The 55,853-nt window shown below is 72.6% G+C and carries 55 protein-coding genes, 3 pseudogenes and 1 riboswitch; of the genes and pseudogenes, 26 read left to right on the top strand and 32 right to left on the bottom strand.

The annotated features are described in order from the left end of the window. Positions 1-721: 721 nt before the first annotated feature. Entirely contained in the window at positions 722-1,153 is a 432-nt protein-coding gene (locus UK12_RS44975) for a SpoIIE family protein phosphatase (protein WP_197084634.1), read from the top strand. 123 nt (positions 1,154-1,276) lie between these two features. Beyond that, positions 1,277-2,272: a DUF2278 family protein gene (locus UK12_RS07460; RefSeq protein ID WP_045300916.1), complete on the top strand. Its 996-nt coding sequence runs from the start codon at positions 1,277-1,279 to the stop codon at positions 2,270-2,272. Between the two features lie 36 nt (positions 2,273-2,308). Here UK12_RS07460 and UK12_RS40985 read toward each other — a convergent pair whose 3' ends face one another. After that, on the bottom strand, positions 2,309-2,773 hold the full coding sequence (locus tag UK12_RS40985) for a hypothetical protein (RefSeq protein WP_045300914.1): 465 nt from the start codon (positions 2,771-2,773) through the stop codon (positions 2,309-2,311). Positions 2,774-2,972: 199 nt separating this feature from the next. Between UK12_RS40985 and UK12_RS07450 the strand changes: the two genes are divergently transcribed. Continuing rightward, positions 2,973-3,890, top strand: a complete 918-nt coding sequence (locus UK12_RS07450; protein ID WP_052681691.1) for an SGNH/GDSL hydrolase family protein — start codon at positions 2,973-2,975, stop codon at positions 3,888-3,890. An 81-nt stretch (positions 3,891-3,971) separates the two neighbouring features. Here UK12_RS07450 and UK12_RS07445 read toward each other — a convergent pair whose 3' ends face one another. Together UK12_RS07445 and UK12_RS07440 are read right to left on the bottom strand one after the other, a co-directional pair. Next, positions 3,972-4,400 (bottom strand): CBS domain-containing protein, encoded by a 429-nt coding sequence (locus UK12_RS07445; protein WP_045300907.1) that lies wholly within the window; start codon positions 4,398-4,400, stop codon positions 3,972-3,974. A gap of 325 nt (positions 4,401-4,725) precedes the next feature. Beyond that, positions 4,726-5,470: pseudogene (locus tag UK12_RS07440) on the bottom strand (slipin family protein); the annotation flags it as partial. A 134-nt stretch (positions 5,471-5,604) separates the two neighbouring features. Here UK12_RS07440 and UK12_RS07435 point away from each other — a divergent pair. Further along, positions 5,605-6,384 carry a uracil-DNA glycosylase gene (locus tag UK12_RS07435; protein WP_045300906.1) on the top strand — a complete coding sequence of 260 codons (780 nt, stop codon included), beginning with the start codon at positions 5,605-5,607 and terminating at the stop codon, positions 6,382-6,384. A gap of 65 nt (positions 6,385-6,449) precedes the next feature. On the opposite strand, the gene UK12_RS07430 is transcribed toward UK12_RS07435, so the two are convergent. From UK12_RS07430 to UK12_RS36380, 3 genes are all read right to left on the bottom strand, one after another. Next, positions 6,450-7,292 carry a CHAD domain-containing protein gene (locus tag UK12_RS07430; RefSeq protein ID WP_052681689.1) on the bottom strand — a complete coding sequence of 281 codons (843 nt, stop codon included), beginning with the start codon at positions 7,290-7,292 and terminating at the stop codon, positions 6,450-6,452. A 201-nt stretch (positions 7,293-7,493) separates the two neighbouring features. Then, the gene (locus UK12_RS07425) at positions 7,494-7,880 is read right to left on the bottom strand and encodes a hypothetical protein (RefSeq protein WP_045300905.1); all 387 of its coding nucleotides are present in this window, start codon (positions 7,878-7,880) and stop codon (positions 7,494-7,496) included. Continuing rightward, the gene (locus UK12_RS36380) at positions 7,877-8,380 is read right to left on the bottom strand and encodes a hypothetical protein (protein ID WP_156178588.1); all 504 of its coding nucleotides are present in this window, start codon (positions 8,378-8,380) and stop codon (positions 7,877-7,879) included. Before UK12_RS36380 ends, UK12_RS07425 begins: the two co-directional genes overlap by 4 nt. A gap of 278 nt (positions 8,381-8,658) precedes the next feature. Here UK12_RS36380 and UK12_RS36375 point away from each other — a divergent pair, with 278 nt between their 5' ends. From UK12_RS36375 to UK12_RS07400, 4 genes are all read left to right on the top strand, one after another. Next, positions 8,659-9,294 (top strand): hypothetical protein, encoded by a 636-nt coding sequence (locus UK12_RS36375; protein ID WP_156178587.1) that lies wholly within the window; start codon positions 8,659-8,661, stop codon positions 9,292-9,294. A 221-nt stretch (positions 9,295-9,515) separates the two neighbouring features. Continuing rightward, on the top strand, positions 9,516-10,325 hold the full coding sequence (locus UK12_RS07410) for a DsbA family protein (RefSeq protein ID WP_045300904.1): 810 nt from the start codon (positions 9,516-9,518) through the stop codon (positions 10,323-10,325). Positions 10,326-10,329: 4 nt separating this feature from the next. Next, on the top strand, positions 10,330-10,899 hold the full coding sequence (locus UK12_RS07405; protein WP_045300902.1) for a vitamin K epoxide reductase family protein: 570 nt from the start codon (positions 10,330-10,332) through the stop codon (positions 10,897-10,899). Positions 10,900-11,231: 332 nt separating this feature from the next. Further along, positions 11,232-11,999, top strand: a complete 768-nt coding sequence (locus UK12_RS07400) for an amino acid--tRNA ligase-related protein (protein ID WP_045300900.1) — start codon at positions 11,232-11,234, stop codon at positions 11,997-11,999. Between the two features lie 14 nt (positions 12,000-12,013). Here UK12_RS07400 and UK12_RS07395 read toward each other — a convergent pair whose 3' ends face one another. Both UK12_RS07395 and UK12_RS07390 read right to left on the bottom strand, forming a co-directional pair. After that, complete coding sequence (locus UK12_RS07395) at positions 12,014-12,499, bottom strand: GNAT family N-acetyltransferase (protein WP_045300898.1); 486 nt, start codon at positions 12,497-12,499, stop codon at positions 12,014-12,016. Positions 12,500-12,582: 83 nt separating this feature from the next. Beyond that, complete coding sequence (locus tag UK12_RS07390) at positions 12,583-13,014, bottom strand: ankyrin repeat domain-containing protein (RefSeq protein WP_045300896.1); 432 nt, start codon at positions 13,012-13,014, stop codon at positions 12,583-12,585. Between the two features lie 307 nt (positions 13,015-13,321). Between UK12_RS07390 and UK12_RS07385 the strand changes: the two genes are divergently transcribed. The 3 genes from UK12_RS07385 to UK12_RS07375 all read left to right on the top strand — a co-directional run bounded on the left by UK12_RS07385 (position 13,322) and on the right by UK12_RS07375 (position 15,858). Continuing rightward, positions 13,322-13,516 carry a hypothetical protein gene (locus UK12_RS07385; protein ID WP_045300894.1) on the top strand — a complete coding sequence of 65 codons (195 nt, stop codon included), beginning with the start codon at positions 13,322-13,324 and terminating at the stop codon, positions 13,514-13,516. Positions 13,517-13,610: 94 nt separating this feature from the next. Continuing rightward, positions 13,611-15,236, top strand: a complete 1,626-nt coding sequence (locus UK12_RS07380; protein ID WP_045300892.1) for an FtsK/SpoIIIE domain-containing protein — start codon at positions 13,611-13,613, stop codon at positions 15,234-15,236. Between the two features lie 247 nt (positions 15,237-15,483). Continuing rightward, complete coding sequence (locus UK12_RS07375; protein ID WP_045300891.1) at positions 15,484-15,858, top strand: RNA polymerase-binding protein RbpA; 375 nt, start codon at positions 15,484-15,486, stop codon at positions 15,856-15,858. A gap of 256 nt (positions 15,859-16,114) precedes the next feature. Here UK12_RS07375 and fxsA read toward each other — a convergent pair whose 3' ends face one another. From fxsA to UK12_RS07355, 4 genes are all read right to left on the bottom strand, one after another. Beyond that, complete coding sequence (gene fxsA / locus UK12_RS07370) at positions 16,115-16,684, bottom strand: FxsA family membrane protein (RefSeq protein WP_052681682.1); 570 nt, start codon at positions 16,682-16,684, stop codon at positions 16,115-16,117. Between the two features lie 37 nt (positions 16,685-16,721). Further along, positions 16,722-18,509 carry an apolipoprotein N-acyltransferase gene (gene lnt / locus UK12_RS07365; RefSeq protein ID WP_052681679.1) on the bottom strand — a complete coding sequence of 596 codons (1,788 nt, stop codon included), beginning with the start codon at positions 18,507-18,509 and terminating at the stop codon, positions 16,722-16,724. A 246-nt stretch (positions 18,510-18,755) separates the two neighbouring features. Continuing rightward, positions 18,756-20,375, bottom strand: a complete 1,620-nt coding sequence (locus UK12_RS07360) for an amidohydrolase (protein ID WP_045300889.1) — start codon at positions 20,373-20,375, stop codon at positions 18,756-18,758. A gap of 30 nt (positions 20,376-20,405) precedes the next feature. Next, positions 20,406-20,855: an Lrp/AsnC family transcriptional regulator gene (locus tag UK12_RS07355; RefSeq protein WP_442973781.1), complete on the bottom strand. Its 450-nt coding sequence runs from the start codon at positions 20,853-20,855 to the stop codon at positions 20,406-20,408. Positions 20,856-21,170: 315 nt separating this feature from the next. Here UK12_RS07355 and UK12_RS07350 point away from each other — a divergent pair, with 315 nt between their 5' ends. Continuing rightward, complete coding sequence (locus UK12_RS07350; protein WP_045300885.1) at positions 21,171-21,617, top strand: hypothetical protein; 447 nt, start codon at positions 21,171-21,173, stop codon at positions 21,615-21,617. Positions 21,618-21,778: 161 nt separating this feature from the next. Here the strand turns inward: UK12_RS07350 and UK12_RS07345 are convergent, their stop codons facing one another. After that, on the bottom strand, positions 21,779-22,942 hold the full coding sequence (locus tag UK12_RS07345; protein ID WP_045300883.1) for an acyl-CoA dehydrogenase family protein: 1,164 nt from the start codon (positions 22,940-22,942) through the stop codon (positions 21,779-21,781). Between the two features lie 183 nt (positions 22,943-23,125). Between UK12_RS07345 and UK12_RS07340 the strand changes: the two genes are divergently transcribed. Continuing rightward, positions 23,126-23,845: a uridine kinase family protein gene (locus tag UK12_RS07340; RefSeq protein ID WP_197084633.1), complete on the top strand. Its 720-nt coding sequence runs from the start codon at positions 23,126-23,128 to the stop codon at positions 23,843-23,845. Between the two features lie 352 nt (positions 23,846-24,197). Then, positions 24,198-26,363: an AAA family ATPase gene (locus UK12_RS07335; protein ID WP_197084632.1), complete on the top strand. Its 2,166-nt coding sequence runs from the start codon at positions 24,198-24,200 to the stop codon at positions 26,361-26,363. Positions 26,364-26,527: 164 nt separating this feature from the next. Here the strand turns inward: UK12_RS07335 and UK12_RS07330 are convergent, their stop codons facing one another. From UK12_RS07330 to UK12_RS07285, 10 genes are all read right to left on the bottom strand, one after another. After that, entirely contained in the window at positions 26,528-27,571 is a 1,044-nt protein-coding gene (locus tag UK12_RS07330; protein WP_045300881.1) for a hemolysin family protein, read from the bottom strand. Then, positions 27,568-28,899, bottom strand: a complete 1,332-nt coding sequence (locus UK12_RS07325; protein ID WP_045300880.1) for a hemolysin family protein — start codon at positions 28,897-28,899, stop codon at positions 27,568-27,570. Before UK12_RS07325 ends, UK12_RS07330 begins: the two co-directional genes overlap by 4 nt. Before the next feature lie 225 nt (positions 28,900-29,124). Beyond that, a complete protein-coding gene (locus UK12_RS07320; protein ID WP_045300878.1) occupies positions 29,125-29,592 on the bottom strand; it encodes a PH domain-containing protein in 468 nt (155 codons plus the stop codon). A gap of 55 nt (positions 29,593-29,647) precedes the next feature. Further along, positions 29,648-30,496 (bottom strand): ATP phosphoribosyltransferase, encoded by an 849-nt coding sequence (gene hisG, locus UK12_RS07315; protein ID WP_045300877.1) that lies wholly within the window; start codon positions 30,494-30,496, stop codon positions 29,648-29,650. A 56-nt stretch (positions 30,497-30,552) separates the two neighbouring features. Next, the gene (locus UK12_RS07310) at positions 30,553-30,825 is read right to left on the bottom strand and encodes a phosphoribosyl-ATP diphosphatase (RefSeq protein ID WP_045300875.1); all 273 of its coding nucleotides are present in this window, start codon (positions 30,823-30,825) and stop codon (positions 30,553-30,555) included. Between the two features lie 218 nt (positions 30,826-31,043). Then, entirely contained in the window at positions 31,044-31,517 is a 474-nt protein-coding gene (gene ribH / locus UK12_RS07305) for a 6,7-dimethyl-8-ribityllumazine synthase (protein ID WP_045300873.1), read from the bottom strand. A 29-nt stretch (positions 31,518-31,546) separates the two neighbouring features. Beyond that, on the bottom strand, positions 31,547-32,830 hold the full coding sequence (locus tag UK12_RS07300; protein ID WP_045300871.1) for a bifunctional 3,4-dihydroxy-2-butanone-4-phosphate synthase/GTP cyclohydrolase II: 1,284 nt from the start codon (positions 32,828-32,830) through the stop codon (positions 31,547-31,549). After that, positions 32,827-33,474, bottom strand: coding sequence for a nicotinamide riboside transporter PnuC (gene pnuC / locus UK12_RS07295; protein WP_045300869.1), 648 nt, complete (start codon positions 33,472-33,474; stop codon positions 32,827-32,829). Before pnuC ends, UK12_RS07300 begins: the two co-directional genes overlap by 4 nt. Continuing rightward, the gene (locus UK12_RS07290) at positions 33,471-34,148 is read right to left on the bottom strand and encodes a riboflavin synthase (RefSeq protein ID WP_045300866.1); all 678 of its coding nucleotides are present in this window, start codon (positions 34,146-34,148) and stop codon (positions 33,471-33,473) included. The genes pnuC and UK12_RS07290 overlap by 4 nt, the downstream gene beginning before the upstream one ends. Positions 34,149-34,332: 184 nt before the next feature. Continuing rightward, positions 34,333-34,460: riboswitch (FMN riboswitch) on the bottom strand. Positions 34,461-34,533: 73 nt separating this feature from the next. Beyond that, positions 34,534-34,746, bottom strand: coding sequence for a hypothetical protein (locus UK12_RS07285; RefSeq protein WP_045300864.1), 213 nt, complete (start codon positions 34,744-34,746; stop codon positions 34,534-34,536). 313 nt (positions 34,747-35,059) lie between these two features. Here UK12_RS07285 and UK12_RS07280 point away from each other — a divergent pair, with 313 nt between their 5' ends. The 8 genes and pseudogenes from UK12_RS07280 to UK12_RS07245 all read left to right on the top strand — a co-directional run bounded on the left by UK12_RS07280 (position 35,060) and on the right by UK12_RS07245 (position 41,940). Beyond that, a complete protein-coding gene (locus UK12_RS07280; RefSeq protein ID WP_045300862.1) occupies positions 35,060-35,308 on the top strand; it encodes an SCO4226 family nickel-binding protein in 249 nt (82 codons plus the stop codon). Between the two features lie 76 nt (positions 35,309-35,384). Beyond that, the gene (locus tag UK12_RS07275) at positions 35,385-36,050 is read left to right on the top strand and encodes an MSMEG_1061 family FMN-dependent PPOX-type flavoprotein (protein WP_045300859.1); all 666 of its coding nucleotides are present in this window, start codon (positions 35,385-35,387) and stop codon (positions 36,048-36,050) included. A gap of 693 nt (positions 36,051-36,743) precedes the next feature. Further along, entirely contained in the window at positions 36,744-37,049 is a 306-nt protein-coding gene (locus UK12_RS07270; RefSeq protein WP_045300857.1) for an urease subunit gamma, read from the top strand. A 79-nt stretch (positions 37,050-37,128) separates the two neighbouring features. After that, positions 37,129-37,428 (top strand): annotated as a pseudogene (locus tag UK12_RS43045) (urease subunit beta); the annotation flags it as partial. A 236-nt stretch (positions 37,429-37,664) separates the two neighbouring features. After that, complete coding sequence (ureC, locus tag UK12_RS07260; RefSeq protein ID WP_045300855.1) at positions 37,665-39,389, top strand: urease subunit alpha; 1,725 nt, start codon at positions 37,665-37,667, stop codon at positions 39,387-39,389. 74 nt (positions 39,390-39,463) lie between these two features. Further along, positions 39,464-40,162 carry an urease accessory protein UreF gene (locus tag UK12_RS07255; protein ID WP_045300854.1) on the top strand — a complete coding sequence of 233 codons (699 nt, stop codon included), beginning with the start codon at positions 39,464-39,466 and terminating at the stop codon, positions 40,160-40,162. A 105-nt stretch (positions 40,163-40,267) separates the two neighbouring features. Further along, positions 40,268-40,999, top strand: a complete 732-nt coding sequence (gene ureG, locus UK12_RS07250) for an urease accessory protein UreG (protein WP_082119396.1) — start codon at positions 40,268-40,270, stop codon at positions 40,997-40,999. Then, a complete protein-coding gene (locus UK12_RS07245) occupies positions 40,996-41,940 on the top strand; it encodes an urease accessory protein UreD (RefSeq protein WP_045300853.1) in 945 nt (314 codons plus the stop codon). Before ureG ends, UK12_RS07245 begins: the two co-directional genes overlap by 4 nt. A gap of 32 nt (positions 41,941-41,972) precedes the next feature. On the opposite strand, the gene UK12_RS07240 is transcribed toward UK12_RS07245, so the two are convergent. Beyond that, positions 41,973-43,358 carry a uracil-xanthine permease family protein gene (locus tag UK12_RS07240; protein WP_045300852.1) on the bottom strand — a complete coding sequence of 462 codons (1,386 nt, stop codon included), beginning with the start codon at positions 43,356-43,358 and terminating at the stop codon, positions 41,973-41,975. A 149-nt stretch (positions 43,359-43,507) separates the two neighbouring features. Next, on the bottom strand, positions 43,508-44,074 hold the full coding sequence (locus tag UK12_RS07235) for a helix-turn-helix domain-containing protein (protein ID WP_045300850.1): 567 nt from the start codon (positions 44,072-44,074) through the stop codon (positions 43,508-43,510). 193 nt (positions 44,075-44,267) lie between these two features. Here UK12_RS07235 and UK12_RS07230 point away from each other — a divergent pair, with 193 nt between their 5' ends. Continuing rightward, complete coding sequence (locus UK12_RS07230) at positions 44,268-45,167, top strand: class I SAM-dependent methyltransferase (RefSeq protein ID WP_082119395.1); 900 nt, start codon at positions 44,268-44,270, stop codon at positions 45,165-45,167. 125 nt (positions 45,168-45,292) lie between these two features. Here the strand turns inward: UK12_RS07230 and UK12_RS44720 are convergent, their stop codons facing one another. The 5 genes from UK12_RS44720 to UK12_RS07210 form a co-directional block, all read right to left on the bottom strand. Beyond that, positions 45,293-46,093 (bottom strand): hypothetical protein, encoded by an 801-nt coding sequence (locus UK12_RS44720; protein WP_331386639.1) that lies wholly within the window; start codon positions 46,091-46,093, stop codon positions 45,293-45,295. A 38-nt stretch (positions 46,094-46,131) separates the two neighbouring features. Beyond that, positions 46,132-47,349 (bottom strand): GTP-binding protein, encoded by a 1,218-nt coding sequence (locus UK12_RS44715; RefSeq protein WP_331386638.1) that lies wholly within the window; start codon positions 47,347-47,349, stop codon positions 46,132-46,134. Positions 47,350-47,574: 225 nt separating this feature from the next. Further along, positions 47,575-47,955: a hypothetical protein gene (locus tag UK12_RS40980; RefSeq protein WP_045300848.1), complete on the bottom strand. Its 381-nt coding sequence runs from the start codon at positions 47,953-47,955 to the stop codon at positions 47,575-47,577. Positions 47,956-48,122: 167 nt separating this feature from the next. After that, positions 48,123-48,998: an S-adenosylmethionine:tRNA ribosyltransferase-isomerase gene (locus tag UK12_RS07215; RefSeq protein ID WP_231591079.1), complete on the bottom strand. Its 876-nt coding sequence runs from the start codon at positions 48,996-48,998 to the stop codon at positions 48,123-48,125. Positions 48,999-49,005: 7 nt separating this feature from the next. Next, positions 49,006-49,410, bottom strand: coding sequence for an SDR family NAD(P)-dependent oxidoreductase (locus UK12_RS07210; protein WP_052681675.1), 405 nt, complete (start codon positions 49,408-49,410; stop codon positions 49,006-49,008). A gap of 269 nt (positions 49,411-49,679) precedes the next feature. Here UK12_RS07210 and UK12_RS07205 point away from each other — a divergent pair, with 269 nt between their 5' ends. Beyond that, the gene (locus UK12_RS07205; protein ID WP_045300846.1) at positions 49,680-50,366 is read left to right on the top strand and encodes a DUF5995 family protein; all 687 of its coding nucleotides are present in this window, start codon (positions 49,680-49,682) and stop codon (positions 50,364-50,366) included. Positions 50,367-50,548: 182 nt separating this feature from the next. On the opposite strand, the gene UK12_RS07200 is transcribed toward UK12_RS07205, so the two are convergent. Next, positions 50,549-51,988: a GuaB1 family IMP dehydrogenase-related protein gene (locus tag UK12_RS07200; protein WP_045300844.1), complete on the bottom strand. Its 1,440-nt coding sequence runs from the start codon at positions 51,986-51,988 to the stop codon at positions 50,549-50,551. A gap of 321 nt (positions 51,989-52,309) precedes the next feature. On the opposite strand from UK12_RS07200, the gene UK12_RS07195 reads away from it, so the two are divergent. Next, positions 52,310-52,585, top strand: a complete 276-nt coding sequence (locus UK12_RS07195; RefSeq protein ID WP_197084631.1) for a hypothetical protein — start codon at positions 52,310-52,312, stop codon at positions 52,583-52,585. A 207-nt stretch (positions 52,586-52,792) separates the two neighbouring features. On the opposite strand, the gene UK12_RS07190 is transcribed toward UK12_RS07195, so the two are convergent. Further along, positions 52,793-54,295 carry an ArnT family glycosyltransferase gene (locus tag UK12_RS07190; RefSeq protein ID WP_045300843.1) on the bottom strand — a complete coding sequence of 501 codons (1,503 nt, stop codon included), beginning with the start codon at positions 54,293-54,295 and terminating at the stop codon, positions 52,793-52,795. 650 nt (positions 54,296-54,945) lie between these two features. Here UK12_RS07190 and UK12_RS07185 point away from each other — a divergent pair. Further along, positions 54,946-55,853 (top strand): annotated as a pseudogene (locus UK12_RS07185) (Fe-S oxidoreductase); the annotation flags it as partial.

Genomic DNA, 55,853 nt, shown 5'->3' with positions numbered 1-55,853 from the left:
TCCGAGAGGCTGGGCTCGTCCGAAGGGCTGGGCTCGTCCGAAGGGCTGGGCTCGTCCGAAGGGCTGGGTGTGGCCGAAGGGCTGGGTGTGGCCGAGGAGCTCGGGCGGGGGTCGTGGCGGCAGATCAAGTCGGGGCTTTTGAATCCAAAGCTCAGGCCCCAATCCTTGTCGCAGCCGCCCCAGTACGTTCCCACCCAGCCGCAGTAGGGACCGCCGTAGCTGTGACAGGGGGGCGCTGACCCCTGCGGACCCGGATTCGTGAAGGGGAGCTGTGGTGATTCGGCTTCGATCCGCGAGGCGCCGGCGGCGCTGACCATGCGGACCTGCGTGGCATCGGAACCCTGGGACATCCAATCCGCAAAGAAGAGGGGCAGGCCGAAGGCTGAGGCGGAAGCCGCCACCGTTGAAGCAACGAGAGCGCAGCGGGTGAGGCGCATGACTGTTCCTCTTGGCTTTGTGGTCCGGGGCAGGTGTGAATGAACTCTGTGCACGAGCGCCGCCACTGTGGGCGCCGGAATTTAACGTATGGTATGACGAACCCTCAGTAGTCGGCGAACCGTCAATCAGGCGGCCTTGCTCCGGTTTTTCACTCGAAAAGCCTCGCCTCGATCCACTGTCGATGTGACACCGAACTGCATTGAAGTGCCGCTCGTCTCTCCCGAGGTCCTCAGCGTCCGTCCGTCCCCGGCCCGGTGCGGAGGTCCCGGCGCTCACCGCACGCATGCAGCCCGCCCCTGGCCGCCCAGGGCAGCCCGGCTCTGTTCCGGGCCCTCACCGTCATGACCGCCTACCACACGCCCGCTACCACCGCTGCCGCATCGCCACCGCCGGCCACCTGCCACCGGTCCGCACCCGCCCGAGCCGTCCGCCGGCCCTGCTCGACCTCCCGACCGGCGCGCCCCTGGGAGTCGGCGGCGTCGCCTTCCACGACACCCCCATCGACCTCGCGATCGGCGACGAACCCGTCCTCGGGCGGAGGACCGCGGACGTGCCGGTGGACGGACGGCGGGTCGTCGTCTCGGTGGGGTTGCGGCGCCCGGTGTGCCCGCGAACCTCAGACAGAGACACGCACACGGACGATTCATTCACGCGCGCGGCAGCGGAGTGCACGACGGGCCGGACCTCCGGGACGGCGCAACCCGGGCGCTCATGACTCGCCGTCGGACGGCATGCGGGTGAACACCGCGTGGTTCTCCGCCCCGCCCAGCCGCCGATCGGCGATAACGGGAGCAATCCGGGTCACCGCTACCCGCAGATTCAGCCGAGAGGACGACAGATGCCCCTGATCAACTACGGCGTGCTCGCCGCCAGAGCCGTCGAGAGCGTGCGCGAGGCAGCGAAGGTTTCGACGCCGCACTACCAGATCCACGTACGCGACGACGGCGGCACCGACTACCGGATCGCCGTGAACGTCAGGTCCCAGGACACGCCGCCGAACCTGCTGTACGTCGCCGTCGACGACTTCCACCACCCGCTGACGCAGCTGCTTCCTCCGGCCGGCAGCGGCTGGCACCCTGAGCCGTCCCGGCCCGGCACGGCCTGCCTCGACTTCATCCGCGGGAACCTCTTCGACCCGGCCACCATGCGCGTCCTCCCGCCCGACGCCCCCGGCCTCGACAACGACCTGGAGGACCTGCTCGACCACTACGTCCAGCGTGCCATCGCCGACCAGACCATCGGCCTCTACGTTTTCGGCCAGCGCTGGCCCACCGACGCCGGAGACAAGGTCTTCGACTTCCAGCCCGGAAACGGCGTCCACGACATCCACATGAACCAGGGCAACGACGCGGCGCACGCCAACGACGACGGGGTCCGGCAGGACGGCGGCCTGCTGCTGCACGTGGCCTCGGAGAACCGCTGGGTCGCGATCTTCCTGGCCTTCCAGTCCCAGTCCTGGCACACCGACGACACCACCGGCCATGCCCTCGCCCCCGCCCGGCCCACCGCCCCGCACCAGGAGCCGGTGCGGATCTCGGCCGCGCTGGTCAACCCGCTCGCCCCGGCGGCCGAGACGGTCACCCTGGTCAACACCTCGGCCGCGCCGATCAACCTCCAGGGCTGGCACCTCAGCGACCAGCAGAAGAACCTGCTGCCGCTGCCCGACACCGAACTCCAGCCCGGCGCCAGCACCACCCTCCAGGCCGCGAACGGCTTCCGACTGGGCGAGGACGGCGGCGTGATCTCCCTCCTCGACCCGGCCGGCCTCAAGGTGCACGGCGTCGCCTACACCAGGAAGCAGGCGTCCGCCCCGGGTCAGACCCTCACTTTCTGAGGGCCCGCCCCCGGCCTGGGAGGACTCCGTTGCGCATCACCGACGCCCAACACCGGGAACCGCACCGCAATCCGCCCGCACCGCGCCGGACTGCTGCGGGTGACCGTCCAGGCCAGCCAGCCCGGTCGGCCGTTCGAGCTCGCGGACCTGCGGGCCCTGCTCACCGCCGACGTCCTGGCGCGCACGGCCGAGCTCCAGGACCTTCAAGTGATCACCCGGCTCGCGCTTCCCGACGCCCCGGCCGAGCAGATCGAGGCCCTGCTGCGGGGAGACCGGCCAGCTCACCGAGCAGGGCCTCGCCGACGCCGGGGCAACTTTGGCGTCGGCATCCCGCAGCACGGCCCAGTAGCCGGGCCCGGCGGGCCAGTTGCCGACCGGCGGCTCCTCGACCCGGCAGACCGGCGCGGTGGCGCGCAGCTCCCGGAAGAGCCCGTACGGCAGACCCTCGACAGAGGTCCCGGGAAGGAAGAACCGGTTCACCCGCGCCTGGTCCAAGGTCACAGCCACCGACCGTGCGACAGCACGGCGCCGCACGCCGGAACCCGTCCGCCCGCCCGCCTCCGTCCCGGGAACCGCGTCCCGGGCCGGGGGCGGGCAGGACGGCACGGCGGCCCCAGTTCGGTCGGAGCCCTACACAGGCGCAAGTGCCGCGCAGTAGCCTCGCGGGACCCAATCACCGGGCTCCGCTGGAGGGTTGTCCATGCGCCGACACCTGCTCCCCCGCCTCCCCCACCTCCGCTCGCACCGTCTTCGAGTCGCGCTGCCGGCCGCCGCCCTGGCCATCGCCACGCTGTTCGGGGCCAGCGGACCGGCCGCCGCGGCAACCGGAGCAGCACCGCCGCGCTCAACAACTCCCAGCTACTACCTGGCACTTGGCGACTCGCTGGCGGCCGGCTACCAGTCACTGCCGGGCGGCGGCCACGTCACCGGCCGCGGCTACGCCCAGGACATCGCCCGCACCCTCGGCGCCCGGGCGTCCGCCTCGGGCCTGCCCTTCGACTTCACCGACCTCGGCTGCCCCGGCGAGACGACCGGGACGATGATCGACGGTGGCTGCCCGTACCCGCACCCCTACGCCGACTCGCAGCTCTCGGCCGCGGTGGACTTCCTGCGCCGGCATCACGGCGACCGGGTCCTGGTGACCCTGGACATCGGTGCCAACGACGTGGACGGCTGCCTCACCGGCGGCAAGGTCGACCTGCCCTGCGCACTGACCGGCGTCGGCACGGCCACCCGGGGCCTCGACACCGTCCTCGGCCGGCTCAGGGGCGCTGCGGGCCCGCACACCCGCGTACTCGGCATGAACCTCTACGACCCGTTCCTGGCAGTCTGGCTGACGGGCGGTCAGGGGCGCGCGCAGGCGGCGCTCTCGGTGGCGCTGGTGAACGTGCTGAACGCGGCGATCGGCGCCACCGACGCCGCCCACGGGGTGCCGACCGTCGACGTGGCGGGCGCCTTCGCCACCGACTCGTTCCTCCCACTGGTGCCGTGGAACGGGCAGCGACTGCCGCTGAACGTGGCGCGGGTCATGCAGTGGACCAACATGGCCCGGGGCGACATCCACGCCGACGACACGGGTTACCAGGCGATCGCGGACGCCTTCCTCGCCAGGATCTGACCACCCGCACGCGGATCGGTTGCCCGACCGCCCAGGCACCCGATCCGTACCGGTCATACCCTCGTCCCCGCTCCGCGTCGGTCAGACCTTCTCGCTGCAGACGGCCGCGACGAACTCGGCCACCCGCTCCTGCGGCAGTCCCCGGGCGATGTCGGCCTCACTGATCATGCCGACCAGTTTGTGCTCGGGGTGGTTGATCACCGGCAGGCGGCGGACCCGGTGCTCCTCCATCATCTCCAGCACCTGTTCGACGTCCTCGTCCGCCTCCACCACCAGGGGCCGTCCCAGGGCGAGTTGACCGGCGGTGGTGTGGGCCGGGTCCAGGCCGGCGGCGACGCATCGCAGGACGATGTCGCGGTCGGTGATGATGCCCAGCAGCTTCTGGTTCTCCCCGCAGATCGGCAGCGCGCCGACGTCGCGCTCCTTCATGATCCGGGCCGCCTCGGCGAGGGTCTCGTGCTCCCGGACGCATTCCGCACCGGCGTGCATGATGTCTTTTGCGGTGGTCATTGTCCGGCCTCCTGCCGTGAGTGCACAGCCCCGTTACTCCATCCTGGTCCGGGCCGTCCGGCGTCGCCACCGGGATCGGCGCCGTCCTTCGGCATCCGGTCGGACTGCTGCTCGCCATCCCCCGCGTCCGGAGCCGCGTCCGGAGCCACGACCGCGTCCGGCAGGGGCGACTGCGCGAGGACCTCGTCCAGCGACGGCAGTTCCAGCTGTTCCACCCCGCGCACCTCGGGCAGCGGCGCCGACGGCTCGGGCCCAGCGGCCGCCGTGCCGCCGCCCTTCTCCTCCCCGCCCCCTGCTGCGGTCCCGCCGCCACCGGTTCTGCTCGCGTTGTCCAGGAAACGCAGCAGCTCCACCGGGAAGGGCAGGACGAGAGTCGAGTTCTTCTCCGCCGCGACCTCCACCACCGTCTGCAACAGCCGCAGTTGCAGCGCGGCCGGTGCCCTGCTCATGATCGTGGCGGCCTCGGAGAGCCGGGCGGACGCCTGGTACTCGCCGTCCGCCGTGATGATCCGGGCCCGCCGCTCGCGCTCGGCCTCCGCCTGCCGGGACATCGAGCGCTTCATCGACTCGGGCAGGGCCACGTCCTTGATCTCCACCCGGTCGATCTCGATGCCCCAGCCCAGCGCCGGGCTGTCCAGCATCAGTTCCAGTCCCTGGTTGATCGGCTCGCGGTTGGCCAGCAGGTCGTCCAGCTCGCTCTTGCCGATGATCGAACGCAGCGAGGTCTGGGCCACCTGGGAGATCGCGAACTGGTAGTCCTGCACGTTGACCGCAGCCCGCACCGGGTCGACGACCCTGAAGTAGACGACGGCGTCCACCCGCACCGTGACGTTGTCCCGGGTGATGCCCTCCTGGGCCGGGATCGGCATGGTGACGATCTGCACGTTCACCTTGCTCATCCGATCCGCCACGGGCATCAGCACCGCCAGCCCCGGCTGCCTGATCTGCTCGCGCACCCGGCCGAACCGGAACACCACACCGCGCTGGAACTGCTGCACGACCCGGATACTGAGCCCCGCCCACACGCCCAACAGACCGGCCGCACCCAGAATCGCGTCAACAATGAGCATCGCCGTCACCTCGGCCACCCGACTCCGCACTAGCCCGTTCCACGCTACTCCGCCAAGGCCCCCCGCGATCACCGCAGTCCGCCCCAGGGCCCGTCTCTGCCGGGAGTCTGAAGACGGGCCCTAGGATTCGCCGCATGAGCGCCGCCGCACCCCCGCCGCCACCGCCGTCTCCCTGCCACCCGGCGGACACCGTGCGCAGCCTCGCCGAGCTGGACTCCGCGGTCACGCACTGCCGGGCCTGCCCGCGCCTGGTCAGCTGGCGCGAGGAGGCGGCGCGGACCAAACGCCGCTCGTACCAGGACTGGGACTACTGGGCCCGGCCGATCCCCGGCTTCGGCCCGCCCGACGCCGCACTCGTGCTGGTCGGTCTCGCCCCGGCCGCGCACGGCGCCAACCGGACCGGCCGGATCTTCACCGGCGATCCCTCCGGCGACCTGCTCTACGCGGCCCTCTACGACCTCGGGCTGGCCTCCCAGCCGACCGCCGTCAGCCGCGACGACGGCCTGGAACTGTACGGCGTCCGGATCACCGACCCGGTCCGCTGCGCACCGCCCGACAACAAGCCGTCCGTCACCGAGCGGGACACCTGCCGCCCGTGGCTGGAGCGCGAACTGGGCTATCTGCGGCCGACCGTACGGTCCGTGGTCGCACTCGGCGGCTTCGCCTGGCAGGCCCTGCTGCCCGCGCTGGCCGGCGCCGGGTGGGAGCTGCCCCGGCCACGCCCCGTGTTCGGGCACGGCGCACGGGTGCTGCTCCCGGCCGCCGACGGGGGCGCGCCGCTGGAACTCTTCGGCTGCTACCACGTCAGCCCCCGCAACACCAACACCGGCCGGCTGACCACGGCCATGCTGCGCCGACTGCTCGCCGACGCCGCCCACTCCGCCGGCCTCACCACCCTCCCGCACACCCCCTGAACAGCGGCGCGGATCACCGCGTACCTCCGCGCCCCCCGGCAGCCTGTCCCCTGCGGGGGCGAGTCCTACTCGAACCCCGGCGACTTGCGCGCCTTCCGCCAGACCTCAGGCAGCCGCTCCCGCGCCCGTTCGGCCACCGTCAGCTGACCGCCGTACAACACTCCGTAGCCGAACGCCCGCCCGACGTCGGCCCCGACGGCCAGTTCCCGCAGCGCGCTGCGCGCTACCACACTGTCCTGGTGCGCGCCGAGCAGCTCCTGCAGCGCCTTCATCCGCGCGGTGAAGCGCTCCCCCGGCTCGCCGGCCGTCTCCCCCGCGTACCTCGCCCACTTCGCGGCCTTCCGGGCCTCGTGCAGCGCCCGGTCGGTCTCCTCGCCGGACGTCGCCCGACGGGCGGCCTTGAGCCTGGCGGCGGTACGGCGCTGCTCCCGCCGGGCCAGCTCACCGAGCGCGGGCAGGTCGGCGGCGGACGGCGGCCGCTGCGCCAGCTCCCGCAGCTCGGCGAGCAGCGCCAGGTAGCGGGGACTGTCCAGGGCGGCCGTCACCGCAGGCCAGGCGGCGCGGTACCGTTCGCGCGACCAGGCGGCGAGCGCCTGCGCCAGCGCCTCGGGCTCGCACTCGGGCGGCAGTTCGCGCGCCTGGGCGACCAGCAGGTCACCGAGCACCTCGGTGTCCCTGGCCTGTCCGAGACAGCCTCCGAGCCAGCGCAGTTCACGCCCCGTCCCGGCGAGTGGAGCACCGTACGGGCGCAGCGCGGCGCGCAGCCGCCGACAGGCGACCCGCATCCGGTGGACGGCGTCCGGCGCGTCCGCCCGTACCTCCGGTCCCAGGCCGGCCAGCACCTCGGCCTGCTCGACGATCCGGGCGTGCAGCAGTGCCCCCGCCGCCGGAACTTCCTTCTGCGGCATACCGTCCGCCCTCTCCTGGGCTTCCAGGCTATGCCGCCGCCTCCCCGGCCGGACCCACGCCGCAGGCCCGTCGTTCGTACGGGTACGGGACGCGATCCAGCCGGTCCCCCCGGCCCGCCGTGCCAAGCCCCGCCGGGCCGAGCCCGGTTGACGGGCTCGGCCGGGCTCGACCGGGCTCGGCCGGGAGACACCGTCGAGGTGCTACGGCCGCAGCTGGATCGCCAGCGAGAGGGTGTAGCCGACGAGTGCCCCGAAGAAGGCCACGGCGGTGGCGTGCCGGGCGGTGAACGGCAGTGCGGCGAGCGACGGGTAGAGCAGTACGGCGATCGCGGCGGCACCGTCGGCGACGTACAGGCCGGTCGGCGGGACGACGGCGGTGGTGTGCGCCGCCCAGCCCGTGGCCACCAGGAATCCGGTGAGCAGCACGAAGCCGGAGAGCAGGCCCGCGCCGATGCTGGAGAGGGCCGGGTGCGGCGAGTCGTCCCCCGCGTCGGGGGACGGTGCGGGACGCAGGCGCTGGGCGACGGCGAGGCTGCCGAGCGCGACGGTGACGGCTACGGCAGCGCCGATGATCGGGACGGGGTTCAACTGCGGCTCCGGGTGACGGGGAACGAGTGGCCGATGGCCGCCAGTGCGGCCGGCAGCAGGATGGTGACGAGCACGACCGCCGCCCACACCACCGGGTCGAGACCCGGTGCGGCCGCCGGTGGCGTCGGCGGTGGCGGCACGGCCACTGCGGTGGTCACCACCGGGGCCGGGGTCGGCAGTGCGCTGTACGCGGGGGTCGGTTCCGGTGCGGGCGGCGCGGAGGGCTTCTGCGGGTGCGGGACGACCGCCGCCACGGACTTGGTGGGCGTCGGTGCGGGCGTGAACGTGGGCGAAGGGTGCGGCTGCGGGCTCGGCGGCGCGGACGGCACCGGCGGCAGCGGCACATCGGGCGGCGAGGGCGGGTCGGGTACCGGCGGCGTCGGTACCGGCGGCAGTGGGGGATGCGGAGGGTGCGGGGGATGCGGAGCTTCGGGCGGCGTCGGGGGCGTGGGCAGGGGCGGCGCCGGGACGTCGGGCGGGCAGCCGGGAGGATCGTCCATCGGCCGATTGTCCATCCGGCCGGAGCGGGGTGGCAGCGGATCACCCGTCCACCGCCCGGTGATCGCCCCGGCGGGTGACGACAGCCGGACTGGCTTGCGATTCAAGGCACTCGACATGGCAGAGATGTTCGATCGGACCCGGTCGAACCACGGCCCTCGGACCACGGCACCCGGCTGCCGCCGACCACTCCGCCGACCCGCTCCCCCCGCACCGCGCCCGCGGTGCCGCCAAGGTGCCCTCGTGCGCGGCGGCGGGGCCGTGTCATACTCCGAGCACCATGACTGACAGCCAGGCGACCAGGGCTCTGCGGGCAGCGGTGTTCACCGCGCTCGCCGTTCCGCTGTCCGCGCTCGGCCAAGTCGTGATCACCGGGCGGCCGTTGCCGCTGAGCCTGGTGGCCGTCGCGACGGCGGCCGTGTTCCTGGCCGCCCTGCCCGCCTGCGGCGGTCAGCGGCGCTTCCTGCACATCTCGGCGGTCCTGGTACCGATCGAACTGCTGCTGAACACCGCCTTCAACCTCGGCCAGGACGCCTGTGCCGCGCCCTCGCACGGCGTCGATCTGCTGGTCTGCGGCGGGAGTTCGGTCAAGGAGTCGTTCCTGACCGCGAGCGCCCCGGGCACGGCCCAGGCGCTGGTCCTGATGGTGCACCTGCTGCTCGCGTTCGCCGCCGCGCTCTGGCTGCGCCTGGGCGAGGCCGCGCTCCACGATCTGGCCGAGGCCAAACGCGCGCTCGGCGAGCTGCTCGCCGCCCCGCTGCGGGCTCTCCTGCTGCCCGCCCCGCTGCCGAACTGCCCGGCCTCCCTGACGCCGCCACCGACGGCCGAGGACTGCCTCCCCCGCCGCGCGGACGTGGTGCTCACCCCCGCGCCCCGGCGCGGACCGCCGGCCCCGGCGTTCGCGCTCGCCTGCTGACGACGTCCGCCGCCTCCGGGTCCTGCACGGCCCGGCGCGAGCCGACCTGACGATCCGTCGGCCCACCACCCCACCACTTCCCCGCCACCGGGTGGACCCCGCCCCGGCCCGCAGCACCGCCTCCGACGCACCCCCGCGCCCGCGCGGCCGCGTGCCGGTCCGGCCGTGTCGAACGCGCCGGGTCCGTGGTCCGCCCCTGCTCCAAGGAGTTGACCTTCACCATGAGCACCCCGCAGTCCCCCAAGCCCAGCCCCCGCGAGCGTCTGCGCGAGGCGCAGCTGCGCGAGGCCCGCAGCGCCGCCGTCCGCCGCCGGACCGTCGTCGGCGCCTCGATACTCGGCGTCCTCGCCCTGGCCGCCGCGACCACGCTCGCCATCAGCACCGCGAGCGACGGCAGCAGCAGCAGCTCCGACACGGCCTCGGTGTCCAGCGCGCTGGTGACCCCGGCCAACACCTCGGGCCAGAACGGCACGGTGATCGTCTACGGCCGCGCCGACGCCCCGCACACCCTGCAGGTGTTCGAGGACTTCCGCTGCCCGATCTGCAAGGTCTTCGAGGGCTCGGCCGGGAAGGCGGTCCAGCAGCTCGCCGACGACGGCACGTACAAGATCGAGTACCACCTGGCGGCCTTCCTCGACGACAACCTCGGCGGGCAGGGCTCGAAGACCGCGCTGGCCGCCGTCGGCGCGGCCATCAACGAGGGCGGTGCAGCGAAGTTCAAGCAGTTCCACGACGTGCTGTACGCCAACCAGCCCGAGGAGCGGGTGGACGGCTTCGGCGACGTGAACCACATCCTCGCGCTGGCCGACAAGGTGCCGGGGCTGAAGACCGAAGCGTTCACCAAGGCCGTCACCGAGGGCACCTACCGCCCCTGGGCGGGCAAGGTCGCCGCCGCCTTCAACGGCAGCGGTGTCACCGGTACCCCGACCATCAAGCTCGACGGCAAGGCGCTGGAGCTCTTCGACTCCAAGGGCACCCCGCTGACCGCCGAGCAGTTCACCGCCGTGGTCCGCCAGGCCACCGGGAGCTGACGCCATGGCCACAGCGACCCCGATCGGGGCGAGCCGCGCCCAGGCCGTCCTGCTGACGGTCTGCGGCGCACTGGGCCTGGCCGCCTCGGCCGTGCTCACCGCCGACAAGATCCGGCTGCTGCAGAACCCGGACTACGTCCCCGGCTGCAACATCAACCCGATCATCAGCTGCGGCTCGGTCATGCGCACCCCGCAGGCCGAGGTCTTCGGCTTCCCCAACTCCCTCATCGGCCTTGCCGCCTTCGCCGCCGTCCTGGCGGCCGGGGTCGGCCTGCTCGCCGGCGCCACGTACCGGCCCTGGTTCTGGTGGACCCTCCAGGCCGGCACGGTCGCCGGCCTGGGCTTCGTCCTCTGGCTGATCGACCAGGCCCTGTACGAGATCGGGGCGCTGTGCCCGTACTGCATGGTGGTGTGGGCCGTGGTCCTGCCGCTGGGCTGGTACACCCTGCTGCACAACCGTCCGAACTGGCGGACCGCAGCCCGCTACCACTGGGTCCTGCCCGCCCTCTGGTACGCGGGCATCGCCCTGCTGGTACTCAACCGCTTCTGGTACTACTGGCGGACCCTGCTCTGACCCGATCCGCCTCACCGCACGGGGGTCCGGCAAATCGCGTTGCGGTCTGCCGGACCCCGGCCCTAGCCTCACCTGCAACACGTCGAGGGAGCCGAGTACCCCCGGGTTCACGTGAGCGGAGAGAGCCGCCGGCAGCTGGGAAGGCGGCCTCACGTCCCGTGGGGGAAGACACTCCTGAGTGCGAGGAGGAAATGCCTCGCCGGTCGGCCTCCGTCATCGGGCCGCAATGAGGCCGCCGCCCCCGGGCAGCGGCAGAAGTGCGGTGGCACCGCGAGTTGCCCCTTCTCGCCCGCACTCCGAAGGGATCATGACGACGCCCTTGGAGGGCTGCGATGATCCACCCGACCACCCGCGTGCTGGCCGCCGAACTGCACGGCCACGTGGGCGAAACCGTCGAAGTCTCCGGCTGGCTGCACCGCCGCCGGGGGCTCAAATCCGTCACCTTCCTGGTGATCCGGGACCGCTCCGGGCTGGCCCAGTACACCAGCCTGGACGCCGAGTTGGGCTTCGTCACCGACCACCGCGACGTACAGGCGGTGCTCCGCGAGGCGCTCGCCGGGATGCTGGCCTCGGTCGCCGAACGCGCCGCCGGCGCAGTGGACTTGCTCTCGCTGCACCTGCCGGAGGTACCCGCCGAGATCCCCCAGGTGCACTTCTCCGAGGCCATGCGGATGCTCGGCACCGACGAACCGGACCTCGCCCCCGCGCACGAGCGGTGGCTCGGCGAGTGGGCGCTGCGGGAGTACGGAAGCGAGTTCCTCTTCGTCGTCGGCTACCCGATGCGCAAGCGGCCCCTCTACACCCACCCGGACCCGGCCAGGCCCGACTACTCCAACAGCTTCGACCTGCTCTTCCGGGGCCTGGAACTGGTCACCGGCGGCCAGCGGCTGCACCGCCACGAGGACTACCTCGCCGCGCTCGCGGCGCGCGGCGAGCCCGTCGAACCGTACGCGGGCTACCTCCGGGCGTTCGCGCACGGGATGCCGCCGCACGGCGGATTCGCGCTCGGCCTGGAACGCTGGACGGCCCGGCTCACCGGGGCCGACAACGTGCGGCGCACCACGCTCTTCCCCCGCGACCTGCACCGCTTGACACCCTGACGGCACCGGGCGGGTCAGGCCGCCGCAGGCACCAGCGGCTTGCCCATGCAGACACTCTGCGGGTGGTCCTTGTAGACGCCGAACTTGGTGATCGGCTCGTACCCCTCGGAGGCGTACAGCGCCAGCGCCTCGGGCTGCTCGGTGCCGCTCTCCAGCACCAACCTGGTCCGGCCGGCCTCGGCGGCGCTCTGCTCCAGGTGACGCAGCACCGCCCGGGCCAGACCCCGGCCCCGGGCCGAGGGCGAGACGTACATCCGCTTGAGCTCCGCGTCGCCGTCGCGCAGCCCCGTGCCGTCCGCCTCCTTGGCCCGCCAGCCGCCGCAGGCGACCGGCCGGCCGTCGAGGTAGCCGACCACGAAGATCCCGGCGGGCGGGTCGAAGTGCTCCGGGTGTATGACGGTCACGTCCACCTCGCCGTAGCGGCGGACGTACTCCTGCTGGACCTCGGCGGACAGCTGTACGGCATCCGGGTGGCCGTAACCGGTGGTGCGTATCTCCATGGCCGCCAAGCCTAGTTGCGACCGGCCGCCACCTGGCCTTCCGACCTCGGTCCGACGGCCGGGAGGCGGCGGGGCGGCTTCGGTCAGCGGCCCTCGAAGCGGGCCACCAGGCCCTCCTTGCCGAACATCCGGGCGGTGTCCACGGCGGAGGGGGTACCGGCCTGCGGGTCGGCGCCGCCGGCCAGCAGGGCGGCGATCACCTCCTCCTCGCCCTTGAACACCGCCCCGGCGAGCGGCGTCTGACCCCGGTCGTTGATCAGGTTCGGGTCGCCGCCGTGCGCCAGCAGGGCCTCGACCGTGTCCGCGTGGCCGTGGTAGGCGGCGAGCATGATCAGGGTGTCGCCCCGGTCGTTGGTGAGGTCGGCGGGGGCTCCGGCGTCGAGGTACCCGGCGAGCAACGCCGTGTCGCCGGTACGGGCGGCGTCGAAGAGCCTGCCCGCGAGCTCGATCACCTCGGCGTCCGGCACCTGCCCCGCCGGCGGGTCCTGCGGAGTCTGCGGAGCTGAGTCGGTCATGACGGCCCTTTCGGATCCGGTGCAGTGTCGTACGGCACCGTAGCGGATGACACGTTCATCCGGAGGTAACGCATCCGTTCGAGCGAACTTTTCCCGGCAGGTGCGCCCGGAGCAGGGTGCGCGGGGGACCTGAGAGAGCGGAATTCCGCCGTGAGCAGCGGTCCGCACGTATACCTCCGAGGTTCACCCCGGCAACAAGAGCACCCATTTGCCCCGTTCCATCATCTATTACTTTTTGTCACGATTAAGTCGCTTTCGGTAACCCTCTCTCGCCGTCCCCTGTCCCCCTCACCGAGGAGCAGAGCACGTGATCCTCTCGATTTCCGGCATCGTCCTGTTCGGCACCATCGCATTCCTCTTCTTCCGGCGGGACGGCCTCAAGGTCTCGCATGCCCTGGTCTGCGCCCTCTTCGGCTTCTACATCGCGGGTTCCTCGATCGCCCCGAGCATCACGGCAGGCGGCGCGAGCCTGGCCAGTCTGCTGAGCGGCATCAAGTTCTGACCGATCCCTCGCAGTCACGGCCCGGGTGCGGATCCCACCGCCCCGGGCCTTTCTGCCACCGTCCCGCCCGTCCCATCCGCCCGGGGAGTCAGGAATGTCCCTCACCCGCCATTTCAACCGCGGCCGCGACCTCGCCCGTACGGCAGGCGACCACGCCTCCGACGTGTTCGCCCCGCTGACGGTGATCGGGCGCGGCCTGCGCGCCCACGTCGACTGGGCCAAGGGCCGCTGGGCGGCCACCCCGAAGGACCGCCGGGGCCCCACCGCCTTCCTCTCCGCGGCGGTCCTGCTCGGGATCTACCTGCTGCCGCACGGCCCGCTGCTCGCCCTGGTCGCCCTGATGGCCAGCGCCACCTGGGTCGGCCGGACCCTCAAGGCCGCCCCCGCCCCGCCCGAGGCGGACGTCGCCGACCTCAAGCTGACCGCCCTCTACGCCGCCCTGACCCCCTACCTGGGTGGGGTGGACGATTTCTCGCCGCTCTACAGCATGGACGGCAGCTACAAGTCCGCCTTCAGCGCCTGGGAGTTCGACGGCGACGGCCGGCTCAGCTCCCTCGACCTGGCCTACCCCGCGTACTTCACCGACACCGAGCCGGCCGCCCGGGCCAGGATCGAGCAGGTCGTCCAGGGCAAGGCGGGCCGCGCCCGCGAGTACCGCTTCGACTGGGACGAGGAGTCCAACAGGCTGCGGGTCACCGCCCTGGCCCCGCTGCCCACCGACATCACCGCCCAGCCCTTCGTCACCACGCCGGGCGAGATCGTGCTGGGCTTCACCGACGCGCTCGGCACCCACCGGACCATCCCGGTGCACCAGGGTGGCGGCACCGCCCAGCAGCCGCCGGTGATCTGGCGGACCGGCGCCCGAGCCGCCGAGCCGCACCTGCTGGCCCTCGGCACGGCGGGGCACGGGACGTCCACGCTGATCCGCTCGATCGCGCTCCAGGCGCTCCCCCACGGCGACCTGGTGGTGATCGACGGCGCGGGCACCGGCGAGCACGCCTGCCTGGTGAACCGGCCCGGCGTGCACACCGTGGAGACCAGCCTGCGCGGCGCACTGGCCGCGCTGGAGTGGGCCGTCAAGGAGACCGAGCGCCGGATCGCAGCCCTCAACGCCGCCCGTCACCACGGCGTCACCCCGCCTGAGGACGTCATCCGCCCGCTGTGGCTGCTGCTCGACCACCCCACCGAGCTGACCGAACTGGCCCACGCCGAGGGCCGCCTCGACCCGCAGGAACTGCTGGAGATCCCGCTGCGGCAGGGCCGCGCGGCACGCGTGACGGTGGTGGTCGCCGACGATCTGGAGGCCCGGGAGCGGCTCTCCCCCACCGTCCGGGCCACCACCAGGGCCCGCGTGGTGCTCGGCCCCACCGGCGCCGAGGGCGCCCAGCTGGCGCTGGGCGCCCCGTTGGACATCACCCCGGCCGCCCAGACACCCGCCGGCCGCGGCTACGCCCGGATCGGCACCGCCGCCCCCGTCCGGCTCCAGGTCCCGGTCACCGTGGACCCGCTGGACGAGGAGGCACCGGCCCTGCTGCGGGACGCGGTGATCGCCCTGCTGCCGCACCGGGACACCAGGACCGAAGCGGCGGCCCAGGCCCAGGCACCGGCCGGGGAGCCGGTGGCGAGCTCGATCGCGGGCCCGGTGGCGAGCTCGATCGGCGGGCCGGGAGTCGAGCTGACGAAAGACCCCGCCTCGGTGCGCCCGCGTCCGGTCTGGTGACCGGGCACGGATAAACTTGGACGGCCGCCACTGGGCCGAATTGCTAGCTGTGTGCACAATTAGTGACACTCTGGGTGATATTCGAGCTCAGATGTGACAAATCGGGCGGGGATGGGTACAAACAGGGGCGGCACGACAGGCGACGCATGTCCCGGGACGGGAATCTTCGTCGGCGGCCGAGCGTTGACCGAACGACGATGACAGCGACCACTAGTCCTGTGGGCCATAAGCCCGGGAGGCACGATTCATGAGCGAGCGAGCTCTCCGCGGCACGCGACTCGGGGCCACTAGCTACGAGACCGACCGTGGAATCGATCTGGCTCCCCGCCAGACCGTTGAGTACGCATGTCAGAACGGACACCGATTCGAGGTGCCTTTCTCCGTTGAGGCGGAGATTCCCTCGATCTGGGAATGCCGTTTCTGCGGCCAGGAGGCAGTCCTGCTCGACGGCGACGAGCCGGAGGAGAAGAAGACCAAGCCGACGCGCACCCATTGGGACATGCTGATGGAGCGTCGTACGCGCGAGGAGCTGGAGGAGGTGCTGGCCGAGCGGCTGGCGGTGCTTCGCTCCGGCGGGATGAACCTCGCGGTTCACCCGCGCGACACCCGCAAGAGCGCGTGATCGCCCCCTCCACCTAGGCAGAGGGCACCGAAGGGGCCCCGGGCAGCCGCCCGGGGCCCCTTCGGGCTGCCCGGGGGGCTCCACTGCGCGGGGGCTTCGGCGTGCGAGCGCCCGTCCGGGCGGGCTACGCCGCAGCGGCGCCGCCGGGCCTCGGGGCCTCGTCGGCGGCGGACCGTGCGGGGCGCCTGCCGCGAAGCCGCAGGGGGGCGGACGCTCGGCTCACCGCGCCCCTTGAGGCACCGTACGAGTCGGGTGCTCAGCCGGTGATCGGGGGTCGGCAGTCGGTGTCGGGGCCGGTGGGGCCGGTCGGGGGGTCGACCACCTCGCCCTGGATCACCTTGCCGTCCGGCCGGTGGATGCGCATCTGCTCCTGGAGCCGCATGGCGTCCGCGAACGCGTCGGACCCGGGCCTGGCGGTGGAGCGCAGTGCCGTCCGGGTGAACCGGCGGCCCAGCGCCCGCCACAGCGCCCTGGTCGGCGGGAGCAGCAGGGTCAGCCCGATCAGGTCGGACAGGAAGCCCGGCAGGATCAGCAGCAGGCCCGCCAGCACGGTCAGGCTGGTGCCGGTCTGCGCCTGCTGCGACTGCGGATCACGGCCCTGCTCGATGGCCGCCGACAAGGCCTTCAGGCCCGCCCGCTTGATCAGCGATCCACCCACGAAGACCCCGGCAATCAGCAGGATCAGCACGGTGAACCAGCCGGTCGCGCCCGCGACGACGGTCAGCAGCCAGATCTCCAGCACCAGCCAGGCGGTGATCAGCAACGGCAGCACCCGTCGCAGGCGACTGCGCGGGGCCGGACGGACCGGGGTAGCTTGCTGGGTCACGGTCGAATCCACTCCATCCCGGTGCTCTCCGCGCAGATCAGCGACGGGCAATCCGAGCGGGGGCGACTGCGGCTGCGGCACCCACCTGGGTCAACGGTTCGGCCTCGGCCGGTGTTCCGGCGGTGCCGCCACCGTTGCGGCGGCGCCGGGTCGCGCCGACCGCCACCGCGCCGCAGGCCAGCAGGCCGGCGATGGAGAGCGCCCACTCGGGCGCGGCACCGACCCGGTCGGCCACCGTCTTCCCGTTGAGCAGCGGCACCGTGGCGCTGAGCTCGGCCGGGGTGAGCTCCTGGGTGCGGCTGACCACCGAACCGTCCGGGGCGATGATCGCGCTGATCCCGCTGGTCGCGGCGATCAGGACGGCCCGGCCGTGCTCGACCGCACGCAGCCGGGACATCGCCAGCTGCTGGTCGGGCTGGCCGCTCTTGGCGTAGGTCGCGTTGTTGGTCTGCACCACGAGCACCCGGCCGCCGTCGTTGACGGTGTCGCGGACGATCTCGTCGTACGCCACCTCGAAGCAGATCACATCGCCGATCCGGGCCGGACCGAGCTGCATCACACCGTCGTGGGTGCCGGGGTAGAAGTCGCGGGCGACCCGCTGCAGGCGGGTGATCACCTTGGAGAGCTCGGCGCGGAACGGCACGTACTCGCCGAAGGGCACCGGGTGCTGCTTGGTGTAGAACTCGCCGGGGCCGCTCTGCGGGTCCCAGACGATGCCTTCGTTCTGCACGTGCTGGCTGTCCGGGCCGTCCACCAGGGTGCCGACCAGGGTGGGCACCCCGATCGCCTTCACGGCCTGGTCGATCCGCTGGTAGGCCTCCGGGACGGCGTAGGGGTTGAGGTCGGAGGAGTTCTCCGGCCAGATCACCACGTCCGGACGCTCGGCCTTGCCCGCGGCCACCGCGGCGGCCAGGCGCTCGGTGGCCGAGGCGTGGTTGTCGAGCACCATGAACGGGCGGCCGAGGAAGTCCATGCCGGGGTGCGGCACATTCCCCTGGATGACGGCCACCTTGACGGTGTCGCGGGCATCGGCGCCGGTCGGCACCGGGACGAGGTACCCGGCGAGGATCGTCGCCACGGCCCCGGCAGCGGCCAGTGCGGCGGCGCGGGGAGCACGGGGAAGGCGGCGGGTGTCCGGGGCCGCCTCGGTGGCGTCAGCGGCTTCCGCAGCGTCGGTGGCCCCGGCGGTCGTCGGGGCGGGGCTCCGGCGCAGACGGAGGGCGGTGTACCCCAGCAGGGTGCCCGCGAGGGCGACCGCGAAGGTGACCAGGGGCGCGCCGCCGAGGGCGGCCAGGGGTGTGAACGGACTGGCCGTGTTGGCGAAGGCCAGCCGGCCCCACGGGAAGCCGCCCAGCGGCAGCCGGTCGCGGGCCCACTCCTGGGCGACCCAGAGGCAGGCCCCCCAGAGCGGCCAGGTGCGCAGCCGGGAGGTGGCGGCGAGACCGGCGCCCAGCGCAACGACGAACAGCGCCTCCAGCACGGAGAGCCCGACCAGTGCGTCCGGGCCGATCACCCGGATCCAGTCGAGCAGCAGGAGGAAGAACGGGAAGCCGAACGCGAAGCCGGTCCACGCCCCCTGGCGGGCCGTCCGCCCCCGGGTCAGCAGGGAGAGGGCCGCCACCCCGAGGATCGATAGCGGCCACAGGCCGTACGGCGGGAAGGCCAGTGCCAGCAGCAGACCGGCGGCGACGGCCAGCCCGGTCCTGGGCAGGCCGGCCCGGACCTTGGTCCAGCGGCGCCGCAGCCGCCCCGGCCGCTGTTCGGGGACGGACTCGGCCGCCTCCGACTCCGCCGCCGGCTGCTCCTCGTTCCCGGGCAGTGCCACCTGCGCACCACCTCTCTGGCTGTGCCGTCCGCTCGCGCTGCGAGTGCCGTCTGATCGACCGGCCGCTCGTCACCGAGAGCCGTCGGAGAAAGGTACCCCGGAGCGGTACCGACCTGCCCTCAAGGGTGCCTGATCGGAGCGACCCGCCGGCCGGCGGCTCGGGGCGCGAGAACCGTGCCCCCTGACCCGGGGACGCTCCTGAGGTTCTGCGCGCCCCCGGACGGTGCCGGGCCGGCGGCCGGCGGGTCAGCGCCGGTGCACCGTGCGGCCCCGGACGACCGTGCGCAGGCAGGTCGGGAGCGGGACGCCCGGGGTGAGGTCGGGCAGGCCCGGGGTGCCGGAGCGGGGGTCGGTGGACCAGCCCGCGACGCGGTCGTCCGGGGCCTGGACGACGAGGTCGGCCACGTCCCAGATCGCGAAGCTGGCGACGGCGCCCGGGACCAGCACGCCGTCCTGATCCCGGCCGAGCGCGCGCCAGCCGCCCCGGGTGTGCGCCGTGAACGCCGCCCGGACCGAGATCCGGTGCCCGGGGGTCCGGTGGAAGGCCGCCGCCCGGACGGTGCCCCAGGGGTCGAGCGGGGTGACCGGTGCGTCCGAGCCGAAGGCGAGCGGGACTCCGGCGCGCAGCAGGGCGGCGAACGGGTTGAGCGCGGCGGCCCGCTCCGCGCCGAGCCGCTGGACGTACATGCCGTCCGGGCCGCCCCAGCTGGCGTCGAAGGCGGGCTGGACGGAGGCGGTCAGGCCGAGCTCGGCGAAGGCGGCGATCATCTTGTCGTCCAGCGCCTCGGCGTGCTCGACCCGGTGCCGCAGCGAACGGACCCGGGCGAGCCCGAGCCGGTCGGCCGCCGCCCGTACGCCGTCCAGGACGGCCGCCAGCGCGGCGTCCCCGATCGCGTGGAACCCGGCCTGGAGACCGGCCTCGGTGCAGGCGGTGACGTGGTCGGCCACCTCGTCGGCGGTCAGGTAGGCGGTGCCGGTGTGCTCGGCGTCGGCGTAGGGGGCGTGCAGGCAGGCGGTGTGCGAGCCGAGCGCGCCGTCCACGAAGAGGTCACCGCCCGCGCCGACGGCGCCCAGGCGGCGGGCGGTCTCGACGCCGCCGAGTTCGCCCCAGTAGCCGAAGACCTCGGGGCCCTCGCCCTCGGCCGCCAGGGCCAGCAGGGCGGTCAGGTCCTCGGCGGAGGAGATCTCGGGTCCGGCGCACTCGTGGACCGAGCCGATGCCCAGTTCGGCGGCCCGCCGCAGGGCGGCCTGCTGGGCGGCGCGGCGCTGATCCGGCGTCAGGTGGGCCAGCGCGGCCTGCCGGACGGCGTGGTGGGCCTCGCGGGTGAGCGCCTCGGTGGGATGGTGGCCCGGGAGCCCGGCCAGGTCCCGGGTCAGCTCGCGCAGGGCGGTGCTGGCGAGCGCCGAGTGCACGTCGGTCCGGGAGAGGTAGAGGGCGGCACCGCCGGCGGCGGTGTCCAGCTCGGCGAGCGTCGGCGGACGGCCTTCGGGCCAGCCGCTCTCGTCCCAGCCGTGACCGATCAGCACGCCGCGGCCGGCCGCCCCGGCGCCGTCGGCGGAGCGGGTGAAGGCGGAGATCCGCTCCAGCGCCTCGGCGAGCGAGGGGCAGCCGGTGAGGTCCAGACCGGTCAGGGCCAGGCCCGTCGAGGTGGCGTGGACATGGGCGTCCACGAAGGCGGGGGTGACCAGTGCACCGGCCAGCTCCACCACCTCGTCGGCGCTCTCGGCGTACGCCTGGGCGGCGCCGTCGCTGCCGACCCAGGCGATGTGTTCGCCCTCGACCAGCATCGCGGTGGCGAAGGGGTCGGCGGGGCTGTAGACGGCGCCGCCGCGCAGGAGCACGGTCCGGTTGGTGCGTTCGGTCATGGGCCTAAGTCTGCACCCGGACGAGTCGGGTCAGAGCTTCGGGGGGCGCGCCTCGTAGGGGGTGGAGAGCACCACCGTGGTGCGGGTGGAGACCCCGGCGGCGCTGCGGATGCGCGCCAGCAGGTCCTCCAGGTCGCCGGGGGCACCGACCCGGACCTTGAGGATGTAGTTCTCGTCACCCGCCACGCTGTGGCAGGCCTCGATCTCGGGCAGCGGGGCCAGCCGCTCCGGGGTGTCGTCGGGCGAGCTCGGGTCGAACGGTTTCACCGAGATGAAGGCCGTCAGCGCCAGGTCGACCGCGTCCGGGTCGACGATCGCCGTGTAACCGCGGATGACGCCGCGCTGCTCGAGACGGCGCACGCGCTGGTGCACCGCCGAGGTGGACAGGCCGGTGGCCTTGCCCAGGTCCGTGTAGCTCATCCGGCCGTCCTGGAGAAGCAACTGGACGATGTGCTGATCGAGATCCTCCACAAGGCGCAAACCTACTGCCCCCAGGTCCCGTCTGCCGACCAGGTGCGCACTCCGCCGGTTCCGGACGGTGATCGGCTGCTCACCGGGGACTGCGGCCCGCCGGACGGCCGGCGCCGCCGGTGCGCACCACCGCCGTGCACCCGGAGCGCGAGCCCCCAGCAGAAACGGCGCGTGAACGGGGCATGTGCCGCTGGAATGTGGCGAACGACACACCTTGTGCATCACAGTGCACCGCAGTGCAGGGTTATGACACTCCGTCGGCGGGAAGTGCTGCTTGTGGCCAGGGCCGACGCGAGCCCGGTCCGATCCGAGGGGGATCATCACATGTCTGCTACTGATCAGCGTTCCCGCGCCGCGGAGGATGACGAACGCCTCGACCGCGACGCCGACTTCGACTTCACCGGGTTCCCGGGGGTGGACCCGGGGGACATGGACACCTGGGAGATCGTCCGGGTCCACTGCCCCGCGTGCGACCGCCCGATCGCCCTGGTCGGCGACGAGGAGCGGCTGCCGCAGCACGCCGTCCTGCCGACCGCCTGGCACCCCTTCTCCCCCGCGCTCTGCCCCGGTTCCGGTGCGGCCACCGACGACCTGGCCGAGTGCGACGACGCCCTCGGCGACCCGGCCGGGCCCGGCGCGGAGGCGCTGCTGGCCCTTCCCGCCGAACTGGACTGGCGCACCCAGCCGTTCTCGCACGTCGGCGGCCCCGACGCGGCCCCGGTGAGCCGGGTGCGGGTTCCGGCGCAGCGCGGCCGCCTCGTCCGGCACTGACCGCTCCCGTTCCGCCTCACGTTCGCGAGGGCGGAACCGCACGAAGGTGGAACCGGTAGGGGCGCGGGGAACCACGCGAGGGCCCTCTGTGGAGGTGCCTGCTCTCTCGCGCCGTTCCCCGCGCCCCTACCGGTTCGCCGCCCCGCGTCGAGGGGCCCCGGTTACCTGCCGGTGAGGTGGCGGCCGATGACCAGCCGCTGGATCTGGTTGGTGCCCTCCACGATCTGCAGGACCTTGGCCTCGCGCATGTAGCGCTCGGCCGGGTAGTCCTGGGTGTAGCCGTACCCGCCGAGCACCTGCACCGCGTCCGTGGTGACCCGCATCGCGGCGTCGGTGCAGAAGAGCTTCGCCATCGCCGCCTCCTTGGAGAAGGCCAGTCCGCTGTCGCGGCGGCGGGCCGCGGACAGGTAGAGCGCGCGGCCGGCCTCGACCTGGGTGGCCATGTCGGCCAGCATGAAGGACAGCCCCTGGAAGTCGGCGATCGGGCGGCCGAACTGCTCCCGGGTGCCCGCGTAGTCCACGGCGAGGTCGAGCGCGGCCTGGGCCACGCCGATCGCGCAGGCCGCGATGCCGAGCCGGCCGGAGTCCAGGGCGGAGAGCGCGATCTGGAAGCCCTGGCCCTCGTCGCCGATCCGCCGCTCGCGGTCCACCCGGACGCCGTCGAAGTGCAGCTGTGCGGTCGGTGAGCTGCTCATGCCCATCTTGTGCTCCGGCGGCGCGGCCGCGAGCCCCTGGCTGTCGCCCGGGACGAGCAGGCAGCTGATGCCCCGGGCGCCGTCCTCGCCGGTCCGCACCATGGTGCTGTAGAAGTCGGCGCGGCCGCCGTGCGTGATCCACGCCTTCGTGCCGTTCACCACGTACTCGTCGCCGTCCAGGTCGGCCCGGGTGCGCAGGGCGGCGGCGTCGGAGCCGGACTGCGGCTCGGAGAGGCAGTAGGCGCCGAGCTGCTCGCCGCTGAGCATCGCGGGCAGCCAGCGGTCCCGCTGCTCCTCGGTGCCGAAGGTGGCCAGCGCATGGCAGGAGAGGGTGTGCACGCTGACTCCGAGGCCGACCGCGAGCCAGCCGGCGGCCAGCTCCTCCAGGACCTGGAGGTAGACCTCGTACGGCTGCTCGCCGCCGCCGTACTGCTCGCCGTACGGGAGGGAGAGCAGCCCGGCGTCGCCGAGCGTGCGGAAGGTCTCGCGGGGGAACCGGGCGACCGCCTCGTCCTCGGCAGCGCGCGGCCGGAGCTCGCGCTGGACCAGGTCCCTGGTGAGGCTCAGCAGTTCGCGGGCCTCGTCACTGGGCAGCTGGCGGTCGACAGGCTTGGCAGGGGCGGGGCTCATGACGGAACGGGCCTCCTCGGTCGGGGTGCCGGGCCTCGGGGTGACGAGGCACGGCACGGCAGGCGTGTCCGACCGGCACCGGGTTGCGGTGAACGGTCGTTCACGGGCGTGGCGAAGTGAGTATGCCCGATACCGGCCGGTCCGTCACGACCTGCCGGAACGCACCGCCCGTAGAGTGGGCCCGTGGCTGATCGGGACGACTGCACAAGGCTCGGCGACGGCTCGGCGGAGGCCGGAGCCGGGACCGGTGCTGCCGTGCGACGGGGCGAGCCGGTCCGGCCGGCCGGACCGGCGGGCGTGGCAGAGGCGGAAGCGGCGGACGTCCCGGCGCGGCTCGCTCGGCGGCTGCTCGCCCTGCCGCCGTCCTGCGGCCCGGTCCGGCTGGTGGCCGTGGACGGGCACGCCGGGGCCGGGAAGACCACCTTCGCCGCCCGGCTGGCCGCCGCGCTGGGGGGAGCGCCGGTGGTACACCTGGACGATCTCGCCACCCACGCCGAGCCGTTCGGCTGGGTGGAGCGCCTGCGCACCGAGGTACTGGAGCCGCTGGCGGCGGGCCGGACCGGTGAACACCGCGTCTACGACTGGACGTTGCGCCGCTTCGCGGACCGCCGGGCGGTGCCGCCCGCGCCGGTGGTGCTGATCGAGGGGGTCGGCGCCGGACGGAGCGGACTGCGGCCGTGGCTGGCCGAGTTGATCTGGATGGAGCTGGACGCAGCGGCCGCCCGCGCTCGCGGGGAGCGGCGCGACGGACCGGAGTTGGCCGAATTCTGGGCCGGGTGGGCGGCGGCCGAGCTGGCGCACTTCGCGGCGGACCCCAGCCGTCCGTATGCGGACCTGCGGGTGGACGGCCTCACCGGCCGGATTCTTTTCCCATTCCTTGGCGATTCCTTGGCCAGTTCTTGACCCGAGGTGCCCTCAGCCCATAGGTTCTCCCCGTCACGAGCCGGTTGATCTCGCGACAGCGTGCGCGGCAACTCCGACTCGTTCCCCCGTGGGCCGGAGCTGTCGCGTTCCGCATCCGCTGCGCCGCTCTCCTCACCTGCCGCGATCCACCGCGACCGTCGTGTTCCGGACGGACTCCAACAACCCGGCGGGCCCGGCGATTTGACAGGGTGCGACACTCTTCCGGATCAGCCCTGCGCCGGTACGATTCCTGACAGGCACGGTTGCGTGCCGGGGGCGTCGGTGTGGGCGGGCACCACCCTGGCCTCACCCCTCGGCCGCCGAGCCTCGATACACCGAGCGGGGGGCGTGAGTGACGGTGGACAGTTCCAGTACGACCGGGCCGGACCGGCTCGCCGACCGCGCCTGGCTGCGGGCGATGGACGCCTACGCCGCAGGCGCGTACGCCAGGGCGGAGGAGGAGTTCCGCACGGCCGTGCGGCTCGACCCCGGCATGGCGGACGCCTGGCTCGGCCTGCACGCCCTGCGCTGCGACACCTCGGGCGCGCTGCTGGCCATGCACCGCCACCAGCGGCGTTTCGGCGAGCAGCGCGCCAGGCACCAACGGCCGCTCAGTTCCTGGTACTGGCTGGGGTGGTGGGTCCAGCCGGTCCTGGAGGACGCCCGCGACCTGGCCCTGGCGCACGCCTCGCACTGGCTGGACGGCCGCCAGCTGACCGAGCTCGACCGGGCCCTCACGGCCTGCCCGCCGCCGGACCGGGACCCTTCGGTCCGGTTCCTGCACGCCTGCCGCTCCTACCTGCTGAAGGACTGGGAGCAACTCATCCGGGAAACCGACCAGTTACTGGACGATCCGCTGCTCGGCATCGAGGCCGGACTGTTCGGCGGCATGGCCAGGGTCCGGCTCGACATGTGCGCCCAGGCGCAGCGCCCGCTGGCCGCCTCGCTGGCCCGCTGCCGCTCGGAGCAGCCGCAGCGCAAGGAGCTGCGGTACTGGCTGGCCCGGGCGTACGAGGGGGCCGGGCGCAGCGCCGCGGCCCTGCCGCTGTACCGGGCGGTGCACCGGGCCGACCCGGCCTTCATGGACACGGCGGCACGGCTGGCCGCGATCACCACCGAGGACGGGGTGATCGAGGGACTGCTCGGCGAGGGCCGGAGCGACGCCCAGGCACCGGGTGAACTCGCCCTCGCGGAGGCCGACTTCGAGCCCGCCGAACTGGCGGGCGCCGAGCCCGTGGGCGAGTTCGGACCGGACGTGGACTACCAGCCCGGCTACGACACCGCCGACGGTACCGACGGCGGCGGGTACGACGTCGAGAACGACGGTGCGACGGGCGGCGGATACGACGGCGGGAGCGACTACGACGCCGGGGGCGGGTACGACGGCGACGAGGCGTACGGCCCGGACGGTGGGTTCGGCGGGTTCGGTGGGTTCGGCGGCGAGGACGTGTGCGCCGGGGAGGACGGGCTCGGGGCGGAGACGGACTACCGGATAGGCGAGTCCTACGCCGGTCCTGCCACCACCGGGGTGCCCGTGCCCCGGCCGGCCGCCGAGCGGTCGGGCGGCTCCGTCGACCCGGCCCCGGGGCCGCCGCCCAGAGGCGACGGCGGTGAACGTGCCGCACCCGCGGCCGGATCGGCACAGCACGGCGGGCTCCGCGGCCAGCAGGGGCTCGACGCGGCGATGGCCGCGCTGGAGCAGATGGTCGGCCTGGATCCGGTGAAACGCCAGGTCCGGGCCCTGTCGGCGCAGTTGCGGATGTCACGGCTGCGCACCGAGCAGGGTCTGCCGGTGCAGCCGCCGAAGCGGCACTTCGTCTTCTCCGGCCCCTCGGGCACCGGGAAGACCACCGTCGCCCGGATCCTCGGGCAGGTCTTCCACGCGCTCGGCCTGCTCTCCGGGGACCACCTGGTGGAGGCCCAGCGAGCGGACCTGGTGGGCGAATTCCTCGGCCAGACGGCGGTCAAGGCCAATGAGCTGATCGACTCCGCGCTGGACGGCGTGCTCTTCATCGACGAGGCGTACAGCCTCTCCAACTCCGGCTACAGCAAGGGCGACGCCTACGGGGACGAGGCACTCCAGGTGCTGCTGAAGCGGGCCGAGGACAACCGCGACCGGCTGGTCGTCATCCTGGCCGGCTACCCCGAGGGCATGAACCGCCTGCTGGCCACCAACCCGGGCCTCAACTCCCGCTTCACCACCCGGGTGGACTTCCCCAGCTACCGCCCCGCCGAACTCACCGCCATCGGCCGCACCCTGGCCGCGTCCGGCGGCGACGGCTGGGACGAGGACGCCGCCGAGGAGCTCGCCAGCATCTGCGGCCACGTGGTCCACGAGGGCTGGATCGACGACCTCGGCAACGGCCGCTTCATCAGGACCCTCTACGAGAAGTCCTGCGCCTACCGGGACCTGCGCCTGTCCGCCCTCCGGGCCGTCCCCACCCGCGAGGACCTGGCCACCCTCCGCCTGCCCGACCTGCTCCAGGCCTACGGCGAACTGATCGACGGCCGGCGATAGACCACAGCCGCCCGAGGCGCCCTGCCCACCCGACCGAGCACAACAGGGCAAGCCGACAGGGGCGCGGGGAACTGCGCGATCAGCCCACCTCGGAGCCGCACGGTCTCTCGCGCCGTTCCCCGCACCCCTGATGGTTCACGCTTGCCCCGGAGGAACTCCTGGGCTCAGGTGCGGGCCACCTGGCGATGGTCGGGGTCGTGCATCTCGCCGACCAGTTCCTCCAGGACGTCCTCCAAGGCGACCAGGCCGAGCTTGCGGCCGTCCTGGTCGACCACGGCGGCCAGGTGGGCGGCTGCCCTGCGCATCGCGCCGAGCGCGTCGTCCAGCGGCATGGTGCCGCGCAGGACGGTCACCGGGCGCCAGAGCCGGGCCGGAAGGGGCGCCGACGGGTCGTCGACGTCCAGGATGTCCTTGACGTGCAGGTAGCCGCGCAGCGTGCCGGCCTCGTCGACCACCGGGAAGCGGGAGAACCCGGTGCGGACGGCCAGTTCCTCTATCTCCAGGGCGGTCACCGAGGGGCCCACGGTGACCAGTTGCTCGGCCGGCAGCAGGACGTCGGTGACCGGCCGGCGGCCGAGCTCCAGGGCGTCCTCCAGCCGCTCCTGGCGGCGTTCGTCCAGCAGGCCGGCCGCGCGGGAGTCGGCCAGCAGATGGAGCAGCTGCTCGTCGGTGAAGACCGACTCGACCTCGTCCTTGGGCTCGACCCTGGCCAGCCGCAGCACGCCGTTGGCGAAGGCGTTCAGCAGCCGGATCACCGGGCCGAGCCAGCGGGCCAGCCGGTCCAGCGGCGGGCCGAGCCAGAGCGCGGCCTTCTCCGGACCGGCGATCGAGATGTTCTTGGGGACCATCTCGCCGATCACCATGTGCAGGAAGACCACCAGGGCCAGTGCCAGGGCGTAGCCGACCGGGTGGACCAGCGACTCGGGCATGCCGACGGCATGGAAGGGGCCTTCCAGCAGTCCGGCGATGGTCGGCTCGGCGAGTGCGCCGAGCAGCAGCGAGCAGACGGTGATGCCCAGTTGGGCGGCGGCCAGCATCGCGGAGACGTTGGAGAGCGCGTGCAGGACGGTGTGGGCGCGCTTGTTGCCCGCCTCGGCGAGCGGTTCGATCTGGCTGCGGCGCACCGAGATCACGGCGAACTCGGCGCCGACGAAGAAGGCGTTGCCGAGCAGGAGCAGCAGCGAGGCGAACAGGTACAGGGCGCTCATCGGTCCGTCTCCTCGGCTCCGGCGTCGGGGCGGCGCTCGATCAGCACCCGGCTGGTGCGGTGCCGCTCCACGCCGAGCACGGTGAACCGCCAGCCGGGCAGGCCGGCCATCTCACCGGGGGCGGGCAGCTTGCCGAGCAGGTCGGCGAGCAGTCCGCCGAGCGTCTCGTACGGTCCGTCCGGGGCCTGGAGGCCGATGGTCTCCAGCTGGTCGAGCCGGGCGCGGCCGTCGGCCTCCCAGACCGGGTACCCGTCGACGGGCGGCAGCTGGCGCAGTTCGGGGATGTCCTCGGGGTCGTGCTCGTCCTGCACCTCGCCGACGATCTCCTCGACGATGTCCTCGATGGTGACCACGCCGGCCGTGCCGCCGTACTCGTCGACCACGATGGCCATCGGCTGCTGGCGGCGCAGCTGGTCGAGCAGGCGCTCGGCGGGCAGGGTCTCGGGGACCAGCAGCGGTGCCGAGGCAAGTGCGGCGACGCGGGTCGCGGCGCGCAGTTCGGCGGGGACGCCGAGGGCGTCCTTGAGCGTGACGGTGCCGGTGACCTCGTCCACGCTGTGCCCGTAGACCGGGAAGCGGGACAGGCCGGTGGCCCGGGTGAGGTTGAGGACGTCGGCCGCGCTGGCGTCGTGCTGGAGGGCGACGACGTCCACGCGCGGGGTCATCACGCTCTCCGCGGTGAGTTCGCCGAGGCCCAGGGTGCGCACGAACAGCCGGGCCGACTCCTCGTCCATCACACCGGCTCTGGCGGAGTGCCGGGCGAGCGCGACCAGTTCGGCGGGGGTGCGGGCGTGGCCGAGCTCCTCCTGCGGCTCGATGCCCAGCGCCCGCACGATGCGGTCGGCGGAGCCGTTCAGGAGGCTGATCAGCGGTCGGCAGACGGCCGAGAAGACGCGCTGCGGTCCGACCACGGCGTAGGCGACCTGGAGCGGCCGGGAGATCGCCCAGTTCTTGGGGACCAGCTCCCCGATCACCATCTGCACCACGGTGGCCAGCAGCATGCCGACGGTCACGGCGGCGCCGGCCGCGGCGGCCGTGGGCAGGCCGAGGCCGGTGAGCACGGGAGTGAGCAGGGTGGAGAGCGCGGGCGCGGCGAGCATGCCGACCACCAGCGAGGTGACGGTGATGCCGAGCTGGGCGCCGGAGAGCTGGAAGGAGAGCCTGTGCAGGGCCTTGGCGATGCCCGCGGCCCGTCGGTCACCGGCGGCGGCGGCGCGTTCGACACTGCCGCGCTCCACGGTGACGAGGGCGAACTCGGCGGCCACGAAGAGGCCGTTGGCGAGGATGAGCACAAGGGCCGCGAACAGCAGCAGCCAGGCGGTGATCACAGTGCCGCCTGCCTTCCGGGCGACGGAAGTGAGGCGGCGCGGGTACTACCGGACGGATCGTCCATCGAGGGGAGGTGTCACTCCTCAGGTCGTGGGTTTGACTGGCGGGGCCTTTGCCCCGGCTTTACCAGCGTAAACGATAGCTGTGCGGAGGTAAGGATCTTGTCGGGCGGTGCCTGCCACCGGCCGGGTGAGGTCCCGCCGGATTCCCGCGCGCGGGTCCGCTCAGCGGGAGGTACCGCGCTCCTCGACCAGGTCGCGCAGTGCGCGGGCGGCGCGGACCGCCTGGTCGCGGCCGCCGGCGGGCTGGATGCCGACCGCGGCCAGCGCGGTGCCGTCGGCGAGGTCGAGGGTGACCCACGGGTCGCCCTGGCGCAGGTTGACCCGGACGATCTCGGCCCAGGCGAGGCGGCGGCTACGGACGAAGTTGACCACCGTGACGCCCTGTTCGTCGGCGCTCACCCTGGGCCGGGCCAGCATCAGGCCGGCCCCGGCGAAGAGCAGGCCGCTGCAGACCATCGCCAGCCGGTCGTTGAGCTGCCAGTTGTCGGGCAGCGCGAAGGCGATCGTGCTGAACAGCACCAGCAGCACGGTGCAGAGCGTGAGCAGCACGGCCCGGTTGCGGCGCGGCGCCCAGCTGACCGGGAGCGCGCCGGACGCGGCGGGCTTGGTGGACTCGGCGGACGTGGTCACGGTGGTTCTCCCCAGCACGGGCGGGGACCCGGTCCGGCCCCCGCCCGATCGGTCGTCAGAGGCGGCAGGCGTGGATGTTGGTGACCAGGATGGCGCGGGCGCCGATCCCCCAGAGGTCGTCCATGATCCGCTGGGCCTCCTTGCGGAGCACCATCGAACGGACCGCCACCCAGCCCTCGGTGTGCAGCGGGGAGACCGTCGGCGACTCCAGGCCGGGGGTGAGCGCAACGGCGGCCCCGACCTTCTCGGCGCGGATGTCGTAGTCCATCAGCACGTAGCGGCGGGCCACCAGCACGCCCTGGAGGCGGCGCAGGAACTGCTCGACCCGCGCGTCCTCGCCGGCGCCCTTGGGGCGGATCACCACGGAGTCCGAGATCAGGATCGGCTCGCCGAAGACCTCAAGGCCGGCGTTGCGCAGGCTGGTGCCGGTCTCCACGACGTCGGCGATCACATCGGCGACACCCAGCTGCACGGCGGTCTCGACCGCGCCGTCCAGCTTGGTGACGGTCGCCTTGACGCCCTGCTCGGCCAGGTGCTGCTCGACCAGGCCGGTGTACGAGGTGGCGATCCGCAGGCCCTCCAGGCCCTGAACGTCCTTCAGGTCGACACCGACCGGCTTGGCGAAGCGGAAGGTCGAGCCGGCGAAGCCGAGCGCGAGCACCTCCTCCGCGTCCGCGCCCGAGTCCAGCAGCAGGTCACGGCCGGTGATACCGACGTCGAGGCGGCCGGAGCCGACGTAGACGGCGATGTCGCGCGGGCGCAGGAAGAAGAACTCGACCTGGTTCTCCGGGTCGACCAGCACCAGCTCCTTGGGGTCCTTGCGCTGCCGGTAGCCGGCCTCATGGAGCATCTCCGCCGCGGGACCCGAGAGCGAACCCTTGTTGGGGAGGGCGATGCGCAGCATGAGAGAGGAATCCTTCGCTGTGGAGGGGACTGTGGTGCGGTGGGGGGCGGAGCGGATCAGAGGTGGGCGTAGACGTCGTCGAGCGTCAGTCCGCGGGCGACCATCATCACCTGAAGGTGGTAGAGGAGCTGCGAGATCTCCTCGGCGGTCCGCTCGTCGGTCTCGTACTCGGCGGCCATCCAGACCTCGGCGGCCTCCTCGACGACCTTCTTGCCGATCGCATGGACGCCCTGCTGGACGAGCTGCGCGGTACGGGAGGACAAGGGGTCGCCGGTGGCGGCCTTCTTTTGGAGCTCGGTGAAGAGCTCCTCGAATGTCTTGGAAGCCATGATGAGCTCACCTTACGGCTTGCGGGCTGACGGACGGTAAACGGTCCCGGACCTTGGACACTCCGATGGACGCACGGTCGATGGACGCACGGTCGAACTATCCCAGGCGGGCGCGGTCGCACCGCGCAAGGACGCGGGGACCCGCGCGGGCGACCGGGCAACTGTGTGCCCGGTCGCCCGCGCGGATCCCCGCGTCCCGGCTTGAGTCCCGCCGGCGGTCAGGCCAGCGCGCGCAGCGTGGCGGCCGTGGCGACCGCCGCCGTGACGGCCTCGTGGCCCTTGTCCTCGGCGGAGCCCTCCAGGCCCGCCCGGTCCAGCGCCTGCTGCTCGTTGTCGCAGGTCAGCACGCCGAAGCCGACCGGGACGCCGGTGCTGACGCTGACCTCGGTGAGGCCGAGGGTGGCCGCCTCGCAGACGTACTCGAAGTGCGGGGTGCCGCCCCGGATGACCACGCCGAGCGCGATCACCGCGTCGTAGCCGCGATCGGCCAGCCGCTTGGCGGCGACCGGGAGCTCGAAGGCGCCGGGGACCCGGACGACGGTCGACTCGGCGACGCCCAGCTCCTTGAGCGCGCGGTGGGCGCCGTCCAGCAGGCCGTTCATCACCTGCTCGTGCCACTGCGCGGCGACGACGGCGACCCGCAGGTCGGAAACGTTGTTGATGGTCAGCTCGGGGGCTCCGTGGCCGCTCACGTTCGTACGTCCTTCGGTGGTAGGGAGGTTCAGGAGTTGGCGTCGAGCCAGGGCAGTTCGTGGCCCATCCGGTCGCGCTTGGTGCGCAGGTAGGCGGTGTTGTGCTCGCCGGGTGTGACGGCGACCGGCTGACGGCCGTTGACGGTGAGGCCGTACTCGGTGAGTGCGGCGATCTTGTCGGGGTTGTTGGTGAGCAGGGTCAGCGACTTGACGCCGAGGTCGGCGAGCATCTGGGCGCCGATGCTGTAGTCGCGGGCGTCGGCGGGCAGGCCGAGTTCGAGGTTGGCGTCCACGGTGTCCCGGCCCTGCTCCTGCAGCTCGTAAGCGCGCAGCTTGTGGGCGAGGCCGATGCCCCGGCCCTCGTGGCCGCGCAGGTAGAGCAGCACACCGCGGCCGGCGGTGGCGATCTCCCGCAGCGAGGACTGGAGCTGGGGGCCGCAGTCGCAGCGCAGCGAGCCGAGGACGTCACCGGTCAGGCACTCGGAGTGGACCCGCACCAGCAGGTCCTCGCTGTCCGGGACCTTGCCGTCGGCGCCGAGGCCGCCGGCCACCAGGGCGATGTGCTCGACGCCGTCCAGGGTGCCCTTGTAGCCGACGGCGGTGAAGTCGCCGTACTCGGTCGGCAGGGTGGTGACCGCGGCGCGGCTCACGTGCAGCTCGGTGCGGCGGCGGTAGGCGATCAGGTCCTCGATGGAGATGATCGACAGGCCGTGCCGCCGGGCGAAGGCGACCAGCTCGGGCAGCCGGGCCATGGTGCCGTCGTCGTTGACCACCTCGGCGATCGCTCCCGCCGGCGGGAGCCCGGCGAGCCGGGCCAGGTCGACCGCCGCCTCGGTGTGTCCGGGGCGGACCAGGACGCCGCCCTCGACCGCGCGCAGCGGGAAGATGTGGCCGGGCCGGGTGAGGTCGCCCGGCTCGGTGCCCTCGCTGGCGAGCAGCCTGGTGGTACGGGCCCGGTCGGCGGCCGAGATGCCGGTGTCCACGCCGTCCCGGGCGTCCACCGACACCGCGTACGCGGTGCCCTTGCGGTCCTCGTTGACCTGGGTCATCGGCGGCAGCTTGAGCCGGTCGAGCTCGGCACCGGTCATCGGGACGCAGATCACGCCCGAGCTGTAACGGATGGTGAAGGCCATCAGTTCGGGGGTCGCGGCGGAGGCGGCGAAGACGATGTCGCCCTCGTTCTCGCGGTCCTCGTCGTCGACCACGATCACCGGCCGGCCGAGCGCGATGTCGGTGATGGCGTGCTCGACCGGGTCGAGGGCGAGGCTGTCGTCCAGCGGCGGCCGGGCGTCGGGTACGGGGTGGGTGGTCATGCCGTGGCTCCCTGGAGGACGGCCGTGCTCGCGGCACGGGGCGTGCGGGTCCGCAGCCACCAGGCGCGCAGGCCGAGCAGCACCAGAACGAAGTAGATGACGTAGGTCAGGCCGGAGAAGGTGTAGCCGCTGCTGAAGGCGAGCGGGACGCCCACGATGTCGACGGCTATCCAGGCGAACCAGAACTCGACCCAGCCCCTGGCCTGGGCGTACATCGCCGCCAGCGTGCCGACGAATATGTACGCGTCCGCCCACGGGCTCCACGACAGCTCGGGGACGGCGAGGAAGAGCTCGGCCAGGCCCACGGTGGCCAGCGCGGTGGCGCCGACCAGCAGCGCGCGCTCCCGCCCGGTGGCGAACCGGACCTCTATCTCGCCGCTGCTGCGGCGGCCGCGCTGCCACTGGTACCAGCCCCAGACGGCGGCGGCGATGACGATGCCCTGCTTGCCCACCAGCCCGGCCAGGTGGCCGGACAGGTAGGCGGCGACCAGGACGACCGCGGACAGCAGCTGGACCGGCCAGGTCCACATCGAACGGCGCCAGCCCAGCGCGAGCGCGGCCAGTCCGAGCAGGTTGCCGACCATGTCGGTCCACTTCACCGGCTGGCCGAGCACCGCGAAGGCCGTGTCGTTGAGCCAGTTCACGACACGTCCTCCAGCGCCGTGGGTGGGGCGAGGGTGGCCGGCAGGGCACGGCTGTCGAGCAGCCGCTCGACGTACTTCGCGAGCACGTCCACCTCGAGGTTGACCGGCTCGCCGATCTGCTTGGTGCCGAGGGTGGTGAGGGCGAGGGTGGCCGGGATGAGGCTGACGGTGAAGCTGTCGAGGGCGGCCTCCACCACGGTGAGGCTGATGCCGTCCACGGTGATCGAGCCCTTCTCGACCAGGTACCGGGCGATGCTCTGCGGCAGCGAGAAGCGCAGCACCTCCCAGCGCAGGTTGCCGGCGGCGTCGAGTTCGCCCGGCTCGCGGGCGAGCAGGGTGCCGGTCGCGTCGACATGGCCCTGGACCAGGTGCCCGCCGAGCCGGGCACCGAGTGCCATGGCCCGCTCCAGGTTGACCCGGTCACCGGGGCGCAGCGTGCCGAGGCTGGAGCGGTGCAGCGTCTCGGCCATCACATCGGCGGTGAACTCGTCGCTGGCGGCGGTCAGTTCCTCGGAGGTGTCGACAACGGTGAGGCAGACGCCGTTGACCGCGATGGAATCACCGTGCTTGGCACCGGAACGGACCGCCGGGCCGCGCAGACGGATTTGGGAGGACTCTCCGAACTCCTCGATGGAGACGACCTCGCCGAGCTCTTCGATGATGCCGGTGAACACCCGGATTCTCCTCGCGCTTGGGCGCGGACTCCGGGGGCGGCATGGGAGAGGACACGGACAGCAAGGTCTGGGAATGCCCGGAGAACACTCCTCGGCACCGGTCTGCGACCGGCGCACGGGACGGAGTCCTCCCGGCACGCCTTCCGCGGCTCTTCGGGTGGAGCCGTGGCACTGCTTGTCCGCCCGCGCACGCCTCCCATCCGGACTTTAACCGTCGGTCCAGGAATTTCACCTGGTCAACCGGCCGCTGGCTGCGGACGGGTCGCGGACTGTAACCGCCGGTTCGGATTTTCACCGACCCCGGAGTGCGCTGAACGTCACTGCTATTGCCGTCATTGTGCCATGATCCCCGGCGGACCAGGAGGGGGTTCCGCTGTGGCCTGATTCACTCGGCCGACTCGGCGTCGGCGGGAATACCGCGACGGTCGTTGCGGCACACGGTCCCGCTGAGCGGGACGGGGCCTTCGGGGCCGCTGCCGAGGATGCCCTGCCGGAGCACGGCGGCCCAGCCGGCGGCGGGCAGAATCGCGGGGACCGGCAGGAGGAGGCGAACTGACGCCGCGACGGTCGAGTGGCCCCGTCCGGCCTGGATGCCCACCCGGCGCAGGGAGTTCGGCGCACACGCCCCAGGCCGGGCCTTCGCCGGTCTCGCTCATTCCACCGTCAACCGGCGTGATCTCATGGAGAGTTGGCGTCATCGCGAGCCGACTCCCGGGAGCGCGGCGAGTGCCCGTCGTCCATGGGTGACCGGCGGCGGAGCGGAGCAGCTCGACACCGTCCGCCGAGGCCCTTCGCCGGCGCCGGCCGGGAGGAGGCGCTGGCGTACGGAGCGCGAGTGGGCGCACTCTGGTGGTATCCCCCGGCTCCGGGCGGTCGGCCCGGGGTCACCGACCAGCAGAGGCGTGAGGGCGATGGCCACCTTCATGGACGTCCACCACGGTATGAACGGCATCACGGCCGACCAGCTCGCGGCCGCGCACCGGGCCGACCTGGCGATCCAGGCGGAGGAGCACGTGAACTTCAAGCAGGTCTGGGGCGATCCCGAGACCGGCACCGTGTACTGCCTCTCCGACGCCCCGTCCAAGGAAGCCGTCCAGCGGGTGCACGATCGCGCCGGGCACCGCGCCGACGAGATCCACCACGTGCCGCTCACGGCCTGACCGGGCAGCCGCCGCCCGGGCCTTGGGGGCGAAACTCCCCGTCCGCGACCTTGGCACTCGGCTAGATTGCCCGTACGTGACGACAACGCCACCGGCCACGAGCCGGCTCTTCGACGCCCTGAACGCCACCGCCCTGCGGGACATCGCCCAGCTGCGCGAGGTCTACGAGCAGCCCGGCGACCACGCCCGCCGCAAGCAGGTCGACCGGCTGCTCGACAGCGCCCGGCAGCTGATCGGCTGCGCCCCGCTGGTGTTCATGGCGAGCGCGGGTGCGGACGGCCGGGCCGATGTGACGCCCCGGGGCGGCCCGCCCGGGTTCGTCTCGGTGCTGGACGCGCACACCCTGGCCATCCCGGACGCCACCGGCAACAAGCGGCTGGACAGCCTGCACAACATCGTCGAGACCGGCCGGGTCGGGCTGCTGTTCGTCATACCCGGCCGTGACAGCACCCTGCGGGTGAACGGGCGCGCCTGTGTCTCCACCGACCCCCGGCTGCTGGAGCAGCTGAAGGCCGTGGGAAAACCGCCGCGCAGCGCCGTCGTGGTCGCGGTCGAGGAGGCGTACGGGCACTGCCCGAAGTCCTTCCTGCGGGCCGGCGCCTGGCAGCCCGAGAAGTGGCCGGCTCCCGACGCCGCGCCCAGCTCCGCCCAGGTCACCCTCTCCCACCTGCGCGACCCCGGGCTGACGGTCGAGATGATCGAGCAGACCGAGCGTGAAGCACTGCTCTACCGGTACGAGTAGCACCGCAACCGCGCCGCAGCCGGCCCGACCGAAGGCCCGACCCCGCGCCGCACGCGCCGGGGTCGGGCCTTCGCATGTCTCGGACCGGTCGTCATGTACTGTTCCCCGTTGTCGTGTTCAGGTCGCAGCCCCCGTGACGGGCTCCCGGACCGGCCCCGCAGGGACCCGATCAGTCAACCCCAGGCCCGAATACGTTCAACGCTTTGTCAACTCTTCCACCCCCGTGAATCACCCGCCACCGCGCTCGCACACCTGGGCGGCCACTCCCACCAGGCGTGATTCCACTCGGCACGCGATCGACTACGCTAAGTACCCGATATCGGCCGCTTGCCTCCCGGCCGGTCAGGCGTACTGTTCCGATCCGGGAGCCGAGCACGAACAACACCGCCCGAACCAGGTGGTGTTGGCGCGCGGGACGACGTTCTCGGGAGTACGTATGCAGGCTGCGGAGCAAGCGCCGGAAAGGGCGCCCTCAGAGCTAGCCCGTGAGCCATGGACCACGACGTCGCGCAGCCTTCGGCCCCGGCCGCCGGCCGGCCCCGTCCCCACCAGGTCCGCCTCCCCCACGAACGGCGCGCCGACCTGATCCGCCCGTGCCCACCCCGGTCCGCTCCACCGCCGATCCAGCCTTCTCCGCAGCCGATCCAGCGCCGGACCGGCCCGGTCCCTCCACCGAGAAAGCGAAGTGACGCCTTGAACCTCTCGCCGCGGGAAATCGACAAACTCCACGTCTACGTGGTCGCCGACCTCGCCCGGCGCCGCCGGGACCGGGGCACCAAGCTCAACTACAGCGAAGCCGCCGCGCTCATCACCGAGGCCGTCCTGGAGGCCGCCCGCGACGGCCACACCGTCGCCGAGTGCATGGAGCTCGGCCGCAAGGTCGTCACGGCCGACGAAGTGATGCCGGGCGTGCGGGAGATGCTCACCGTGCTCCAGGTCGAGACCGCCTTCGTCGACGGCACGAAGCTGGTCACCTGTCACGACCCGATCCACGCCTGACATCCCGGCCGCCCGGCCTACCGCGCAGCCGGCCCGGAGTCCGAACCACCGACTTTGCCACACCAAGGAGTAGAGCAGGATGTCTGGGGGAGCTCACTACCTCTACGGCGACGATCCGATCGAGATCAACGCCGGCCGGGCCACGGCCAGGCTCACCGTCGCCAACACCGGCGACCGGGCCGTGCAGATCGGCTCGCACTACCACTTCTTCGAGGCCAACCGCGCCCTGAGCTTCGACCGCGAGGCCGCGTACGGCATGCACCTGGACATTCCCTCCGGCACCGCCGTGCGCTTCGAACCCGGTGACACCCGCGAGGTCGGCCTGTGCGCCTTCGGCGGCACCCGCCGCCTGGTCGGCTTCGCCGGGCTGGTGGACGGCGGCCTGGCCGCGCCCGACACCCGCCGCACCGCGCTGCGCCGCGCCACCGAACTGGGCTTCGGGAACACGCCCGCAGCCGCGCCGGAGAACGCACCGACGGGTGCGCTGCCGACCGCCTTGACCGGTGCGTTGCCGGGTGCACTGGCGGGTGTGCGGACCGACACCTCGGCGAAGGCTTCCGTGAACGGTTCCGCGAAGGCTTCGACGAACGACGAGACCGAGGGGGCCGACGCCTGATGGCGCTCCTGCCGCGCAAGCAGTACACCGACCTGTTCGGCCCGACCGTCGGCGACCGGTTCCACCTGGCCGACACCAACCTGGTCGTCGAGGTCGAGTACGACCACAACGCCGGTTCCTACGGCGACGAGGCCGTCTACGGCGGCGGCAAGGCCATCCGGGACGGCATGGCCCAGGACCCCGCCGCGCTGGGCCGCGAGGGCGCGCTGGACCTGGTCATCACCAACGTGGTGGTGATGGACCCGGTGCTCGGCATCGTCAAGGGCGACATCGGCGTCCGGGGCGGTCTGATCGTGGGCGTCGGCAAGGCCGGCAACCCGCATCTGCAGAACGGTGTCGACCCGAAGCTGGTGATCGGCCCCGGCACCGAGGTCATCTCCGGTGAGCACCTGGTCGCCACCGCCGGCGGCGTGGACACCCACATCCACTTCATCTCGCCGCAGCAGGCCCAGGAGGGGCTGTCCAACGGCATCACCACCTTCTTCGGCGGCGGCACCGGACCGACCGACGGCACCAACGGCACCACCTGCACCCCCGGGCCGTGGAACATCCACCGGATGCTGGAGGCCGTGGAGGACCTGCCGGTCAACGTCGGTCTGCTCGGCAAGGGCAACGGCAGCCTGCCGGACGCGCTGCGCGAGCAGGTCGAGGCGGGCGTCGCCGGCCTCAAGGTGCACGAGGACTGGGGCGCCACCCCCGCCGTGATCGACAACGCGCTGCGGGTCGCCGACGAGCACGACGTCCAACTCGCCATCCACACCGACACGTTGAACGAGGGCGGGTTCTTCGAGGACACCCTCTCGGCGATCGACGGCCGCACCATCCACACCTTCCACACCGAGGGCGCGGGCGGGGGCCACGCCCCCGACATCATGCGGGTCGCGGGCGAGGCCAACGTGCTGCCGTCCTCCACCAACCCGACCCTGCCGTACACCGTCAACTCGGTGGACGAGCTGCTCGACATGGTGATGGTCTGCCACCACCTGTCCCGGGACATCCCCGAGGACGTGTCCTTCGCCGACAGCCGGGTCCGGGCGGAGACCATCGCGGCCGAGACGGTGCTGCACGACCTCGGCGTGATCAGCATCTTCTCCTCCGACTCCCAGGCCATGGGCCGGGTCGGCGAGTCCTTCGCCCGCGCCTTCCAGACCGCGCACCACTGCAAGGAGATGCGCGGCGCGCTGGCCGAGGACAGCTCGCGCAACGACAACGCCCGCGTCCTGCGCTACCTGGCGAAGCTCACCATCAACCCGGCGGTCGCGGTGGGCGCCGCCGATGTGATCGGCTCGCTGGAGCCCGGCAAGCTGGCCGACATCGTGCTCTGGCCGATCCACTCCTTCGGCGCCAAACCCAAGCTCATCATCAAGGGCGGCATGGTCAACTGGGCACTCATGGGCGACCCCAACGCCTCGCTGCCCACCCCGCAGCCGGTCTACTACCGGCCGATGTTCGGCTCGTACGGCCGGGCCAGGCAGCGCACCTCGGTGACCTTCATGTCGCAGGCCGCCATCGCGGCGGGCGTCCCCGGCGAGCTCGGCCTCCAGCGCAGGATCGAGCCGGTGCAGCGCTGCCGGACGGTCGGCAAGCAGCACATGGTCCGCAACGACGCGCTGCCGAAGATCGAGGTGGACCCGGAGACGTACAAGGTCACGCTGGACGGCGAGCCCGCCACCATCGAACCGGCCGAGCGCCTCCCGCTCAACCAGCTCTTCTACATCGTCTGATCCGCATCACCCGATCCACCGCCCCGGCGCCGGCTCGACCGACGTACCGTCAACCATCAGTCAGGACACCCGGCTTGAACGATCCGTTGCCGATCCCGGCGCTGCTGACCGGGCTCCAGCTCACCGACTCGGCCTTCCCCAGCGGCTACTACACCCTCTCCCACGGCCTGGAGGGCTACCAGCAGGCCCGCGCGGTCTCGCCGCGCACCCTGCCCGCCCTCCTGCACGACCTGCTGCGGCACGGCGTCGGCCCCGCCGACGCGACCGCCCTCGCCCTCGCCCACCGCGCGGTGAGCAGCGGTGACTGGGACCGGCTGGTGGCCGTGGAACGACGCCTGTACGCAACGAAGTTGGGCCGCGAGGCCCGGCAGGCCGCGGTCCGTACCGGGCGGCAGCTGCTGGATCTGGCGGACGAGGTCTACGGCACGCCGGAGATCGGCCGCTATCGGGAGCTGTATAGGGACGGCCGGGTCCACGGCTGCCAGCCGGTCGTCGCCGCCGCCGTCCACGCGGGGAACGGCGTGCCGGCGCGGCAGGCGGTCACCTGCGAACTGTTCGCCTTCGCGGCCAGTTTCGTGGGGGCCGCCCTCCGGCTGCGGCTCACCGACCACCGGCGGGCCCAGGTCGTCCTGCACGGCGCTGCCCCGGTGATCGAGGAGGCCGTGGCGGCGGCCCTGCACCGCGAGTTGGCCGACCTCGGCGGCTGCACGCCGATGGCCGACGTGATGGCGGGACGCCACGAGCGCGCCGACGCCCGCCTGTTCGCCAGCTGATCATCCGCACCTGGACGGCCGCAGCACCGCCGCACCGACCGGCTCACCCGGCGCACTTCGCCGGACATCCCCGCTTCCGACTCCCCACTCCCCACGAGGACTGCCATGCACGACCCCACGCAGGTACGCGGATCCCACCACCACGACCACGACGAGCTCGTCCGCCGCCCCGGGGACGGTGTGCTGCGGGTGGGCATCGCCGGTCCGGTCGGCTCCGGCAAGACCGCGCTGATCGAGGCGCTGGTCCCGGTCCTGATCGGACGGGGACGCACCCCCGCCGTCATCACCAACGACATCTACACCTCGGAGGACGCCGCGCACGTCCGGCGCACCCTGGACGGCGTCCTGGACCCGGACCGGATCGTCGGCGTCGAGACCGGCGCCTGCCCGCACACCGCCGTCCGGGACGATCCGACGATGAACCAGGCCGCCGCCGACGAGCTGACGGCACGCTTCCCCGCCATCGACACGCTGCTCTTCGAGAGCGGCGGCGACAACCTCACCCTCACCTTCAGCCCGGCCCTGGTCGACCTCTTCCTGTTCGTCCTGGACACCGCCGAGGGCGACAAGATGCCGCGCAAGAAGGGCCCCGGCATCACCGAGTGCGAGCTGCTCGTCATCAACAAGATCGACATCGCCCGGTACGTGCGCTGTGACCTCGGCACGATGGAGTCGGACGCCCGCACGGTCCGCGACGGTCGGCCGGTCGTCCTCACGAACTCGCTGACCGGCGAGGGCCTCGACACCATCGCCGACTTCCTCCTCGCCCACCCGGCGGCGACCCGCCGGGAGGCGGCCGTCCCCGGGGCGGCCGCCGCGCAGACGGTTCCCGCATGACCTCGGCGCCCGCGCGGCTGGACCCCGCGCACTACGAACCCCGCCGGGTACCGCGCCGGATGCTCGACCTCACCGGCCGGCCCGACACCCTGGCCGCCGGGCGCCCCGGCAAGGTCGGCCTGCTCGAACTGCGCTACGCCAGGGTGGGCGAGCGCACCGAGCTGGTCGACCGCTACCAGAAGTCCCCGTTGCAGATCATGCGGCCGCTGTACATCGACCCGCTGCGGCCCGACCTGGCGGTGACCTTCCTGATGTCCACCGGCGGCGGGATCGTCCAGGCCGACCGCAACCGCATCGACGTCGACTGCGGCCCCGGCACCGCCGTGCACCTGACCACCCAGGCCGCCACCAAGGTGCACCGGATGGAGTTCGACCACGCTACCCAGATCGTCAACATCACCGCAGAGTGCGGGAGTTACGTCGAGTACCTGCCCGACCCGCTGATCCCCTACCGGGACGCCAGGTTCTACCAGCACACCGTGGTCACGGTCGACCCGGGCGCCACCGTCCTGGTCGGCGAGACCATCGCCGCCGGGCGCCTGGCCCGGGGCGAGCGCAACGCCTACCGGATGCTCTACAGCGACCTGGAGATCCAGCGGCCCGACGGCGAACTGCTGGCCGTGGACACCGTCCGGCTGGAGCCGGGCGAGGCGGCCGAGGGCGTCGACGGTCCGGCCGTGCTGGACGGCCACGACCTGATGTCCACCCTCTTCGCCGTCACCCCGCTCGCCTCCGCCGGCGCGGTCGCCGACGCCCTGCACGAAGCGCTGCGGCCCAGCGGACTCGACTACGGTGTGAGCACCCTGCCCGAGGAGTGCGGCGCCTGGGTCCGCGTCATGTCGGACGACTCCCCCGCACTCACCCGAGCCGTGCGCGCCGCCTGGGACGCCCTGCGCCGCCTGCTGATCGGCGTCCCGGCCCCGGATCTCCGCAAGAGCTGACGGCGGGGCGGGCCTGCCTGCCAGGGGCGGGTTCAGCGGTCCGAGGTGCCCGTGTCGTACTCGCTGGTGCCCGCGTCCAGCAGCGGGGGCTGCGGCTGCTTCAGGTGGGCCGGGGCCATCAGGCGCAGCACGTGGTAGCCGAGCAGGACGACCAGGGTGCCGAGGGCGATGCCGCTGAGCGAGAAGTTGTCGGTGAACTTCAGGGACACGTTCCCGATGCCGATGATGACGCCGGCGGCCACCGGGACCAGGTGCAGCGGGTTGGTCAGGTCCACCCGGTTGTGCACCCAGATCTGGGCGCCGAGCAGGCCGATCATGCCGTAGAGGACGACGGTGATCCCGCCGAGCACCCCGCCGGGGATCGCGGCGACCACCGCGCCGAACTTCGGGCAGAGGCCGAAGAGGATCGCGAACCCGGCGGCGCACCAGTACGCGGCGGTGGAGTAGACCCTGGTCGCGGCCATCACGCCGATGTTCTCGGCGTAGGTGGTGGTGGCCGGGCCGCCGACGCTGGTGGAGATCATGGTGGCGGCGCCGTCCGCCATGATCGCCGCGCCCATCCGGTCGTCCAGCGGATCACCCGTCATCTCGCCGACCGCCTTGACGTGTCCGGCGTTCTCGGCGATCAGGGCGACCACGACGGGCAGTGCCACCAGGACGGCGGAGGCGGAGAAGCTCGGCGTGTGCAGGGTCGGCAGGCCGAGCCAGTCGGCCTTGCCGACGCCGGAGAGGTCGAGCCGCCAGTGGTCCGTCACCGTGCCGCCGCCGGTGGCGGAGTGGATCTGCCCGAAGAGCCGGTCGAAGATCCAGGAGACCGCGTACCCGAAGACCAGGCCGAGGAAGATGGCGATCCGCGACCAGAAGCCGCGCAGCACCACCAGGGCCAGTCCGGTGAACAGCATGGTGAGCAGCGCGGTCCACTGGTCCTGCGGCCAGTACGTCCCGGCGGTGACCGGAGCGAGGTTGAATCCGATCAGCATGACCACCGCGCCGGTCACCACCGGCGGCAGCACCGCGTGGATCACCCGGGCGCCCGCCGCCTGAACTGCCGCGCCACAGGCCGTGAGCACCGCCCCGACCACCAGCAGAGCACCCGTCAGCGTCGCGGCGTCACCGCCCTGCGCCTTGATCACGGCGGCCACGCCGACGAACGACAGGCTGCTGCCGAGGTAGCTGGGGATCCGTCCGCCGGTGACCAGCAGGAAGAAGATGGTCGCGACACCGGAGAGCATCACGGCCAGGTTGGGATCGAGCCCCATCAGGACCGGCGCCACGAACGTCGCGCCGAACATGGCCACCACGTGCTGAGCCCCGAGCCCGATGGTCCGTCCCCAGCTCAGCCGTTCGTCCGGCTTCACCACTGCACCGGGCGCCGGACTCCTTCCGTCGCCGTGCAGCTTCCAGCCGAAGCCCGCCATGGGTCACTCTCCTCGTCGGCAATGCCCATGCGGGCAGATCGGGCCAACAGCCGATCACACGACGCTCGCCGATGCAAAAACCCCCGCCACCGTCCGGGCGAACGCCGACCCGTCCGCAGCCGCACCCTGGTTGGCCGGTGGCCCGTGCGCTACCTGGCGCCGGGTTTCGCGCGGACGTGGATGCGCTCGCCCTGCGGTCCGAACAGGCTGAGGACTTCCACCGGCGCCTCCCCGGTGCTGCCGAACCAGTGCGGCACCCGGGTGTCGAACTCGGCGGCCTCCCCGGCCTTGAGCACGATGTCGTGCTCGGCGAGGACCAGCCGCAACCGCCCGTTGAGCACGTACAGCCACTCGTAGCCCTCGTGCGTCCGCGGGTCGGGACTGTTGCGGTCGGCGCCGATGACCATCTTGAACGCCTGTGGTCCGCCGGCCTGTTGGGTCAGCGGCAGCACCGTCGAGTCCCCGTGTCTGACCGGCTTCAGCCGCACCCTCGGGTCGCCGACCGGCGGCGCGCCGACCAGCTCGTCCAGCGGGACCTGGTGGGCGTGCGCGATCGGCAGCAGCAGTTCCAGGCTGGGCTTCCGCTGTCCGGTCTCCAGCCGGGACAGCGTGCTGATCGAGATCCCGGTGGTCTCCGACAGGGCGGCCAGGGTGCACCTGCGCCCCAGGCGGATGCGTTTGAGCCTCGGCCCCACGGCGGCGAGTACGTCTTCCATGCCGCTATTGCAGAAACGGCAACAAAGTTTGTCAAGGCCGCCGGGCCGGGCGCATGGTCGGCAACAGCGACGGCAGCAGCTCCGGCGACGGCGACGGCGTCGAGGTCGAGGTCGAAGTCAAGTCGGCCGAGGACGCGGGCGACCCGTGCGGTGGACCTGGATCTGATCGAGCAAGAGCGTGGGAGCGGATGCGATGAACGAGTTCGACTGGGCCGCGATGGCCGACCTGCTGGAGCTGGACGGCGAGACGCACAGCCCCTACCTGGAGCAGGCCTTCGAGCTGCTGGAGGAGCTGAACCGACCGGCCCCGCGGCGGATCCTGGACATCGGCAGCGGTCCGGGTGTCGCGGCCTGCCGACTGGCGGCGGCGTTCCCCCAGGCCGAGGTCACCGCGGTGGACGGGACACCGGAACTGCTGGCCCGCGCCGAGGCACGGGCCGAGCGGCTCGGCGTCCGGCTGCGGACCCGGGTGGCCGGGTTCCCGGCGGGCCTCGCCGAGCTGGAACCGGCGGACCTGGTGTGGTCGGGGCAGGTCGTGCACCACGTCGGCGACCAGCAGGACGCGCTGGACCGGCTGGCCGGGCTGGTTGAACCCGGCGGCGTGCTGGCCATCGTCGAGGGCGGCCTGCCGAGCCGTTGGCTGCCGCGCGACCTGGGCTTCGGCCGTCCCGAACTGCAGGCCCGGCTGGACGCGTTGATGGCGGACCGGTTCTGCCGGATGCGGGCCGACCTGCCGGACACGGTGGCCGTGGTCGAGGACTGGCCCGGCATGCTGCGGAGCGCGGGCCTCACCGAGGTGCGCAGCAGGACCTTCCTGGTGGACCGTCCCGCGCCGCTGGCCGAGGGGCCGCGGCAGGCGGTACGGCGAACGCTGGAGCGGCAGCGCGCGGGCCTCGCCGAGCACCTGGACGCCGACGACGTGGCGACGCTGGACCGGCTGCTCGACCCGGCCGACCCGGCGGGTGTCGACCGGCGCACCGACCTGTTCGTGCTGGCCGCGAGGACCGTGCACTTCGGCCGCCGACCCGAGCGCTGCCCCGGGAGCCGGGAGGGCACTCCGGCCCGGCGGTGGTCGACGAGGGTCCGACGGTGACCGGCGAGGGTTCGGCGGCCTAGCGGCCGCGCCACCACTGGTCCGGCCGTCACTCGGTGGTACCGCCGGCGGGTACGGCGGTACCGAAGCGTCACCGGACCTCCGGGGTCGGCGCGCGGCGGCGGTCAGTTCGCCTGCCCGCGGTGCGCCAGGTGCCGGAGGTACTCCGCGCGGTTGAGCGGGTTGCCGTCCGTCCGGCTGCCGACCGCGTAGGCACCGGCGACCGGGCGGTCACCGGCGGGACGGGACCACCAGACCCCCTCGCCGCCGGAGAGCGCAGCAAGCTGCCGCTTGAAGCTCTGCACCTGGCGCAGCGGGATGCTGCCCTCGATCAGCCAGCCGTCCCCCTGTGCGGACGACCGGACGATGTCGGCCTCCAGCCCGGCGAGCCTGGCGACGACCGGGTTCACGGCATCGGCGGGCACCTCTAGATCGAACCGGTGGCAGGGCTCGTAGAGCCTGGTCCCGGCCTCCGCGAGCGCCCGCATCAGAACCAGCGGGGTCAGTCGGCGGAAGTCGGCCGCGGTGCTGATGGGGCTCGCGAAACCGGTGCGGGTCAGGGTGATCGCGCAGTCGGTCACCGGCCAGCCGTAGAGCCCCTGTTGGAGGCAGTCGTGCACGGTCTCCTCGATGGCCCGGTGGAAGGCTCGCGGCAGCGCGCCCAGTTCCGTCTCCCAGCGGAAGCTCACGGCGGAGCCCGGGCCCGCCGGTTCGACGCGCAGGCCGACGGTCGCGAAGAACTCGTTGCGTGCCCGCCGGTCGATCGCCTCGAACGCCTCGCCCCGGCCCGTGGGCCGCTCGATGTACCGGATCCGGGACGGCTCGAACACGGCCTCGACCCCGAACTCCTCGCGCAGCCTGGCGGCGATCACCTCGCGCTGCACCTCGCCGTACAGCAGCACCGAGATTCCGCCGCCGGGGAGCACCCGCGCCTGGATCAGCGGGTCCTGCTCGGCCAGCGCGGTCAGGGCCGCGTGCAGCCGGGGGCCGTTCCGGGATCCTTCGGGCGGACCACGACGTCGAGGGCGGGCGGGGTGAAGCCGGCCTGCTCGCCGCCGCGCTCCGGTGCGCCCAGCCGGTCGCCGACCCTGATCTCGGACAGCCCGCGCAGCCGCGCGATGCTGCCCGCGCCGGCGACGGGTGCGCCCGCTGCGGTCCCGCCGGACCGCCCGGCCCGGACCGCGGCGGGCCGTACGGTTCCAGTGGCGGTTCCGGTGGCCGACGGCGGCTTCGCCGGGCCGACCACGGCCAGTTCGGTGACCCGCCCCTGGTACTCGGCGGTCCGGCCGTCCGCCTCGCGCCGGTGGAAGGTCAGCCGGTCGCCGCGGCCCACCGTCCCGGTGAACAGGCGCAGGCAGCAGATCTTCTCTCCGGCACGCCCGCGTTCGATCGCGAAGACGGTGCCGCACGGCGGCGCATCGGCCGGCGTGGCGGCCGGGATCGGGAGGAACCGGGTGATGCCGTCGAGGAGGGTGCCGATCCCCTCCCCGGTGCGGGCCGATCCGAAGACGACCGGGTGGACGAGGCCGGTCGCGGTCTGGTCGGCGACGCCCGTCCACAGTTCGGCGTGGGACGGCGGACGGTCCTGGACGAGGCGGGTCAGCAGTCCGTCGTCGTTCATCGAGAGCAGGTCGGTGACCAGGGTGTGGAAGTCCGGGTCCGCCAGGGTGTGCTCAGTGGCCCGGGCAGCCGAAGTGCCGATGCCTTCAACCGTGTTGAGCGGGATGATGCGGGGTGCGAGCCGACTGCGGAGACCCGTCAGCAGCTCGTCCTGGCGGGCGCCGGCCCGGTCGATCTTGTTGGCGAAGATCAGCACGGGGATGCCCGCCCTGCGCAGGGTGGCCATCAGGACGCGGCTCTGCGCCTGGACGCCCTCCACCGCCGACACCACCAGGACCACCGCGTCCAGGACCTGCAACGCCCGTTCCACCTCGGCGATGAAGTCGACGTGGCCGGGGGTGTCGATCAGGTTGACCTGGAGACCGCCGGTGGTGAAGTAGGCGACCGCGGAGCGGATGGTGATGCCGCGCTCGCGCTCGATGTCGCCGGTGTCCGTCTGGGTGGTACCGGCGCCCACCGAGCCGAGCCGGTCGATGGCTCCGGTCTCGAACAGCAGTCGCTCGGTCAGGCTCGTCTTACCGGCGTCGACATGCGCCAGAATGCCGATGTTCAGAATGGTCATGAGTAGCGGAATCCTCGGAAACGCTCGTACGAACGGGGAGCTTGGGGTTTCCGAGAACCTGGCGCATCTCAACTCTCCTGACCGTGATCGGACCGTGCGACCGTCATCGGGGCGGACGAACCTCGGCATCCTGTCACCCGCCCCCGCCGGGCGCACCGGATTTTCCGGCCGCGCCCGCCCGGGTGCCGGTCGTGCCGCCGCGCCCTTCAGCGGCCGAACCGGTGGTCAGTGGCCGAACCGGTGGCCGAAGTGGTGGCGCCGGGCGGCCGGGGGCGACTGCCCGCCCTCCGTGTCCCGCAGCGCCGCGTCCAGCTCGGGATCGCCGGTCGGCCCCCGGCCGGCCGCTGCCACCGCCCGCTTGCCCGCCCGGCGGGCGACGGCCCGGCGGCGGTGCTGCCGCACTCCCGACGAGGCCAGCAGCCAGCCCAGGGCGAACAGGAGGGTGAGAGCGATGCCCGCGAGGAAGATCTCCAGGGCGTTCATGGTGGCGATGTGGTTGTTGAACAGCATGACGCTGTAGTCCGAGCCTGCGTCGAGGTTCTGCGCGATCAGCAGCGCAGCGAAGACGCCGGTCACGGCGAGTAGCAGAAGTCCGAGGAGGAACATCGAGCAGCCTCCCTTCGAGGGCTCATCCTGGGATATATGCCCCACTTACGAAATTTGACCCACTTCGCTGGGCACTCCTGCCGCGCCAACTACCGGCCGACGGTGACGGAGTGCGGCCGGGCGGGCACCTTCCGCAGCGGCGGCCGCACCCCGGCCGCCTGCCGGGGTCACCAGGGGAGCAGCAGGTTCACGTCCCCGAACTCGTGCCAGAGGTAACGGGCTTGGATCGCCTCGGCGTAGCACCGGTCGAGCAGCGGACGGCCGGCGACGGCCTGGAGCATCAGCAGGTGCGAGGCGCGGGGTTCGTGCCAGCCGGTGAGCAGCCCGTCCACGGTCCGCACGCCGCGCTCGGGCGTGATCACGAGCTCCGTCCAGCCCTCGGCGGCCCGCAGCCGGCCGTCCGGGCCGGCCGCGGACTCCAGCGCCCGGACCACCGTGGTGCCGACCGCGATGACCCGGCCGCCCGACGTCCGGACATGCTCGGCGAGGCGCGCCGTCTCCCCCGGCACCCGGAACCACTCCGGGTACGGGGCCTCGTGGACCTCGGGCGAGGCGACGCCCGTGTGCAGGGTGACCGGCGCGACCAGGACTCCCCTGCCGGCCAGCCTGGCCACCAGCTCGGCGGTGAACGGCCGTGCCGCACTGGGCATTTCACTGCTCCCCGGCTCGCTGGCGAACACCGTCCGGTACGCCTCGATCGGCCAGTCCCGGTCGACGTAGCCGTACCGGATGGCCTTGCCGTGGTCGGCGAGGTACCCCACGATCGGGCCTGGCAGGTTCAGCCGGGCCCGCCAGAGCCGGGCGGTGTACGGCGCGGTGAGTTCGCAGACCGCACCGGCGGGCAGCGCGATGCGCAACCCGGCCATGGCGGGCGAGAGTTCCGGCGGGTAGTACTCGGCGGCTCCGGCGCCGGGGCGGCGCAGCTCGACCAGGTGGTCGCCGTCCGGATCGGGCCTGGCCGAGGAGAGGTGCAGGGCGACCGGTGCACCGTCGGGCAGTCGTCCGGGCAGCGCGGCGGGCAGGGTGGCCGAGTTGTTGACCACCAACAGGTCACCGGGGAGCAGGAGTCCGGGCAGTTCCCGGCAGCGGGAAATCGGCGAGCGCGGGCATGGCGGCACCGTCGAGGTCGTAGCCGGTGAGGGTGGAGGCGTTGTTGATCAGGAGCCCGGCACCCCCGAGCGCGGCGGCCGCCTCGGCGATCCGTGCGCGGTGACCGTCGTCGACGACCGACCCGGCCAGCCCGACCGTCTCCGTCACCCCCTTCAACTCGACCTCCACCGAGGCGAGTTCACTAGGATTGCGGGCCGTGATCACCAGTCGCAGGCCGTCCTCGGCGAGCGCGCGGGCCAGTTCCAGGCCGAGCCCCCGGGAGGCCCCGGTGATCACGGCGACGTTCCCGGCGGGACGGTGGCGGCTGCCGTCACGAGTGCTGCCGGCGTTCCTGTCGGTGTTCATGCCTCGACTGTCCCTCCGCGCGGGTCCTGCGCGGATCGGCCTTCGGGCGCCGACCCGGCTGCGCCGTTGGGCCTAGGACGACTGCGGGCGGCGGCGGACCGGCGGGCGGACCGGCGGCGTTTCGGCGGATAGCCCGGTCGGCGGATTCCGCGCGCGCCGGGCGCCTGGCAGGGTGAGCACGGGCGCGGACGCACCCGGGGCAGGGGCGCGCCAGCCGCGCGGGGAGCAGCGCGGCGGGCAACGCGAATGGCGGAGGGCGGAGGAACACGATGACCACCACCGATGTCCTGACGGTCGATCAGGTCCTCGACCGTATGCGCGAGCTAGCCGCGACGCTCCCCCAGGGAGACGGCGTGGAGGTCTTCAACGGGATGTACCTGACGGTGACCGAACTGGTCAGGGAGCGGCTGGCGGCCGCCTACTTCGACGATCCCGCGGGCATGGCCCGGCTGGACGCCGTCTTCGCCGCGCGCTACCTGTCGGCCGTCGACACCGCCGACTCCGGCGGGCGGACGGACGCCTGCTGGCGCCCGCTGTTCGAACTGCGCGGGAACCCCGGGATCCACCCGATCCAGTTCGCCGTGGCCGGGATGAACACCCACATCGAGCACGACCTGCCGCTGTCGGTACTGGACTGCTGCCTGGCCCTCGGGCTGGAACCCCGGGAGGCCGAGGCCGACTTCCACCGCGTCAACGACCTGCTGGCCCAGGTCGAGGCGCAGGTCCGGGAGGAGCTCCTGCCCGCTCCCGAGGCGCTGCGGATCGCCGACCCACTGATGCACGTGGTCGGCGTCTGGAGCATCGACCGCGCCCGGGACGCGGCCTGGGCCAGCGTCCTCGGCCTCTGGGAGCTGCGGAACGCGCCGCACGCGTACGAGGCGGTCACGGCTGCGCTGTCCGGTTCGGTCGGCATGGTCAGCCGGGCTCTGCTGACCCCGCTGAGCGGGCCGTGCTGAACGAGCCGTGTTGAACGGGCTCTGCTGAACGGGCTCTGCTGAACGGGCGGTACCGAACCGGGCTACTGCCGCATGCCGTCGGACGGCCTCCGCGCACACTGCGGGAGACCGGCCGACGTACGGCTGCGGCACTGCCGGGACCCGCCCGGACCGGCCGGGGGGGGACCAGGGGTGCCGGGGGGTTAGGCCCAGCTGGAGTGCAGCGGCTTGCCCTCGGCGTAGCCGGCCGCGCTCTGGACGCCCACGATCGCCTTCTCGTGGAACTCCTCCAGGCTGTTGGCGCCCGCGTAGGTGCAGGAGCTGCGCACGCCCGCCACGATCGAGTCGATCAGGTCCTCCACGCCCGGACGCGCCGGGTCGATGAACATCCGGGAGTGCGAGATGCCCTCCTCGAACAGGCCCTTGCGGGCACGGTCGTAGGCGGACTCGCGGGAGGTCCGGTTGGTGACGGCGCGAGCGGAGGCCATACCGAAGCTCTCCTTGTACTGGCGGCCGTCGGCGGTGGTCTGCAGGTCGCCGGGGGACTCCAGGGTCCCGGCGAACCAGGATCCGATCATCACGTTGGACGCACCGGCGGCGAGCGCCATGGCGACGTCACGCGGGTGGCGGACGCCACCGTCGGCCCAGATGTGCTTGCCCAGGCGGCGGGCCTCGGCGGCGCACTCCAGCACGGCCGAGAACTGCGGGCGGCCGACACCGGTCATCATGCGGGTGGTGCACATCGCGCCCGGGCCGACACCGACCTTGAGGATGTCCGCGCCGGCCTCGACCAGGTCGCGGACACCGGCGGCGGAGACCACGTTGCCCGCCACGATCGGGATCTGCGGGTCGAGCCCGCGCACCGCGCGCAGCGCGCTGATCATCGTCTCCTGGTGGCCGTGCGCGGTGTCCACCACGAGCACGTCCGCGCCGGCCTCGATCAGCGCCTTGGCCTTGCCGGCCACGTCGCCGTTGATACCGACGGTAGCGGCGATCCGCAGCTTGTTGTCGGCGTCGACGGCCGGGGTGTACAGGGTGGCGCGCAGCGCGTTCTTGCGGGTCAGGATGCCGACCAGGCGACCCTCGGCGTCCACGACCGGCGCCAGCTTGCGGTGCCCCTCGTTCAGCCGGTCGAACGCCGCGCGCGGGTCGATGCCCTCGTCCAGCAGCAACAGGTCGCGGGACATCACCTCGGACAGACTGGTGAACCGGTCCACGCCCTGGCAGTCGCCCTCGGTCACCACGCCGACCGGCTTGTCGTCCTCGACCACGACCAGCGCGTTGTGCGCGCGCTTGGGCAGCAGGGAGAGGGCGTCCGCGACGGTGTCGCCGGGGGCGAGGGTGAGCGCGGTGTCGTGCACCAGGTGACGCTGCTTGACCCAGCCGATCACCTCGGCGATGACCTCGGTCGGGATGTCCTGCGGGATGGCCACCAGACCACCGCGGCGGGCCACGGTCTCGGCCATCCGGCGACCGGCGATCGCGGTCATGTTGGCGACGACGAGCGGGATCGTCGTACCCGTCCCGTCGTTCGAGGAGAGGTCGACCCCCTGCCGGGAGCCCACTGCGGAGCGGCTGGGGACCATGAACACGTCGTCGTACGTGAGGTCGTACGCGGGCTTGAGGTCGTTCAGGAAGCGCATGAGAGAGGTCTCCGGCGGGTTGTAGATACACCTGGGGTGCGGACTGGGTCGGGGCTGACCGGACGCACTGGGCTCCCTGCACCCAACCGTCAATGGTTGCGTAAGCGCAGGTAGAAAGCCAGTTCGGCCACCCGCCTTGATGATCCGGACAAAGGGCGGACACCCACGGCTTCCATCCTCTGTAGGAACATACAGAACAGGACGTCGGAGGCGCCGCCACAGCTCCGGGACGACCGAACCCCGCCCCGCCGGCGAGAGGCCGGCAGGACGGGGCTCCCGGGGGACGAGGGTTCCTGCGGTGGTCAGTCGATGGTCGGGGCGGTGTCGCTGGGCTACGCCGAACCCGATGCCGACGCAACGGCCGATGCGACGATCGTCCAGCCCGCCTGTCTCAACATCCCCGCCGAGTTCGGACGCGCCGACGGCCCGCTTCGCGCCGGCCGGCCGTGCCAGATCCTGGACGTCGGCACCGAGCCCGAGCACCGCGAGGGCATCCGCGCCCGCCTCAAGCGCCTGGCCGCGCGCGGCGTCCTCGCCGAGACCGAGCCGGGCGTGTCCGTCCCGGTGGCACGGACGCCATCTCGCCGAGCAGCCTGACCGGCATCGCACTTACAGACCTGACCCAGCACCGGGAACAGCTTCACGAACCGCCCTCTTGCGGCTCGACGTGCAGGGGAATCCGGTTCTGCGTGCCGCTTCGAGGCCCCAGGTACCTGAGGGAAAGCCGAAGCGGAGGCAGTCGGCGATGAGTGACGAGTGGACCGGTGGCTGGAGTTGCGGAGGCTCCGTGCCCGCGTGAGCTGCTCAGTACCGGCGCAGTAGCGGCCAGAGCGCCGCCCACGCCCGGTCCGGCCCCGCGCAGAGCACCACGGCCGCGTGCTGCTCCTGGTTCGCCGTGCCATGCCCGTTGTCGACGCGCGCGACCGCGTGGCAGCCCGTGAAGTGTTCCTCCGCCTCGGTGTAGCCCGCTGGGTGGACGAGCAGCACCGGCCCGGTGGCGGTGGCCGGTGGCGGGCCCCAGGCATACAGTCCCATGTGGCCGGAGTAGGGGGATGGCAGTCCAAGGGCGGGCCCGTACTGCGCAAGGGCACCGGCCTCGCCGTAGTTCGCGGTCAGCAGCACGGCGGTGGCCCGCTGCTCGGCGGGGATCGCCTCCCACCCGGTGGCGGTGGCGCGCGCGAGCTCCGGCCAGCCGACCTCTTCCCCGATGTCGGGGTCGACGGTCATCGGCACGGCCAGCGCCGAGGCGGGCAGCACCGGAAGGGCGGCCAGCGCGCTGGTGAGCAGGGCCGCGAGCAGTCCGCCGGCCAGCTTGGTGCGGTGCTCGCGGGCCCAGTGGGCGTACGGCTCGCAGCCTGCCGCGGTGAGCGCGTACAGCAGCGGGATCGGGTAGTACGCCTTGCCGCCGCCCGCCGTCACCAGCACGCAGAGCACCACCCAGGCCACCGCGACGGGCCGGGCCCAGCGCAGCTCCGGCCGGCGCAGCAACCGGCTCAGCCCGGCCAGCCAGAGGGGCGCCAGCAGCGGGGAGAGCTGGAGCACCTGCAGCGGGAGGACGAGCAGTCGCCCGCCCGCTCCGCCGGCGGCGCTGATCCCCTGGGCGACCGTCAGCTCGGGCCAGCCGTGTGCGTTCTGCCACCACAGGACGGGCAGTGCGAACGGGAGAGCGGTGAGCAGCGCGGTCAGCGGGCCGAGCAGGGTACGCGGCCGGGGCACGAGAAGGCCGCGCGGCCCGGCCGTCAGGGCGCCCGCTGCCAGCGCCGCGAGCAGGCCCAGCACCAGCAGCTTGTTCAGCAGCGCGATCCCGACCGCTGCACCGAGCAGCGGCCACCAGCGGGCCTCGCCGGTGCGCAGCAGGCGGAGCATCAGCAGAATGAGCGTCAGCCAGGCCGTCAGGTCGAAGGTCGCGGTGGAGAGCAGGTGGCCGTTGCCCAGCACGTAGCCCGAGCAGGCCGCGGCCGCGGCCGCGAGTACCTGCCCGCCGCGCCCGGCGCCCAGCTCACGGGCGAGCAGCGCGGTGAGCGTGATCGAGGCCGCGGCGAGCAGCGCGGGCAGGATCCGCACCCCGGTCGGGGTGGCGCCGAAGAGCTCCGCGCCGAGCCGGGCCAGCAGCGGGGAGAGCGGCGGCTGGTCCGGATAGCCCCAGGCCAGGTGGCGACCCGCGAGCAGGAAGTACAGCTCATCGCGGTGGAATCCGTAGCGGCCCGACATCGCGATCAGCAACGCAGCGGCAGCGGCCGCGATCCCTCCAACTGGCCCGGCTGCGAACGGCGCCAGGCGCAGCTGTGCATCCCCCCGAGTGCGCATGCTTGCATTCTGACCGTCCGGGACGGGGGCCGAGAAGAGCCAGGAGGAAAGCGATCTGACAACGGCCGCCCGACACGACGCCGACGCGCTGCCCTGCGCGGTCAGTCGTAGCCGGCACGAACCGCGCAGTGGCCCAACTTCGGTGGCAACCGGTCAAGGTGCCGTGACACGGGACACGGGGTGCCCCACCGTCCCGTGGGTGAGCACGGTGTCCCGTCCCAGGCGATCTGGTCCCTGTCTCAGATGACCTGGTCCGATTCGCCCGTCGTCTCAGCTGATCCGGCCTGTCGGCTCTGCTGCTGTGACCGAGTGGCTGTTGTCGTTCCGATCTTGAGCAGTGCTGGTCGAACGAAGCGGCGATGGTCTCCGCGTTCCCGAACCGGTGAGCCTGGCGGTCACACGCGAGATGGCCGAACGGGGCTCCGCCTCCGCGATGCCGTGGAACTGCGTCAACAGGACGTCCTGGACGGCTTGTTGACGTAGACGTTTGCCCCTACGCCGCGCGCGGGCGGTGGTGCCGTATGTCACCCCTGGTTCGACTGTGGGTTGGGTAGGTGAATCGCTACGCTCAGCTTGAACCGGGATAAGTTACTTCTGAGTAGCTGACGCTCCGTAGGTCTCGGCTGCTCCGTGGTCCTCGAGGAGCCCGCATGCAAATCGCCGCGATCATCGTGTCGCTGGTCCTGGCCGTGGTCGGCGTGGCGCTCTTCGCGCGCGCGTTCCTTCAGATCCACGGCTTCGTCCGGCTCGGTCAGAACGTGCCCGCCGGCTCGCGCACCAACGACTGGAAAAACCGTACGGTCACCGTCGTCCGCGAGTTCCTGGGCCATACCCGGATGAACAAGTGGGGCGTCGTCGGTGTCGCCCACTGGTTCGTCGCGATCGGCTTCTTCACCCTGGTGCTGACCGTGGTCAACGCCCTCGGCCAGCTGTTCCAGGCCGACTGGCTGCTGCCGGTCATCGGCGACTGGGCGCTCTACGGCGCCTTCGTCGACTTCATCGGCGTGATGACCACGCTCGGCATCCTCACCCTGATCGTGATCCGCCAGCTGAGCCACCCGCGCCGACCGGACCGCAAGTCCCGGTTCGCGGGCTCCAACTTCGGCCAGGCGTACTTCGTCGAGGCCGTCATCCTGATCGTCGGGTTCTGTATCTACACCATGCACGCCCTGGAGGGCGCGCTGCACGGCGTGGACGGCTACCAGGCGGCGTACTTCCTGTCGTACCCGCTGGTCGCCGCGTTCAAGGGGCTGAGCGTCGCCACGCTGCAGACGCTGGTCTACCTCTTCGCAATGATCAAGCTCGCGACCACCTTCACCTGGATGATCACTGTCTCGTTGAAGACCGACATGGGCGTCGCCTGGCACCGCTTCCTGGCCTTCCCCAACATCTGGTTCAAGCGCAACGCCACCGGCGACGTCGCGCTCGGTGCCCTGCTGCCGATGACCAGCGGTGGCCGGCCGATCGACTTCGAGGACCCGGCCGAGGACGCCGTCTTCGGTGCCTCCCAGGTCGAGCACTTCTCCTGGAAGGGCATCCTCGACTTCTCCACCTGCAC

Source organism: Saccharothrix sp. ST-888 (genome assembly GCF_000955975.1).
Taxonomy (GTDB): Bacteria; Actinomycetota; Actinomycetes; order Streptomycetales; family Streptomycetaceae; genus Kitasatospora.
Note: the sequence above shows the minus strand (reverse complement) of the source record. Positions and strands in the feature narration are given on the sequence as shown.

Excerpts from the sequence above, each read along its gene's own strand:
- UK12_RS44975 (WP_197084634.1), top strand. The coding sequence starts at position 722 with ATGCAGCCCGCCCCTGGCCGCCCAGGGCAGCCCGGCTCTGTTCCGGGC.
- UK12_RS07460 (WP_045300916.1), top strand. The coding sequence starts at position 1,277 with ATGCCCCTGATCAACTACGGCGTGCTCGCCGCCAGAGCCGTCGAGAGC.
- UK12_RS07450 (WP_052681691.1), top strand. The coding sequence starts at position 2,973 with ATGCGCCGACACCTGCTCCCCCGCCTCCCCCACCTCCGCTCGCACCGT.
- UK12_RS07445 (WP_045300907.1), bottom strand. The coding sequence starts at position 4,400 with ATGACCACCGCAAAAGACATCATGCACGCCGGTGCGGAATGCGTCCGG.
- UK12_RS07435 (WP_045300906.1), top strand. The coding sequence starts at position 5,605 with ATGAGCGCCGCCGCACCCCCGCCGCCACCGCCGTCTCCCTGCCACCCG.
- UK12_RS07430 (WP_052681689.1), bottom strand. The coding sequence starts at position 7,292 with ATGCCGCAGAAGGAAGTTCCGGCGGCGGGGGCACTGCTGCACGCCCGG.
- UK12_RS36380 (WP_156178588.1), bottom strand. The coding sequence starts at position 8,380 with ATGGACGATCCTCCCGGCTGCCCGCCCGACGTCCCGGCGCCGCCCCTG.
- UK12_RS36375 (WP_156178587.1), top strand. The coding sequence starts at position 8,659 with ATGACTGACAGCCAGGCGACCAGGGCTCTGCGGGCAGCGGTGTTCACC.
- UK12_RS07410 (WP_045300904.1), top strand. The coding sequence starts at position 9,516 with ATGAGCACCCCGCAGTCCCCCAAGCCCAGCCCCCGCGAGCGTCTGCGC.
- UK12_RS07405 (WP_045300902.1), top strand. The coding sequence starts at position 10,330 with ATGGCCACAGCGACCCCGATCGGGGCGAGCCGCGCCCAGGCCGTCCTG.
- UK12_RS07400 (WP_045300900.1), top strand. The coding sequence starts at position 11,232 with ATGATCCACCCGACCACCCGCGTGCTGGCCGCCGAACTGCACGGCCAC.
- UK12_RS07395 (WP_045300898.1), bottom strand. The coding sequence starts at position 12,499 with ATGGAGATACGCACCACCGGTTACGGCCACCCGGATGCCGTACAGCTG.
- UK12_RS07390 (WP_045300896.1), bottom strand. The coding sequence starts at position 13,014 with ATGACCGACTCAGCTCCGCAGACTCCGCAGGACCCGCCGGCGGGGCAG.
- UK12_RS07380 (WP_045300892.1), top strand. The coding sequence starts at position 13,611 with ATGTCCCTCACCCGCCATTTCAACCGCGGCCGCGACCTCGCCCGTACG.
- UK12_RS07375 (WP_045300891.1), top strand. The coding sequence starts at position 15,484 with ATGAGCGAGCGAGCTCTCCGCGGCACGCGACTCGGGGCCACTAGCTAC.
- UK12_RS07360 (WP_045300889.1), bottom strand. The coding sequence starts at position 20,375 with ATGACCGAACGCACCAACCGGACCGTGCTCCTGCGCGGCGGCGCCGTC.
- UK12_RS07350 (WP_045300885.1), top strand. The coding sequence starts at position 21,171 with ATGTCTGCTACTGATCAGCGTTCCCGCGCCGCGGAGGATGACGAACGC.
- UK12_RS07345 (WP_045300883.1), bottom strand. The coding sequence starts at position 22,942 with ATGAGCCCCGCCCCTGCCAAGCCTGTCGACCGCCAGCTGCCCAGTGAC.
- UK12_RS07330 (WP_045300881.1), bottom strand. The coding sequence starts at position 27,571 with ATGAGCGCCCTGTACCTGTTCGCCTCGCTGCTGCTCCTGCTCGGCAAC.
- hisG (WP_045300877.1), bottom strand. The coding sequence starts at position 30,496 with ATGCTGCGCATCGCCCTCCCCAACAAGGGTTCGCTCTCGGGTCCCGCG.
- UK12_RS07310 (WP_045300875.1), bottom strand. The coding sequence starts at position 30,825 with ATGGCTTCCAAGACATTCGAGGAGCTCTTCACCGAGCTCCAAAAGAAG.
- UK12_RS07300 (WP_045300871.1), bottom strand. The coding sequence starts at position 32,830 with ATGACCACCCACCCCGTACCCGACGCCCGGCCGCCGCTGGACGACAGC.
- UK12_RS07280 (WP_045300862.1), top strand. The coding sequence starts at position 35,060 with ATGGCCACCTTCATGGACGTCCACCACGGTATGAACGGCATCACGGCC.
- ureC (WP_045300855.1), top strand. The coding sequence starts at position 37,665 with ATGGCGCTCCTGCCGCGCAAGCAGTACACCGACCTGTTCGGCCCGACC.
- ureG (WP_082119396.1), top strand. The coding sequence starts at position 40,268 with ATGCACGACCCCACGCAGGTACGCGGATCCCACCACCACGACCACGAC.
- UK12_RS07245 (WP_045300853.1), top strand. The coding sequence starts at position 40,996 with ATGACCTCGGCGCCCGCGCGGCTGGACCCCGCGCACTACGAACCCCGC.
- UK12_RS07240 (WP_045300852.1), bottom strand. The coding sequence starts at position 43,358 with ATGGCGGGCTTCGGCTGGAAGCTGCACGGCGACGGAAGGAGTCCGGCG.
- UK12_RS07235 (WP_045300850.1), bottom strand. The coding sequence starts at position 44,074 with ATGGAAGACGTACTCGCCGCCGTGGGGCCGAGGCTCAAACGCATCCGC.
- UK12_RS07230 (WP_082119395.1), top strand. The coding sequence starts at position 44,268 with ATGAACGAGTTCGACTGGGCCGCGATGGCCGACCTGCTGGAGCTGGAC.
- UK12_RS44715 (WP_331386638.1), bottom strand. The coding sequence starts at position 47,349 with ATGACCATTCTGAACATCGGCATTCTGGCGCATGTCGACGCCGGTAAG.
- UK12_RS40980 (WP_045300848.1), bottom strand. The coding sequence starts at position 47,955 with ATGTTCCTCCTCGGACTTCTGCTACTCGCCGTGACCGGCGTCTTCGCT.
- UK12_RS07210 (WP_052681675.1), bottom strand. The coding sequence starts at position 49,410 with ATGAACACCGACAGGAACGCCGGCAGCACTCGTGACGGCAGCCGCCAC.
- UK12_RS07205 (WP_045300846.1), top strand. The coding sequence starts at position 49,680 with ATGACCACCACCGATGTCCTGACGGTCGATCAGGTCCTCGACCGTATG.
- UK12_RS07200 (WP_045300844.1), bottom strand. The coding sequence starts at position 51,988 with ATGCGCTTCCTGAACGACCTCAAGCCCGCGTACGACCTCACGTACGAC.
- UK12_RS07190 (WP_045300843.1), bottom strand. The coding sequence starts at position 54,295 with ATGCGCACTCGGGGGGATGCACAGCTGCGCCTGGCGCCGTTCGCAGCC.